Genomic DNA, 57,671 nt, shown 5'->3' with positions numbered 1-57,671 from the left:
GCCGTTCCCACGGCACCAAATACAGCGCCAATCACAGTCATTTTAAGATCGGCATCCGGTGTGACGATAATGGCGTTATTTCCGCCTAATTCCAGTAAAGACTTTCCTAAACGCTCTCCCACTTTTGAGGCTACAATTCTTCCCATTCGGGTAGAACCCGTGGCAGAAATTAAAGGAACGCGACTGTCGGTAGTCATCATTTCGCCTACGGTATAATCTCCATTGATCAAACATGAGATACCTTCAGGCAAATCATTATCTTTTAAGATTTTGGCGATAATGTGTTGGCAAGCAACACCACACAGCGGAGTTTTTACACTGGGTTTCCACACACATACATCTCCGCATACCCACGCTAAGGCAGTATTCCACGCCCAAACGGCTACGGGAAAGTTAAATGCAGATATTATCCCAACAATTCCTAGTGAATGATATTGCTCGTACATGCGGTGCCCGGGGCGTTCACTGTGCATGGTAAGGCCGTGAAGCTGTCTTGATAGTCCAACGGCAAAGTCACAGATATCGATCATCTCCTGCACTTCTCCCAAACCTTCTTGATAGGATTTTCCCATTTCGTAGGAGACCAATTGACCCAAAGGTTCTTTCAGCCTGCGCAGTTCCTCCCCAAATTGACGCACTACTTCTCCACGTTGTGGAGCCGTCATCACGCGCCAGGTTTTGAATGCCATTTGGGCGGAAGCGATTACCTTTTCGTAATCTTCTTTAGTTGTAGTGGTAACACTGGCAATTTTTTCTCCGTCTACAGGAGAGATTGAGGTTATCGGATCTCCAGAAGAGAACCAAGTATTTCCTGTAGAGGTTCCCTGATTAGTTTCTTTTATCCCAAGTTGATCAAGGGTCTTTTTTATATCTATTCCTGCAGAAATCGTAGCCATGAGGGTTGTTTATTTGTGATTTTTGCGAAAATACGAAGAATTACACTAGAAAATCCAAGATTTAGCAATCCTCTTTAAGTAAGCAGAGTTTGTATGTTTACTACTAGAACTCTTTATTCTAACAGCGCAGCGGTCTTGAATCTATATTTATCTACACGGTAAACCGTTCATCCACCGGCATCACAGTACCACATTCATTACAGGTTCTAAGTTCTTCATTAGTATAAAAATGTCGGAAATGTCCTAAAAAATCCTTTTCAATATCTTCAAGCTTAAACTTTACTTCATAGAGCTTGTTGTTGCAATTGTCGCAAAACCATAAGAGACCATCTTCGGCATCTAATTTATCTCTTTTGCGCTCAACGACTAATCCAATTGAACCAGAATGTCTCACGGGAGAATGCGGTACCCCTGCGGGATGCAGATACATATCACCCGGCCCAAGCTTCATGGTTTTCTTTTCACCATTTTCTTGTACATGCACCTCAATATTACCTTCCAGCTGGTAAAATAACTCTTCGGTTTCGTTGTAATGATAATCTTTTCGGGCGTTTGGGCCGCCAACAATCATTACAATATAATCACCGGCATCTTTATAAAGGTTTCTATTGCCTACGGGGGGTTTTAACGCATCGCGGTTTTCTTTGATCCACTGATTCAAATTAAAGGGTTTTGGGATACTCATGCTCATGTATTTTGATAAAGATACAAATTCATCAAGTTGTCCCGAAGTTTTTTATCTTTAAAGCAATACTAAACTTTATTCTAAATGCGTACCTATCTTTCCATTTTAATCGCCTCATTCATTTTAATTTCGTGTCAGTCTAAAGACACCTCAACAGAATCTTCTGTCTCTTCTTCTGAAGAAAACAAACAAGATACAACACCTAACTTTGGCATTGTCATTCATGGCGGTGCCGGAACCATCTTAAAGAAAAACATGACAGACTCACTTGAAGCTGCGTATAAAGCCAAGCTGGAAGAAGCCATCAAAACAGGTCATGACATTCTCGCCAATGGCGGAAGCAGCATAGAAGCCGTTACAGCAACCATCAATGTCATGGAGGATTCTCCGCTTTTCAATGCCGGGAAGGGAGCCGCATTTACGCATGAAGAAACCAACGAGTTGGACGCATCGATTATGAATGGCGCCGACTTAAACGCAGGAGCAGTTAGCGGTGTAACCCGCGTAAAAAACCCGATTGATCTCGCCCTAAAGGTGATGACAGATTCTGATCACGTGATGCTCAGCGGGCAGGGCGCAGAACGTTTTGCACAAGAGCAAGGCATGGAACTCGTCGATCCATCATATTTCTATACCAAAAAACGATTTGAATCCCTGCAACGAATCAAGGCCTCTCAAAAGACAGCACTGGACCACGACGACAAGAAAGTTAGTTTTGCAGATCCGTTTATTAAAGATGCCAAGTTTGGAACGGTGGGTTGCGCTGCCTTAGATAAAGAGGGGAATCTGGCCGCAGGAACCTCAACCGGTGGAATGACCAACAAACGCTGGGGCAGAATTGGGGATGCTCCCATCATCGGTGCAGGAACCTATGCGAACAATGCGACTTGTGCGGTGTCTTCAACAGGGTGGGGCGAATACTTTATCCGCGGAATGGTGGCATATGATATTTCGGCATTGATGGAGTACAAAGGGCTTTCCTTACAAGAAGCAGCGAGAACGGTTATACAGGGAAAAATCCCGAAGCTTGGTGGTGATGGTGGTATTGTAGCCATTGACAACGAGGGCAATGTAACGATGGAATTTAATACGGCAGGGATGTACAGAGCAACAATGAATGCAGGGGGTGAACTGGAGATTGGGATTTATAAGAATTGATATATGAAAAACGAAGATGAACAACTCACTTTGAGGAGATTGTTATTAATTAAAAACTTATATATCATAGACGTAAATCAATCTTCTAAAAATAATGGCCAGGAAGTATTTGCAATTTTATCTTTTCACGATTGCATTGAGATGTTTTTAAAATTTACAGCAGAAAGAAATAATATAAACTCGTCAAATTTAAACTTCATGCAATATTGGGAGAAAATTCCTGAATTGACTTTAAAAGAGACGATGAAGCAATTAAACGCAACAAGAGTTAATCTTAAACATCGAGGACTAATACCTGCAACATCGGAGATAGAAAGGTTTAGATTTTATACAACAGATTTTCTCATTCATAATACCACAACGCAATTTGGAGTTGATTTTGAACAAATCTCTCTTAGAGAGATTATCAAATATAAATCAGTGAAAGACTACATAATTAAGTCAGAAAATTCTCTTTCAGAGGGTAATTATACTTCAGCTATCGAGAATATCGCCTATGCTTTTAATGAGCTTATTAAAGAATATCAAGACAATAAAATCAGCTGGCAAAGTGATCCATTTTTCTTCGGAGGCGAATCAAGAATGATTTCAAGATTAGAAAAAAAGCTAGATGAAACCAATGATATTATAAATACAATTAATGTAATCAGCAAATCTGTTTCTTACATTCAAGAAGCTTTAAAAATACTTTCTCTGGGTATTGATTATAGAGAATTTCAAAAATTCAAAATTTTAACGCCAACAGTATCAAGAACGGTTGGGGGTAAGATGATAGCGGAAATATATGGCAAAAAGAAATGGTCAAAGGATAATTGTCAATATTGTATTGACTTCGTCATTGATACGGCACTAAAATTTCAAAGTTTTGATTTTGATGTTAGTCACTTAATTGATGATCATGAAGGAGAGATATTAATAGATATAAATTAAATAACCCCATTTTCAGGGATTCCAATCTCTACTAATCACACTACTTTAGTTTCTCATAATGACCACATACATGAAAAAACGTTGCCTACTTCTATTCCTCGCCTTAGCAGTGACAACCTGTAAAAAATCTTCAGACACCGAGACGGATAACCTCTTTAAGTTCAAAGAATACATCTATCAAACCACCGGGGGAGATATTTCTAGCCACGATCCTATCCTTATTAGTCTGGCAAAACCCATTGAAGATTGGGAAGAAGGAATGGAACTGTCTTCCAAAGTGCTTCAGGTGACGCCGGATGTTGAGGGTAAACTCATTGCGATCAATGCAAATACATTGGAATTTAGCCCTGATAAAGCTTTGACGCCAGATACAGAATACACGGTAAGACTTCGGCTTGACCGAATTTATAGCGATGTCCCTTCCGAGTTTAAAGTCTATTCATTTAAGGTAAAAACCATCACGCCCAATTACTCCGTAAACCTAGAAAATTTACAGTCTTACAGCAAAACCTATCAATACTTAAACGGAAGTATAAAGCTTTCAGATGTGTTTCCGCTTGACGAGGTAAAAAAGATTATTTCAGCTACTCAAAGTGATACCAACCTTAAGATAAAATGGACTCCTATAGACCTTTCGACACGTTCATACACCTTTGTTATTGATAGCATCAAACGCAAAGAAGAAGATAGTAGCATTGAGGTGATGTGGGATGGTGCGCCCATTTCAGCAGAACTTAACGGCAGCGAGAAAATGACCATCCCCGGTCAAAATAATTTTACCATTGTAGATGTCACCACTGCGCAATCGCCAGATCAGTATTTGTCGATCAATTTTTCTGACCCCTTAAAGAAAGATCAAAATTTTGACGGCCTGGTGACCATCAAAGGGTCTAAAGCACTAAAATATGTGGTCAATAATAACGTCCTGCTGGTCTATCCAGATAAACGCATTACGGGTAATGTAGCGGTTACTATTTTTGAAGGAATTAAAAACAGCTATGGATTTAAACTGAAGAAATCTTTTAGCGAGACCATTTCTTTTGAACAACTAAAACCAGCAGTTCGAGTGGTGCGAAGCGGGAATATCCTTCCTAATTCAAACGGACTTAAATACAACCTTGAAGCGGTAAATTTAAAGGCCGTAGATGTGCACATCATCAAAATATATCAGGATAATGTGCTTCAATTTTTGCAGGAAAATGAACTCAATGCCAGTTACCGCAATGCCATTCGCAGGGTAGGTAGGCGTATCGCGAAAAAGAAGGTGCAACTTATCGTAAATGAACTGGAAAATACCGGGAAATGGAAAGCTTACAGCATTGATCTAAGCACGTATTTTAAGAGTGATCCCGGTGCAATTTATCGGGTGGAACTCAGCTTTTCAAAAGCAGATGCATTATATGACTGTACTGTTGCCCGCAATGTAGTGAGCGATGAAGATGATGACGAGTATTACTACGATGACTATTATTATGACGAATATTCAGATTACGGGAACTATAGTCAGCAGAATTTTGCAAATCAAGAAGAACGTGAAGAAGCCTTTTGGGATAATCGCATCAATAGCTATCAAACAAACAATTACAATTGGAAGGAACGTGAAAATCCCTGTCACGAATCCTACTATAGAGATGATCATTTTCTAGCGACCAATATTCTGGCGACAGATTTAGGATTGATTGCTAAGCGAGGCGAAAATGGGTCGTATTATTTTGCGGTAACCAATATGTTAACGACCGATCCTGTGGCGAATGCCAAGGTGAAGTTGTACAACTTTCAGCAGCAGGAAATTGTCTCTTTGTCCACCGATGAAAATGGATTTACACTGTATGATGGAGAGGAGTACGCTTATTTCGCTTCCGCGGAAGACGGTAAACACACCACCTACATTAAATTAACCGATGGAAAGTCGTTGTCTCTTAGTAAATACGACGTTTCCGGAAGAAAAATAGAACGCGGCCTCAAAGGCTATATCTACGGCGAACGCGGAGTTTGGCGACCGGGGGATACGCTGCATCTCAACTTTATGTTGAATGATACTGATAATCCTTTGCCAAAGAATCATCCTGTCAAAATGGAGGTGACCAATGCCCGGGGAAAACTCATCTACAGTAAGGTTGAGAATACAGGGGTTAATCGTTTTTATCGTTTTGATGTACCAACCTCAGCCAATGCTCCCACGGGAAGTTGGAGTGCAAAAGTGAGCGTGGGTGGTGCGACGTATTATAAATCCCTTCCTGTTGAAACCATCAAACCAAACCGCTTAAAGCTAAAAATTGACTTTGATGATGAGATTTTACGCAGCACCGAAAAAATCACAGGAGATTTGCGTGTCAACTGGTTGCACGGCGCACCGGCAAAAAATGTACGTACAGAAATCACGGCAAAACTTAGTGCGGCAACAAACCCTTTCCCCGCCTATAAAAACTTTGTCTTTAAGGATCCTACCAAGAAATCAATGAATAAAGAGCTCACTGCTTTTAATCAAAAAGTAAATAATCAAGGGCAGGCAGATTTTTCCATGGACTTTGGTGCGATGAAAAACGCTCCCGGGATGATGCAAGTCAATTTTCTAGCCAGAGCTTTTGAAACAGGAGGAGATTTTTCCATGGATGTATTTCAAAAAAAATACGCTCCTTTTAAATCCTTTGTTGGTCTTAAATCACCTAAAGGTCGTATGTATGGCTCATTTTATACTAATGAAAACCACACCTTTGATGTAATCACCTTAGATGATAGCGGTAAGCCTATCCAGCGTAAAAATCTGGAAGTACGAATGTATGAAGTAAAATGGCGCTGGTGGTGGAGTTCGTCTTATGATGATCTTTCTTCTTATACGTCAGATAAAGTTCATCGACCCTATAAAAGCTTTAAGATTAATACAAACTCTTCAGGGAAAGGCAGTTTTTCGATAAACATTCCGCAGCGGGATAATGGCCGCTATTTAATTAGAGTAGTTGATCCCGTGAGTGGTCATGCCACAGGAAGAACAGCTTACTTCTACCGCAATTGGTCTAACCGTATTTCTACCGGGGATAATGAAGCTGCTAAAATGTTGATGCTTTCGGCGAATAAAGAAAAATACGTGGTGGGTGAAGAAGCAAAAATCACATTTCCTTCAGGCAGTGAGGGACGTGCACTGATTAGCGTAGAAAATGGTGTAGAAGTAGTTCAAACCAAATGGGTGAAAACAACTAAAGGTGAAACCACGGCGAGCATTACCATTACCAAAGAAATGGCGCCAAACGTCTATATCAATGTCTCTTTGTTGCAGCCTCACGGCGCAATACAAAATGATTTGCCCATACGATTGTTCGGGATTATACCAATCAATGTCTACAATCCTTCGACCATTTTAAAACCAGAACTCAGCTTGCCCAATGAAATTAAACCAGAGTCTACCTTTACACTTAAGGTAAGTGAAGAAAATGACCAAGCGATGACCTATACGCTGGCTGTGGTCGATGAAGGTTTACTGGATCTTACCCGTTTTAAAACCCCTAATGCCTGGGATGAGTTCTATGCTAAACAGGCACTCGGCGTCAAAACCTGGGATATTTATGATGATGTAATTGGCGCCTATGGCGGAAACTTAGATCAGGTATTTGCCATTGGGGGTGATGCCGAAGCAAACGGTGCTGCCGTGAAAAAGGCAAATCGCTTTCCCCCTGTGGTCAAAGTTTTGGGCCCATTTAAATTGAAGAAAGGTCAAACGGCGAAGCATACGATTAATATGCCAAAATATATAGGTTCTGTTCGCACCATGGTGGTCGCCGGAAGCATTGAGCAAAATGCCTACGGCTCTGCCGAAAAAGTTACCCCGGTGAGAAAACCTCTTATGGTACTCGCATCTTTACCCCGCAGATTGGCACTGGGAGAAAAGGTTGCATTACCGGTAACGGTATTCGCTATGAAAGATAAGGTTAAGCGCGCAACGGTAAAACTTAAACTCCCTAAAGAAATGAAGGCTGTCGGGGAGATGTCAAAAACAGTTACGTTTAAAGAACCCGGTGAACAAATGGTCTACTTTGAACTGGAAGTAAGCGATAAAAAAGGCATTTCAACCATTGAAATAGAAGCAAACGGCAATGGCGAAAAAGCATCTTACCAAGTCGAACTTGAGTTGATGAATCCAAATCCTGTAACTTCCAGGGTGACTGAAGTTGAGCTTCAACCCAATGCAGAACTGCCGGTGACGTTTGAAACTTTCGGGCTGGTTGGAACAAATCGTGCGGAGCTGGAGTTATCTACGCTTCCGCCGATGAATATTTCAAAACGCCTTCAGTACTTAACGAGTTATCCTCATGGGTGTGTGGAGCAAACGACATCGGCTGTTTTTCCGCAGTTATACCTACCCACCATCATGGAGTTTAGTTATGAGGATCAACAGCAAATGAAAAAAAATATAGAAAAAGCGATAAAACGCTTAGGAAACTTTCAACAGCCCAACGGGGGATTGTCCTATTGGATGGGATCACGATCTGCGAATGACTGGGGAACGAGTTATGCAGGTCATTTTATGATTGAAGCCGAAAAGAAAGGCTATAGCATGCCGTTAACCTTTATGAGTCAATGGAAGCAGTATCAATTGGAAACAGCCAGAAACTGGCGCCCAGGAAAACGCGAGTACAGGTCTGATCTGGCTCAGGCATATCGTCTTTACACGCTGGCACTAGCCGGTTCACCAGAACTGGCCGCCATGAATCGCTTACGTGAATATGCCTCCCTAAGTAATGATGCCAAATGGCGTTTGGCAGCTGCCTATGCTCTAGCAGGTCAAAAAGAAGCAGCACGGCAATTAGCCAATCGATCGAATATAGAATTTGAATCCAGAAGAGATTATTATACCTATGGATCTGTAGATCGTAATCGCGCCATGGCGATGGAAACCATGCTTTTATTGGATGATAAAACCTCAATTGACCTGGCAAAATCCATTGCGAAAGCTTTATCCTCAAAAAAATGGATGAGTACCCAAACCACAGCCTATTGTTTAATGACCATGGCTAAAATGGTCGAAAAGAACGGCGGCAGATCAGTCAAGGTAAATTATACTATCAACGGCAGCACAGAAAAAGCTTCTTCTACATTTGCTATCAGTCAAAGTGAACTTGATGTAAAAGCAGGAGTAAATGAATTGACCTTTTCTAATCAATTGGACAATTTAGTCTTCGCCAGAATAATTACCTACGGCGTTCTGCCTTTAGGAAAAGAGCAAACCACACAGCGTAATCTAAACGCTTCTGTGGGCTATAAAACAGCGAATGGAGCTTCATTAGACATCTCTTCTTTATTGCAGGGAACAGATGTAGTTGCTACAGTTACGATTACAAATCCAACCAGTAATCCTATCTATGATATTGCACTGACAGAGATATTTCCTTCGGGATGGGAAATCGTCAATACCAAGTTTACGGGATACGGAAATGCACAGAATAATCAAGCCAATTATACTGACATCAAGGATGATCGGGTAAACTTTTATTTTGATCTACCCAAACGAAAATCTAAGTCATTCACGGTGCTGCTAAATGCTGCTTATTTGGGAAAATACTATCTACCGGGCATTCAAGCCGAAGCGATGTATGACAATGATCATTTGGTTCGCAATAAAGGGACATGGGTAGAAGTGGTGAAGGAATAGAATGTTGCTCTTCAAAGAAAACCTTAGTCAATGATAAGTCATTAGAACAATTTACAAAAAGATACACGCCTTCGCAGGTAATAGATATGAAAAAAGAACTTCCGTACTACGCTGTTATTTTTACCTCTATCCGCACTAAAAAGAATGAGAAAGAGTATGGTTCTATGGCAACATTAATGGAGCAGCTGGCAAAAGAACAATCAGGCTATTTAGGGATGGAAAGTGCAAGAGATAAAGTAGGCATCACCGTAAGTTATTGGAAAACCAAGGAGGATATCGCGCAGTGGAAAAATCAGATAGATCATCAATTAGCACAAAAATTAGGGAAAGAAAAGTGGTACGAGTGGTACAAGACCTGTATTTGCCTGGTTGAACGAGAGTATGAGTTTTTCAAGTAGTCATATTAAACCATTTTTTTCTAAGCATAGAATAAAGTTTCTCATTGCTTTTGTGCTTCTATTAGGGTATTATTTTTCACTACCCAAGAACTTATTTTCTTCTCCCACCTCTACCATTATTGAAAGCACCGAAGGACATTTGATCGGGGCTAAAATTGCTGCGGATGGTCAGTGGAGATTTCCGCCAACTAATTCCGTACCCGAACGTTTTGAAATCTGCATAACCTATTTTGAAGATGAGTGCTTTAGATATCACCCAGGGTTCAATCCTATTTCAATCGTGAAAGCCTTGTATCAAAATAGCCTTAACGGTGAAGTTAAACGTGGTGGAAGTACACTCACGCAACAAGTGATTCGGCTTTCTCGTAAGGGAAAATCGCGAACCTATACAGAAAAAATCATTGAACTCATTCTCGCTACCCGCGCTGAATTGAGATACAGCAAGAAAGAACTATTAGCGCTCTACGCGTCTAATGCTCCTTTTGGCGGGAATGTAGTTGGTCTTGAGGCAGCTGCCTGGCGGTACTTTGGTCGATCTGCGCAAGAACTCAGCTGGGCAGAAACAGCAAGTCTAGCCGTACTACCCAATGCACCTTCATTGATTTATCCGGGTAAACGTCAAGAACGTTTAAGATTAAAACGGGACAGATTACTTAAAAAACTATGGCAACACGAAATGATAGACTCGTTGACGTATGCACTATCTATGCAAGAAATGTTACCTCAAAAGCCCTATCCGCTACCTCAATATGCCTCTCATGCCTTAGAGCGATTGCACCAGAATCACCCTGGAGAAAAGGTACAAACCACACTTAATGCCTATTTTCAGCAACAAACCAATCGAATTGTAAAACAGCACTGGCAGCGCTTGCAACAAAATCAAATTCATAATGCTGCAGTTTTGGTAATGGATGTACATACCAGAGAGATTCTGGTCTATGTTGGCAACACTCCAACCTCAAAAGAACATCAAAAAGATGTGGACATCATCTCAAAACCCAGAAGCACGGGGAGCATCTTAAAACCCATTTTATATGCGGCAATGCTGGACGCCGGGGAACTTTTACCCGGAACTTTAGTGGCAGATGTACCCACCTCTATCGCGGGATACACACCTAAAAATTTTGATAATTCGTTTGACGGAGCGGTCACGGCCAAACGTGCCTTATCCAGATCACTTAATATTCCGGCAGTGAGAATGCTTCAAAGCTTTGGATTAGATCGATTTCATTATACCCTAAAGCAACTCGATCTTAAGGATGTTACCTATGGCAAAGATCATTATGGTCTTTCCTTGATCTTAGGTGGAGCAGAAAGTAACCTGTGGGATTTATGCAAAACTTACGCAGCATTTTCAGGCACGATCAATCATTTTAACACTTCTTCAAGTCAGTATTTTTCTAATGAGTTTAGAGAGCCTCGACTTGTCAAGCAAAGCGATACACAAGAAAAAATTTTCGGCGTAAGCCAAAAAGAAAAAGTATTTTTTGATGCGGGATCTCTCTACTTGACGTATGAATCCTTAAAAGAAGTCAATCGACCACAGGGTGAAGAAAACTGGGAATTTTTTGATTCCAGTAAACAAATTGCCTGGAAAACCGGCACAAGCTATGGATTTAGAGATGCCTGGGCCATTGGGTCGACAAAAGATTTTGTAGTAGGTGTTTGGGTTGGTAACGCAGACGGTGAGGGCAGACCGGGATTAATCGGTCTGGAGGCTGCTGCTCCTATTCTTTTTGATGTATTTGATTTGCTTCCCGCCAGTGACTGGTTTGATGCTCCTTTTGATGCGTTGAGTGAGGTAGAGGTTTGTGCTAAAAGTGGTTATAGGGCTTCAACCATTTGTCCAAACAAAGTTAAGCAGGATATCCCTGTAAGCGGCTTGAAAACCTCACCTTGTCCTTATCACAGCTTAGTTCACCTGGATGCCACCGGGGAGTATCAGGTAGATTCGTCGTGTGAAGATACAGCCAATATGGTTCATACCCCTTGGTTTACCTTGCCTCCGTTGATAGCATTTTATTATGAAAAAAGTCATCCTGATTATAGAGCCTTGCCTCCCTTTAAGGTTACCTGTAAACAATCACCAGAGAATCAGTTAAGGTTTATAACGCCTAAAGCCAATACCAAACTAGCTTTACCTAAAGATTTTGACGAATCTAAAACTGAGTTTGTCGCAAAAATCACGCATCCATCCTCTACAGAGCGTGTATTTTGGTATTTAAATGAGCGTTATGTTACTACAACCTCAAGTATTCATGAAATGAGTTTTAAGCCCTCCCTAGGAAAGCATTCAATCACTGTGGTGGATGAAACGGGAAGCTCTGAAACGGTTGCATTTGAAATAGTCGAGTAACTACCTCAACCCAAAACCTTTCCCTGCCCACCAGGGATGAATCTCAATGGCCAGTCGACCTGCTTGGACCATGGGATCCAGATGAGCCAGGCTATCTGCCATTTTTAATGTTGGAACGTTGTAAATGGTGATGCCTCTAATTTCCCCGTTATCTCCAAACGGCCCCGAAATATCAGCATAGCCCAATTCGTACATCCGTCCTAAATGAGCCATATGTAAGGCCTGTAAACTATCTGCCTCAGCTTTGGATTGGTTACGGTTTGGCCCGGATTTTAAAAAAGCGATAAAATATTGTTGCATAATGACCTTCTCTCCTGTGGACTCTTCAACATAGTCAAAGGTCTGAAACCCCTTTGCCTTTAGATCTGCGAGTAAACTATCAGTTTGCTGGTTTTTGTTGATGAGCGCTGATTCTGATGTCGTAGCAGTTTCGAGTTGATCTTCTTGAGGTTGCTGTTGCGATTTTTCTTTGCATGAAATGCATAATAAGAGTACTAGTAATATGATTCTTCTCATCACGATTATTCTCATTAAAAAATTTGGATTTAATTTATTCACCAGGTGTTGTAGGGATATTTGCTTAACATTGCGTTATAGTATTTTATATCTCCTGTGACTTCTTCTCCTAACCAGTTGGGTAGTTTAAGCGACTCATCTTCATGGGTGAGTTCAATCTCGGCCATCACTAGGCCTTGATTAGCTCTGTGAAATTCATCCACTTCAATAGTATGCTTTCCTGCTAAGACTTCATAGCGTGTTTTTTCAATTACACCTTCTTCACATAACTCCAACAATGCTTGAGCCTCTTGAACAGGGATTTCTTTTTCCCATTCAAACTTGGTGGTTCCACTTTCATTGGATCGACCTTTTATCGTCAAGAAACCTTGATCACCTTTTATTCTCACCCGCACGGTTCGATCTGGATGGGTGTTTAAAAAGCCTTGTTTAATCTCATAAGAAAGCTTAGAAAGTCTTTTGTAAGTGTCATTGTTAACCCGGTATTTGCGTTCAATTTCTTTCATGTTCAATTAATTCTCCAGGGTGGATTTTTTCGGTTTTTGCCGGCATAGTATAAAATTAAGTGATTATTCGCAGGATCATACAATCTCGCCTCTCGCCATAACCATGACTGATCTGTAGGTTCTTGATAAAATCTAATGCCCTTCTGCTTCAAATCTGCAACAGTAGCGTCAAGATCCTCGCATTCAAAATAAACCATTACTCCATTACCATTAGGGGTCTTATCTACGACATGGATTGAAAATGTTGACTCGCCATCAGGGCATTCAAATCTGGCATATTCTGCCGATTTAACGATGAGTTTTAGGCCTAAGGTTTGGTAGAATCCTAGAGAAGATTCTATGTCGGTTGTAGGAACAGTGATTTGATTGAGGTTCATTGTTAACGAATTAATCCTCTACGTTTAAATTAATTAAATCTCCATTATATTTCCCTGAAATTATTTTTCCGTCATTGCGCATGAACGTAAAAGATAAATCGATTGTCGTTTCTGTAATGTTATGTATCGATACTGTAGTTGATGATGCAAAAACTGTTGATTGAGGATCATTATCTGATAACAATAGTGTTCCTTCAGAATAATCACCAGCATTAAATGAGCCGTTAATAGCTACTTCGTAATCTGCTATTTCATTATATGTAGTTTCTTGCAATGTGATGTCTTCCACATCAAAAAATACACGAGTAACATTATCCACCGTTCCATTGGTTTGACTATTGGTCACATTAAAAATATTTATTCCAATATCGCTAGCTTCATCAGTCGTAGTGTTTTCATCTGTAATAAATGCTGTCACTAACTCGTAAGTCTCTCCATCATAAACAAATTCATTTATGGATAAATCAGATTCAGTAGAGGAGTCATCATTTGATGAACAGCCAATGATTGTTACAATAAAAGTAACAAGAAAGAAAAATTTAAACGTTGAGTAATTCATATGATTCTATTTAATTTATAATCTATTAAGCATATGATTTTCTAGCATAGTTCTGCAATTCATCAGACAGAAATACAGGCTGTTTTTGAGGATTGTTCGCAAGCCAAATCATCGCATCGGCAATTTCTTGTGGGTAGATCATGCGGTATTTTTTTAATGATCCAAACAACAATGGATTGACTACGGTGAGAATACTTTTCATGATGGATTCACCTAATCTTTTTTCATCCCGATCACCGCCAATCAAAGCGGGTCTTGCGATAATAGTATTGGAAATGCCTTGATCCATTACAGCCTCTTCCATCATACCTTTAACTCTATTATAAAAAATGCTACTGCCGGCATCTGCTCCCATGGCAGAGATTACAACAAAAGGCTTAATATTATTTTCGGCGCATAATTCTGCAGCTGCTTTTGGGATGCCGTAGTCAATGGCTTTATATTGCTCTTTGTCTTGTGTTTTCGATTTGGTTGTTCCTATACAACAGTAGCACTCATCTCCTGTAAAACGCTCTTTTTCCGCCTTGAGCATTAATAGATCACACAAATATTCGGTTAGTTTTGGATGGGTTCTATTGACGGAACTACGTGAAAAAAGTTTTACGTTGGAATACCTGTTGTCCTCAAGAAGCATATCTAATAATTTTCCTCCTACCAGTCCCGTTGCTCCTAAGATGATCGCCGTTTTTTGCATCTGCTAAAGATATGGAATAGCAAATAAACCATAACTTTGAGTCATGAAGGTTACCCCAGATTTTTCACGAAAAATTATCCATGTAGATATGGATGCCTTCTATGCTTCAGTAGAGCAACTGGACAATCCCGAATTACGCGGAAAACCTATTGTCGTAGGCGGTAGCTCTGCCCGGGGTGTGGTGAGCGCAGCGAGTTATGAAGCTAGAAAATTTGGAGTACGTAGTGCCATGAGTAGTGTGATTGCCAAGCGCAATTGCCCGGACTTGATCTTTGTCAAGTCTAATTTTGATCGCTACCGCGAAATCAGCGCCCAGGTACGTGAGGTTTTCTACGAATTTACAGATAAGGTTGAACCACTTTCGTTAGACGAAGCGTATCTGGATGTTACCCAAAACAAAAAGGGAAATCCCAGTGCGACATTGATTGCTAAAGAAATTAGGGCTAGAATAAAGGAGAAAACCGGTTTAAACGCTTCCGCAGGGATTTCGGTCAATAAATTTATTGCCAAAGTTGCCAGTGATATCAATAAACCTAACGGGCAAAAGACGATTCCGCCAGAGAAGGTGTTGGACTTTTTAGAGCAACTGGACATTCGTAAATTCTATGGAATTGGTAAGGTAACTGCGGAAAAAATGTACAAGCTGGGAATTTTTACGGGTGCTGATTTAAAGGCGAAGTCGCTTGAATTTTTAGCTGAAAAATTCGGGAAAAGCGGAAGCTACTATTACTATGTTGTACGGGGAGTACACAACAGTGAAGTAAAACCCAACCGTACGCGAAAATCACTGGGTGCAGAACGCACTTTTTCTGAAAACATCTCCTCTGAAGTATTTATGCTAAAGCGATTAGAACATATCGCTGAGGAGATTGAACGCCGATTGGCAAAAAGTAAAGTCGCAGGTAAAACCATTACTTTAAAAATTAAATACCGTGATTTTACATTGCAAACTCGAAGCAAAACGATCGATTATTTTATCAGTTCCAAAGAATTAATTCTAGAGGTTGCTAAAGAACTATTGTATCAGGAAAAGATGAAAGATTCTGTTCGACTACTGGGGATATCACTCTCTAACTTAAATACGGTTAAAAGAAAGAAATCTGATAATACCGAAGATAAAAGAGAAATCGCGGTGCAGTTGAAATTTGAGTTTTAGAAATTAGATCGCTTCGCTGTTAGAACGTTCACGATGTTCACTGTTAGACCACTCGTTTCACTTGTTGTTAGACCGTTCACTTCGCTTTGCTCACTGTTAGAATATAGAAAATAGACTTTTCCTTATTCTAATGGCAAAGTGATCTAAAATTCTTTACTAAGCAAAGACTGATCTAACATCTAGAAGTGAGTGCAGCGAATGATCTCATTTCTAACAGTCCCCAACAAGTTGGGGACGGTCTTATATCTAACAGTGAGAGTGAAGCGAACGGTCTAGTTTTTACTCTATCCCAGATACCCTTAACGTATTCACCATTCCCTTTTTAGTAATGGGCATGGCCGCCAGGTTGATCACAAAATCTCCTTTTTTTACAAACTTCTTCGTCTTGGCGATTTTGTTCACATCATCTACGGTATCATCTGTGCTGGTAAATTTGTCGTAGTAAAATGCTTTAACTCCCCAAAGCAGACTGAGTTGTGTCAAGATGCGCTTGTTTGAGGTAAAGGCTAGAATATGTGAAGCAGGCCTCCATGCTGAAATTTGAAATGCGGTATATCCGCTATTTGTGAGCGTACAGATAGCCTGAGCGCTGATCTCATTGGCCATTGTCGCAGCATGATAACAAATAGCCTTAGTTACATAACGATTGGTTCTAATATGAGGAGGCTCTTGTGGTACAGTAACCAATTCTGAATCCTCAACGCTTTTAAGGATTTGCGTCATTTTTTGAATCACCTGCACAGGATATTGCCCTACAGAGGTTTCCCCACTCAACATAACTGCATCTGCACCATCCATAACCGAGTTGGCAACATCATTCACCTCTGCTCTGGTAGGCGTAAGGCTGGAAATCATAGTTTCCATCATTTGAGTTGCGATAATCACAGGAATCCTGGCTTTCTTAGCAACTAATACCAACTCCTTTTGAATCAATGGAACCTCATGCGCCGGAACTTCTACCCCTAAATCCCCACGGGCAACCATCAATCCGTCACAATAAGCGACGATCTTTTTGATGTTTTTGACGCCTTCAGGCTTTTCGATTTTTGCGATGATAGGGATTTTATGATCGCTGTGTTCATCGATGATTTTTTGAAGTTCTTTAAGATCTTCGGCGTGACGTACAAAAGAAAGTGCCAGCCAATCTACTTGTAGGCTAATAGCAAATACGGCATCCTCGCGATCTTTTTTTGTCAGTGCGGGTAGAGAAATATCGGTGTTGGGAAGGTTCACCCCTTTTTTAGATCGTAAGGGACCTCCTTGGATTACCTTGGTTTCTACCTCATTCTTTTTGTTGGTAGAAACTACCTCGAACATCAACTTACCATCATCCAGCAAGATTCGTTCTCCGGCTTTAACATCTTTAGGAAACTGCTCATAATTCATATAAACACGTTCCTTTGTCCCTTCAAAAGACTTGCCGGTGACAAAAGTGATCTTATCTCCTTTGGCCACGACTACTTCTTCTTTCATTTTACCCACCCTAAGTTTAGGGCCCTGTAAATCTGCTAGTATAGCTGCGTTGTACCCATATTTTTCATTGAGCTCTCGAATCATTTTTACACGCTCTTTAACATCTTCATAATCTGCATGCGAAAAATTAATTCTAAAGACATTGACACCTTCGGCAAGCATTTGCTTGAGCACATTCTTTGTACTGGTCGATGGACCCAGGGTGGCGACAATTTTAGTTTTTTTAGTTGTTGGCATTAGTCAAATATTAGGTATTCTTTAGATTTTAGTTGGTCTTGTTGTTCAAGATAGGCCGTGGCTATCGCGGGGATAGCATTCAATTTGTGTGCTATAGTTTGGTCAATATATTCGGTAGCTTCAGCGTATATTTTAAGAAAATAGTCCGTTCGCTTGCGCTCTGGGATTAAATACGTAGTCGTTGAGGTTTCTTGCGAACTAAAAAGGTTTCCGCTTGACGGATCTAAATCAATTTGATGTAAGGCATCATTATCTCTCATGCACTTATTTGCAATAAGATAATACGAAAGATCCTCACTCATATCGTGGTAACAGAACAAAGGAAAATATCCTACCGCTCCTTTACAGGTGGCATCTAAATCCTTTTTGTTTCTCTCTAACTTGATGTGTAAATTCTTATTAAGTAAAAAAGCTAAGCGATAAGGCTCAACAGATGCATGAATAGCAAAAAGAACAGATTCATCATCTTCAATGGATTCTAGCACAAGTTTAGAAGAAGTAGTACTAATCATAGCTAGATGCTAATATACAGATAAGGGCGTATTATTTTGAATTTTTAACGCACATCTTTAGGGCGATAACGCACGAAAACGTTATCGTTTACAACTATTTAGCCCTGATGCGATGAGGCAGCTATCGGATAGCTATTTTTTTTTGAAGGGCGTAATATCCGCGCTTTGAAGCTGCCTCTTCAGCTTTTTTCTTTGAAGTGGCTCTGGCTTTTGCAATGACCTTGTCGTTAATTCGAAGTTTAACCGCAAAGTGCTTTAATTCATCTATACCAGTATCTTCATATACTTCATAGTCGAACTCTTTTTTCTCTTTTTGGCACCATTCTATCAAGAGGCTCTTATAACTAATCACCTTACCCTCTAACTGTTCAATATCAACGTATGGAACAATAACACTTTCATTGATAAACCGTTCACAGTATTTGTATCCCCGATCTAAATAAATAGCTCCCACTAAGGCTTCAAATATGTTTCCATGGATATTTGCTCCAAATTGAGTCTTTGGAATGGTAGAAGACACGTGATCAATCAATTTTAAATCACGCCCAAGTTCATTAAGGTGCTTTCTACTCACTACTTTTGAGCGCATTTTAGTAAGGTACCCTTCATTCCCGCCCGGGACTTCACTAAAGAGATAACCAGCTATTACTGAACTTAACATGGCATCACCTAAAAATTCAAGCCGTTCATAGTTGATAGGATTTCCATGATCATCCTTTAAACCCATAGAGCGATGGGTAAATGCTTTTTTATAGTGCTTCAACACTTTAGGTTTAAAACCAAGAATCTTGGTGAGGTAAGAAAAAAAATTCCCGTCCTTTTCAGAACGGGAATTAAATATGTTTTGAATAACGCTCATGGTAAAATTTACTCTTGGTATTTTTTAAATACAACGCAGGCGTTATGTCCCCCAAACCCAAAGGTGTTGCTCATGGCGACGTTAACCTCTCTTTTTTGAGGTTTATTCAACGTCAAATTGAGTGAAGGATCAATGTTTTCATCTACCGTTTCATGATTGATTGTAGGAGGTATAATCCCGTGTTTAATAGGTAAGATTGAAGCAATAGCTTCAATGGCTCCTGCAGCTCCCAACAAGTGTCCAGTCATGGACTTGGTAGAGTTGATATTAATATTTTTTGCATGGTCGCCAAATACTTCAGAAATGGCTTTCAATTCGGCTACATCACCTAGTGGCGTTGAGGTACCGTGGGTATTGATGGTGTCTACATCTTCTGGCTTTAAGCCGGCATTTTGTAGACAGTTTTTCATAACTGCAATTACTCCAATCCCATCTGGGTGTGGTGCGGTCATGTGATATGCATCTGAGGATAATCCACCACCGATAAGCTCAGCATAAATGCTTGCTCCACGTGCTTTGGCATGTTCTAACTCTTCGAGAATTAGTGCTCCTGCTCCTTCGCCCAATACGAAACCATCGCGGTTAGCATCAAAAGGTCTGGAGGCAGTCTCCGGACTTTCATTACGGGTCGACAGTGCATGCATGGCATTGAATCCACCCATACCGGCCTCGGTCACCGCAGCTTCACTACCACCAGTCACGATAATATCACTATATCCTAATCGAATGTAGTTTAACGCATCGATCATAGCATTAGCAGATGATGCACAAGCAGATACTGTGGTGTAGTTAGGTCCCATAAATCCATGACGAATCGAGATATTACCTGGGGCAATATCTGCTATCATCTTAGGAATAAAAAAGGGGTTGAAACGTGGTGTTCCATCCCCTTTTGCATAATTTAATACTTCGTTTTGAAAAGTTTCCAATCCGCCAATTCCCGCTCCCCAAATCACGCCAATACGTAACTTATTTTCGTTATCCAGGTCTAAGCCTGAATCTTTTATGGCTTCATCTGAGGCTACAATGGCATACTGTGCAAACTTATCTAACTTACGGGCTTCTTTTCGATCAAAGTAGTCACTTGCATCAAAGTTTTTTAACTCACATGCAAATTTGGTTTTAAATTTTTCGGTGTCGTAATAGGTAATGGGAGCTGCTCCACTTTTACCACTCACCAAGGATTCCCAGTATTCATCAAGGGTATTTCCTATGGGTGTCAATGCACCTAAACCAGTAACTACAACCCTTTTTAACTCCATGTAGTTATTTTTTTGCTTCTTCTATATAAGAGATAGCTTGCCCTACTGTTGCAATGTTCTCAGCTTGATCGTCTGGGATTTGAATATCAAATTCCTTTTCAAACTCCATAATCAACTCAACTGTGTCTAATGAATCTGCGCCTAGATCATTTGTAAAGCTTGCTTCGTTTACGACTTCGTTTTCGTCAACACCTAGTTTATCAACTATGATTGCTTTTACTCTTGATGCGATGTCTGACATAATAATGTAATTTTAGTTTTTGTTAAGTGGCAAAAATAAAAAACTTTAGTTTAAAACAGTTTTTATCTTCAAAAATGTGATTTCAATGTACGTATTTTTAAATACTGCACCTTACTTTTACCACTAAATTAATTTAATTTTAATGTTGACGAATGTAAATCACCCGTCTACAATCAAAAAAATAGTGCTTTTTGCTTCAGGTTCCGGAACCAACGTTGAAAACATAATTCGCTATTTTAATGATCGAAAAGAGATCGTCATCTCCTGTGTGCTGTCAAACAACAAGAGTGCCATAGTTCATGAGAGGGCTAAAAAACAGAATGTAAATTCATTAACATTCAATAAAGATGACCTCCAACATACCGATACGGTGCTTGATTTACTTAAAAGCATAGCGCCAGATTTGATTGTACTCGCAGGTTTTTTGTGGAAGTTCCCTAAAAATATCTTAGATCAGTTTCCTAACCAAGTGATTAATCTTCACCCTGCTTTATTACCGCTCTACGGCGGAAAAGGAATGTATGGCATGAATGTGCATCGCGCTGTAGTAGAGAATAAAGAAAAAGAAACAGGGATTACCATTCATTATGTGAACGAGCATTACGATGAAGGAGCGATCATTGCTCAACATAAAACTAAGCTAACGCCTGAAGATACTCCTGAGGATGTTGCGCGTAAGATTCACGAGTTGGAGTATGAGCATTTTCCGAAGGTGATTGAGGAATTATTAAAAGAAGTTTAATCCTTAACACCCCTCTTAATCTTCCCTCAAAGGGAAAGTTATAGAATATGGCTAAAAAACAGAAATATTACGTGGTTTGGAAGGGCAAGAAAACGGGTGTTTTTTCTTCTTGGAAGGAGTGTAAAATAGCCATTGAGGGGTTCAAGGGTGCTGAATACAAATCTTTTTTGACTAAGGCAGAAGCTGAAAAAGCTTATAAAGGCAGGTATGCAGATTATAAGGGAAAATCAGTCACGAAAAAACAGTTGTCTCCTGCGGCTCTGGCCGAAATAGGTCAACCTAATCTAAATTCAATTTCGGTAGATGCTGCTTCAAGTGGTAATCCGGGTAAGATGGAGTACCGCGGGGTGGATACATCTTCCAAAAAAGAACTCTTTAAACAGGGACCTTTTGCACAGGGGACAAATAATATTGGCGAATTTTTAGCTTTGGTACACGGTCTGGCATTTTTAAAGAAACACCATAGTGCCAGAATTATATACACTGATTCGAGAACCGCGATGAGCTGGGTGCGTCAAAAAAAATGTATGACAAAATTGGCGCCTTCTTCAAAAAATTCGGCATTATTTGAATTAGTAAAACGCGCAGAAGATTGGCTTAAAACCAATTCATATACCACTTCTATTATAAAATGGGAAACCAAAGCCTGGGGAGAAATTCCGGCAGATTTTGGGAGGAAATGATTTAGATAAGTAAGACAATCTAAAACTGTATATTTGCAAAAAAATTTTCCGCCTCTATGAACAAACTTTTAATTGTTGGCTCTGTAGCTTTTGATGCGATTGAAACGCCTTTTGGTAAAACAGATAAAATTCTGGGTGGTGCGGCGCCATTTATAGCACTTTCTGCCAATCAATTTGATATTGATGCCGCGATTGTTTCTGTTGTGGGAGAAGATTTTCCGCAGGAATATCTTGAAACCTTTAAAGAAAACCGTGTTAATATCGATGGAATTGAAGTGGTCAAAGGAGGAAAAACCTTTTTTTGGAGCGGAAAATACCACAATGACATGAACACACGGGATACCTTAGAAACCCAGTTAAATGTATTGGCAGATTTTGATCCAAAGGTACCCGAAGCTTATCAGGATGCAGACATTGTGATGTTGGGTAATTTAGCCCCTGCAGTTCAAGAAAGTGTGATTGATCAAATGAATGATCCAAAATTAATCGTCTTAGATACCATGAATTTTTGGATGGATAATACCTTAGATGATCTCAAAAAAGTTCTAAAAAAGGTAGATGTGATTACCATAAATGATGAAGAAGCAAGACAACTTTCTGGGGAGTATTCTTTAGTGAAAGCTGCTAAAAAGATTTATGAAATGGGTCCTGCCTATGTGGTCATCAAAAAAGGTGAACACGGGGCATTACTTTTTTATAAGGACGAAATGTTTTTTGCACCTGCCTTGCCTTTAGAGGATGTATTTGATCCAACAGGTGCAGGAGACACCTTTGCTGGTGGATTTTCTGGATACTTAACAGCTACTGGTGACATTTCTTTTGAGAATATGAAGAATGCGGTGATCTACGGTTCTAACCTGGCTTCATTTTCTGTAGAAAAATTTGGAACGGAACGCATGGTTCATCTGGATAAAGAAGAAGTAGAAGAGCGCCTAAAAGCGTTTAAGTCGTTGACTCAATTTGAAATAGCATTAACCTAATAACCAGCCCTGAATTCTTGGGGCTTTTTTAATTCATCTTAGTACACATGAGTGATGCACTTAAACATGAATGCGGGATTTCTCTCATCAGGCTGCTTAAACCGCTTGAATATTATAAAGAGAAATATGGAACGGCATTTTACGGCGTAAATAAAATGTATTTAATGATGGAAAAACAGCACAACCGCGGTCAGGATGGTGCAGGTTTTGCCAGCGTAAAGTTAAATATGCAACCCGGGGAACGGTACATAAGTAGGGTACGATCCAATAAACAACAACCCATTCAAGATATTTTTGCACAAATCAATGAGCGTATTAATGAAACGTTACGTGAACATCCTGAATACGGTGAAGATGTAGCCGCTCAAAAAAAGAATTTGCCGTATATAGGAGAAGTTTTAATGGGGCACGTGCGCTACGGAACTTTTGGAAAAAACACCATAGAAAGCGTACATCCCTTCTTACGTCAAAATAATTGGATGCACCGTAATTTGATTTTAGCGGGCAACTTTAACATGACGAATGTAAACGTGCAGTTTGCTAATTTGGTTAAACTTGGTCAGCATCCTAAAGAGCAATCTGATACCGTCACCGTTTTAGAAAAGATTGGACATTTTACAGATAGCAGCGTTCAAAAGTTATATAAACAACTCAAGGCAGAAGGTGTTTCAAAACAAGAAGCTTCTCCTCAAATCGCAGAACGCTTAAATGTGGCGAAAATTTTAAAAAAATCATCCAGAGATTGGGATGGTGGTTACGTGATGATGGGTATGTTGGGTCATGGTGATAGTTTTGTGCTTAGGGATCCCGCTGGGATCAGACCTGCATATTATTATAAGGATGATGAGGTGGTCGTTGTGGCATCTGAGCGACCGGTGATTCAAACGGCTTTTAATGTAGAATTTGATGATGTACAAGAATTGGAACCCGGGCATGCTATTATAACAAAGCTGAACGGAAAGACTAAGGTAACTCAGATTCAGGCTCCATTAGAGCGTAAATCCTGCTCTTTTGAGCGAATCTATTTTTCAAGAGGTAGTGATGCCGAAATTTATACTGAACGGAAAGATCTGGGACGCCTTATAATGCCTGATGTTCTTAAGGCTATTGATCACGACATCCAGAATTCTGTTTTTTCATATATCCCCAACACAGCTGAGGTTTCTTTTTTGGGTATGAACGAAGCTGCTCACGATGAGCTTAACCGCCAAAAGCGGGAAGAAATTTTAGCAAAAAAGGGAAACCTTTCTGATCAGGAATTAAGTGAGATTCTCACCCGAAGATTACGCGTAGAGAAAATAGCTATCAAAGATGCAAAGCTCAGAACATTTATTACCGAGGATAGCAGCAGGGATGATTTAGTTGCGCATGTTTATGATGTAACGTATGGCGTGGTAAAACCCCAAGACAATCTTATTATTATTGATGATAGCATCGTTAGAGGAACCACCTTAAAAAAGAGCATCATAAAAATGATGGATCGCTTAAAACCTAAAAAAATTGTGGTCGTATCTTCTGCACCGCAAATTCGCTACCCTGATTGTTATGGAATTGATATGGCGAGGTTAGAAGATTTTGTAGCATTTAAGGCAGCCCTAGCCTTGTTAAAGGAGCATGGCAAAGATGATATTCTCAAGCAGGTCTATGAAAAATGCTTAGAGCAACTCAAGAAACCAGATAATGAGATTGTGAATGTGGTTAAGGAAGTGTACGGTTCTTTTTCTTACGAAGAAGTATCTGCTAAAATAGGATCATTATTAGCTGGCCCTGATGTTCAAGCAGAAGTCACTGTTATCTATCAAACTGTAGAAAAGTTGCATCAAGCTTGTCCTAAGAATAGAGGAGATTGGTATTTCACAGGAGATTATCCAACGCCAGGAGGAAATCGCGTGGTTAATAGAGCTTTCGTCAATTTTTATGAAGGCAATAAAGAACGCGCTTATTAGGGTAAAACGTGTATTTTGACGTTTTTTTTAACCTTTTGGTCTAAAAAGAGTGTTTTTAGGACTTATTTAGAATGGTTTAATATAAATTTGGGTATACCATAACATAGTAGGTTAAGTTCATGGTAGATTTGGGGCAAAAAAGGAGGTCATTGACCTCCTTTTTTATTAAACCAAAATGAAAAAATTAAAACAAAAAAACCGTCTGTTTCAGACGGTTTTTTTGTTTTAAAAGAAGGCTGGTTTTACTTTCCTTCATTATATTGTTTAGATACTTCACTCCAGTTGATGACATTAAAAAATGCATCAATATATTCAGGACGCTTATTTTGGTATTTTAAGTAATACGCGTGTTCCCATACATCAATTCCTAAAATTGGAAGTCCACCACAACCCACGCCCGGCATTAATGGATTATCTTGATTAGGCGTAGAACACACTTCTACTTTCCCACCTTTGTGAACACAAAGCCAAGCCCAACCAGATCCAAACTGTGATCCCGCGGCAGTAGAAAATTTGTCTTTAAATGCTTCGTAAGAGCCGTATGCATCATCGATAGCCTGAGCTAATTCACCTGTTGGTTTTCCACCACCATCTGGAGACATCACTTTCCAAAACAGTCTGTGATTATAAAATCCCCCGCCATTATTTCTAACAGCTTTATTGTCCATATCCAGATTGGTAAGAATATTTTCAATTGTTTTTCCTTCTTCGTTCGTTCCCTCAATGGCGTTATTTAATTTAGTGGTATATCCATTATGATGCTTAGAATGGTGAATTTCCATCGTACGTGCATCAATATTTGGTTCTAGCGCATCGTACGCGTAATCTAGTTTTGGTAAGTCAAATGCCATAATTTTCTATTTTTATTTCTGATTTAATCAAAAATAATGATTGAATGAGGTATTAAAAATAAAATGATGTTATAAAAAGCTTAAACTCCGTCTTTTTGGCTTAATATTGAGTAAATCTAAAACTATAAAATTGTTGTGACATCACCCTTTAAGATTTATACCGCATCAGCAGGATCCGGGAAGACATTTGCTTTGACAAAATCTTACCTGATCAAACTTTTTGAGGCAACCTCAATTGATGCGTATAAGAATATTCTTGCTATAACATTTACCAATAAAGCAGTGGATGAAATGAAAGGGAGGATCATTAATTATCTTATTGCATTTACGCGCGAAGATATTGCTAAAGACGATGAGGCCATGCTATCCCAATTATCAGGAGAACTTGATGTTCCTAAAGATAAGCTTTGCTCCAAATCAAAAAGAATATTACTTCATTTACTGCACAACTACGCCGCTTTTGATGTTTCTACTATTGATGGATTTACACATAGAATTCTTAGAACCTTTGCAAAAGATTTAGGCTTATCTCAAAATTTTGAAGTCGCACTTAATACAAAAGAAATTTTAATTGAGGCTGTGGATCGAATTATTGCACAAGCCGGCAAGGAAAAGTTGCTCACTCAAACCATAATTACATATTCATTATCTAAAATAGATGAAGATAAAAGCTGGGATGTGTCACAGCAGCTTTATGAAGTCGCTCAATTATTAACCAGTGAAAATAATACCAAATATCTCAAGCAAATAAGCGATAAGAGCTTAATAGATTTTGAGAGATACAATAAAAAACTCTGGTTAGAAATGAATGCTCAAAAAAATACGGTACAAGAAGCGATCGTTTCATTTCAAATGCTATGTAAAAAATACGATCTAAATAAAGAAGACTTTTCAGGAGGATATGTATTCAATTTTTTTAATTCTCTTAAAAAAAATGTAGAACGTCAAAAGTTTGACGCTAAATACATGATAACTATAGCTAGTGAACCCTTATATCCAAATCGAGTTAGTTTGGAGGTTAAGAATACGTTTGATCAGATACAACCTCAGATTGCCGAGTTATTTTTTACGGCTAAAAAAGCCGTACTTAGAATTCAATTTTTGAAAGTACTAGATAAAAATATTATCCCATTATCATTGCTTAATCGTATTCAGGCAGAGGTTAACAAAATTAAAGAAGAACGCAATCTGTTATTGATTTCAGAGTTTAATGAATTAATTAGTAATACTATCAAAGACCAACCTGCCCCCTTTATTTACGAGAGGCTTGGGGAGCGTTATAAGCATTATTTTATTGATGAATTTCAAGACACTTCCTTATTACAATGGCAGAATTTACTTCCTTTAGTAGAGTACCGTTTGGATACAAGTGCCACGGCCAAGGAAGGAAGTTTAATGCTGGTTGGAGACGCTAAGCAGGCTATTTATCGCTTTAGGGGAGGTAAAGCTCAACAATTTATCGATTTAATAGATGATAAAAATCCGTTTAGATACGAGAAAGAATTGATTACTCTGGGTCATAATTATCGAAGCGACCGGCAAATTATAGATTTTAACAACGCCTTTTTTTCTTATTTATCCACTACACAATCCAACCCGCAATACGCGACCCTTTTTGAAAAAGCCGGACAGGAGAAAATAAAAGAGGCTGAAGGATACGTAGACGTGGAATTTTTTGAAGCTAAAACTATAGAGGAGCTACATGAAGTTATTCCGCCTAAAGTTGTAGAGATTATCATTACCCTTCAAGAAAATGGTGTTTCCTATCAGGATATCGCTATTCTTACCAGAAAAAAACAAGAAGGTATTATCATTGCAAATGCGGTAAGTGAAGCTCAAATTCCTATAATATCTTCAGAAACCTTATTGATTTCAAATAGTGCTAAGGTGCTTCTGATCATTTCTGTATTAAAATTGCTGCTACATCCAGAAGACGATCATATCAAACTGGATATCTTAGAGTTTGTATTACCTAATTCCTTTTCCGAAGAAAAAAAACATTCGTTTATTGTTAACGCATTAGCAGTAGAGAGCATTGATTTCTTCAATCAACTTCAATCGATCGATATTTATGTCGACCCTAAAAAGAGCCTCTCCTTGCCGTTTTATGACATGATAGAAGATCTCGTGAGGTCATTTAATCTAATTGATGAGCCAGAGAGCTACGTCATCAAATTGTTAGATGAGGTATTTGCTTTTTCTCAACGCTCAAATAAAGGAATTACCGGGTTTTTAGACTACTGGGAAAGTTCAAAAAATTCTATAAGCCTCAATGCGCCTCAAGATGTGGATGCAGTTAACATAATGACGATCCATAAGTCTAAAGGCCTCCAGTTTCCTGTGGTGATTTATCCATATGCATCAGAAAAGGCTGATTTTAGAAACAGCGATCACATTTGGATTAAAAACGATCCTCCGCTGGACGATATTGAGGTATCGTATATAAAGGCGAATAAACGACTAGAGAATTTTGAAGAAACAACACATGAGGTTCAGTATCTTTTGGCCGAAAAAGAATTGGACGCACTGAATCTTACCTACGTAGCTCATACCAGAGCTAAACATCAACTTTACATATTAGCATACGATCACGATAAAAAAAGCGAAATTTTTAACAGTAGTGCACAACTAAAGAATTTTCTACAGCATAACAATACTTGGATCGAGGGTGAATCAAAATACATATTTGGAGACTTGAGTTACAAAACATCAAAAGATCAGCGCCCTCAAAAAACAGTAATTATGCAGACCTTGATCTCATCATCCTTGGCTACTCAAGGCTTACAGATGGTCACTAAACAGGGAAGAATGTGGGACACCTCACGGCAAGGAGCAATTGAAAAAGGACTTATTTATCATGAGCTTTTGGCTCACGTAACAGATCAAACTTCTATTGATGCGGCATTGAAAGAGGCTATTCAAGATGAACTTTTTACAGAAGATCAAAAAGATGATTTCGAAAAAATGCTCACAAACATTATTACTCACCCAAAATTAAATGATTATTTCAATAATGATTTGATAATTCACAATGAAAGGGATGTATTCTACGATGGTGAAATTTTACGTCCGGATCGTGTGGTAATCTCGGGCAATTCGGCTACAATTATAGATTATAAAACCGGTGGTGAACGCTCAATTCATGAAGAGCAAATATCTCTTTATAAAAAGGCCTATCAGTCGTTAGGATTCAACGTTAGTCAATGTGTTTTGATCTATTTAAATGAGTCTGTATCGATTAAATATGTTTAGTTTTGCAAAAAAAGAAATTATGTACGGTAATATACAAGAGCACTTGCGACGCGAGTTAGAGGAAATAAAAGAAAACGGACTGTTTAAAAAAGAACGCATTATTGCTTCACCTCAAGGAGCTGAAATAACGTTAACCTCTGGAGAGAAAGTGCTTAACTTTTGTGCAAATAATTACTTAGGATTGTCTTCACATCCAGATGTCGTACAAGCGGCAAAGGATACGTTAGATTCACATGGTTTTGGGATGTCCAGCGTACGATTTATTTGCGGTACTCAGGATATTCATAAAAAACTGGAGCATACTATTGCAGCGTTTTATGGAACAGAAGATACCATTCTCTACGCAGCGGCATTTGATGCTAATGGAGGTGTTTTTGAGCCGTTACTTTCTAAAGAGGATGCCATAATTTCAGATTCGTTAAATCATGCATCTATTATAGATGGTGTTAGACTTTGTAAAGCGGCAAGATATCGTTACAAAAATAATGATATGCAGGAGTTAGAAGAACAACTCAAAAGGGCAAATGAAGATGGAGCGCGATTTAAACTCATTGTCACTGATGGTGTATTTAGTATGGACGGTTTAGTTGCTCCTTTGGATAAAATATGTGACTTGGCAGATCAGTATGATGCAATGGTCATGATTGATGAATGCCACGCCACTGGTTTTATAGGAGAAAAGGGAATAGGAACATTAGAAGAAAAGGGGGTTTTAGGTCGAATAGATATTATCACAGGAACCCTTGGAAAAGCCTTAGGAGGAGCAATGGGGGGATATACCACTGGAAAAAAAGAAATTATTGAGATTTTGAGACAGCGTTCAAGGCCTTATCTATTTTCAAATTCTCTTGCGCCAACAATTGTAGGAGCAAGCATCAAGGTCTTTGAAATGTTGATGAATGACACTTCGCTAAGAGATAAATTACAAGAGAATACAGCTTATTTCAAAAAAGGACTCAAAGAAGCAGGCTTTGATATAATCGATGGCGATTCTGCCATAGTACCAGTAATGTTGTACGACGCAAAACTTTCACAAGAAATGGCAGATAAGCTATTAGAAGAGGGTATTTATGTGATAGGCTTTTTCTACCCCGTAGTTCCTAAAGAGAAGGCTAGGATAAGGGTGCAATTATCTGCTGCACATACAAAAGAACATTTAGATAAAGCAATTGCATCGTTTAAAAAAGTTGGTAAATCCCTGAATATTATTGACTAAACGATAGGTATTACATATAGTTCGCTTAAGAAAAATTTATAATTTTTATCTTTGTTGTTAAATTTTAACAGTTTACTTTTGTCCGCATTAACACGTAAATTAATTAATTTTAGAATATGAAACATCTTAGCAAAATTCTATTAGCTGCATTGTTTTTTGTAAGCTTAACTATTCAAGCGCAAGACGAAAACAATCCTTGGGCTATTAATGTTGGTATTAATGCTATCGACGTATACCCTGTAGGTGATGGGTTAGGAGAAGGCACTACAACCAGCGAAAACTTCTTTGACGAGTACTTTAATGCTGAAGACCACTGGAACATTCTTCCGTCTGTATCTCGTTTATCTGTTGCCAGATATATTGGTGATGGATTTTCATTTGAAGTAATTGGTTCTGTAAACAGGATTGATAAGTTAGGTGATGTATCTGTGGATGACTTAACTTATTATGCTGCAGATGGATCCATCAACTATAGCTTTAAAAACATCCTTAATAGTAGTGTAATTGATCCTTTCTTAGGAGTTGGTGGTGGTTATGTATGGTTAGATGATGCCGAAGCGGGAACATTCAACGGTACCGTTGGTCTTACATTTTGGTTTACTGAGAATGTAGGTCTTTCACTTCAATCTACTTACAAAGAAGTATTTGAAGATAATATTAGTGAGCACTTCCAGCATGCCGCAGGTCTTAAATTCTCTTTTGGAGGCAAGGATACTGATGGAGATGGAATCTACGATAAAAATGATGAGTGTCCAGAAGTTGCTGGTTTAGAGCAATTCAATGGATGTCCTGATACTGACTTAGATGGTATTGAAGACAGAAAAGATGCATGTCCAGAAGAAGCTGGTTTAGCTGAATTCGATGGTTGTCCCGATACAGATGGTGACGGTGTGCCAGATCCTAAAGATGATTGTCCTACTGAAGCTGGTTTAGCTTCATTAAACGGATGTCCTGATGCTGATGGCGATGGAATAAAAGATGGAGATGACAAGTGTCCAGATGAAGCTGGTGTTGCTGAAAACGATGGATGCCCATGGCCTGATACTGATGGCGATGGTGTGTTAGACAAAGATGATCAGTGTCCAGATGTTGCAGGTACTGTTGCAAACAACGGTTGTCCTGAAGTTACTGAAGAAGTTCAAAAGACACTGAATGAGTATGCTAAAACCATTTTATTCGATACAGGAAAGTCAACAATTAAAGCTGAATCTCAGCAAGTAATTGACGATATCATTGAAATTCTTAAAGAATATCCATCTGCTAAGTTCAGCGTAGATGGTCATACTGATAGCGTAGGAAGTGAGAAAAACAACCAACGCTTATCTCAAGAAAGAGCACTTTCTGTTAAGAATGCTTTAGTAAGCGGAGGAATTGATGAATTTAGACTATCCGCAGAAGGTTTTGGAGAATCTAAGCCAATTGCTCCTAATAATACGAGAAAAGGTAGAGCGCAAAACCGTAGAGTTGAAATCAACCTGGTGAAGGAATAATTTCTTTCAACATATTTTAATAAAGCGCCCTGATTTATCAGGGCGTTTTTTATTTTTAGGGATGACTAGTTTTATTTCTGCTGTACTCAAGGACATTGCTTCTGGTTCGATACCAATGTCAGAATATGTTTTTATTCTTCCCAGTAAAAGAGCCGGTCTGTTCTTGAAAAAGGAACTTGCAAAGCAACTTTCTCATACTACTTTTCTACCTAAGATATATAGTATTGAAGATTTCATAGAAGAGATTGCTCAAGTTAAGGTAATCGACAATACTACGGCTCTGTTTAGCTTTTACGAGGTATACGTAACCCATACTCCTAAGGCTGATCAAGAAACGTTTGACGTTTTTTATAACTGGGCACAAACCTTACTGTATGATTTTAATGAGATTGATCGTTACCTTATTGATGCAAATTCTTTCTTTACTTATCTGGGTAGAATTCAAGATATCAACCACTGGTCATTGCAACCCGAAAAGACTAAGTTGGTTGAGAATTACCTCAAGTTTTGGAACCTACTTCCCGTATATTATAAACAATTTAGCAAGACCTTGATTAAGGATGAAAAGGCGTATCAAGGTTTAGCTTATAGAACTGCTGCTTATGGTACTAAATCCTATCTTGCCTATAACCATAAACCTCATATTTTTTTAGGGTTTAACGCATTAAATACAGCAGAACAGCAGATCATTCAGGAGTTTTTAACGGCAGGAAAAGCAGAAATATACTGGGATGCAGATCAATACTTTTTAGAGCATCCATATCATGATGCCGCATTATTTTTACGAGAATACTTTAACGTTTGGTCTTATTACAAAGTAAATGAACCGAAGTGGATTTCTAATCACTTTACACAAAAGAAAGAGTTCAGTTTAGTTGGTGTTTCCAGCGATATTCAAATTACAAAGCATGTAGGAGAAATATTGAGTACGCTTAGTGTTGAAGATCAAAAAAAAACGGCACTTATTTTGGGGAATGAGTCCTTACTTCTCCCTATGCTTAATACGATACCTAGCAATATTTTGAGCATTAATGTTACGATGGGAATGAACATTACAGAGAGTCCTGTAGCTTCTTTTTTTGAAGAGCTGTTTGATCTTCACGTTAATCCCAGTAAAACAAAATATTATAAAATAGTTTTAAACGTATTAAGCCATAACCTTATTCAGTCTGTTTTCTCAAGGTTCTCAAGAAAAGCAATACAAAAAATCCAACGAGAGAATTTGATATATGTAGCACTAACAGATCTGGAGTCAATAGCGTCAACTGATAATGAAAAATTTCTCATCCATTTGATCTTTGATGAATTTAAGAGTACAATAGAATTCATTCGACGTATTATCGACTTCATACATATCTTAAAAGCATCGTTGAGTAATGATAATCAAGCGACATCTTTGCAATACCTCTTTAAATTTAATCAGGTTTTTGAGCGTTTAAGGAAACTTATTGTTTTATATAAAAACATACATTCTATCAGTATGCTTCAGCGAATTTACAGGGACAGCTTATCTGCTGAAACGATTGATTTTTTAGGTTCGCCCTTTGACGGACTTCAACTCATGGGAATGCTTGAAACCCGTGGATTGGATTTTGAACATGTAATTATTACAAATTTAAACGAGGGAGTGTTACCAGCGGGTAAAAGCGCCAATTCATTTATTCCATACGATCTAAAAAAAGAGTACGGTCTGCCTACCTACAAAGAAAAAGACGCGATATATACCTATCATTTTTATCGCCTGCTGCACCGGGCGAAAAAGATTACACTATTATATACGACAGAGCCAAATAGTTTGCTAGGTGGTGAAAAAAGCAGATTTATTCGTCAGCTTGAAATAGAGCAGCAGTCTCAACACACCTACAGAAACTATACAGTTACATCGGCCATTCCAACATCAAAAAAAGTTTTGAAAACAATCGAAAAAACAACAGATGTTATTGACAAGATAATTGAAAAAGCATCGAAAGGGTTTTCAGCTTCAGCTCTATTGATATATTTACGGAATCCGGTGGATTTTTATTACCGCTACATTTTGGGAATAGAAGAAAGCGATGAGGTTGAGGAGACTATAGCGGCAAATACACTAGGGACTATTGTACATGATACATTGGAAGAACTCTTTAAGCCCTACATAGGTCATCAACTTACTGCGGATATACTAGATCAACTTTTAAAAAATTCTGAAAAACAAGTAAAGATTCAATTTGAAAAAACATATACTTTGCGCAATACTTTAACCGGAAAAAACCTGATCATCTTTGAAGTCGCTAAAAAATATGTACGGGAATTTTTGCATTTAGAAAAAGCTACGTTAGGAAGAAATACGATTTTTTTGAAAGAGGTAGAGCAAGATTTAGAAATAGGTCTTGAAATTCCTGAGCTTTCCTATAAAGTAAACCTAAAAGGAAAAATAGATCGCGTTGATCAGTTCAATAACGATTTGAGGATTATTGACTATAAAACAGGTAAGGTGCAACAAGGACAGGTTATCTTAAAAGATTGGGATGAATTGATTACAAATTACGACGATTACAGCAAGCCTTTTCAGCTATTAACCTATGCGCTTCTTTTGCATACAGCCAAAAAAATTGAACTTCCGGTAAAGGCCGGCATTATATCATTCAAGAACTTTTCTGCAGGATTTATTCCACTTAAGGAGGATAAATCGGATCAAATTACTGCCGAAATGTTAGAACGGTTTGAACAAAAGCTCACTGAGCTCATTTTGGAAATCTGCGATCCCAATATACCTTTTCAGGAAAAAGAAATCAAACCTCATTATCATGGTTACTAGATTAAAAAACCAAGTGTATCAACGAAGTGGAGATCGTCCCATACTAATTGATTATTTTTTTGAAGAACATACACAGCACCAACCGGTGATCATTTTCTGTCATGGTTATAAAGGTTTCAAGGATTGGGGTTGCTGGGATGTAATGGCTACCGCATTTGCGAAAGCTGGTTTTTTCTTTTTAAAATTCAATTTTTCGCATAATGGAGGTACTATGGATCAACCCATTGATTTTCCTGATCTGGATGCTTTTGCCCAAAACAATTATACACAAGAATTAATAGATTTAGGGGATGTGATCGATATGGCTTACGCCGAAAATTTCCCACACGCCGACAAAATCGATACTTCTACGATCACTTTGATAGGACATTCCAGAGGTGGCGGAATTACCCTGATTAAAGCTAAAGAGGATTCTCGCGTCACCAGCTTAATTACACTAGCTTCGGTAGCTGATTATAAAGAACGTTTCCCTAAAGGAGAAGCACTTAAACAATGGAGAGAAAACGGCGTTTTTTATGTAAAAAACGGAAGAACTAAGCAGCAAATGCCGCATAAATATCAATTTTATACTGATTTTATTGAACATGAGGAACGTCTCACGATTTCGCGTGCAGCAAAAAAGTTGAAGATTCCTTACTTGATCATTCACGGTACGAATGATCCTACCGTCTCCTTCTCTTCCGCAGAAAAAATTCATGAGTGGGCGAAAAATTCTGAATTATATCCTATTGAGAACGCTAATCATGTTTTTGGCAGCAGTCACCCATGGCATAAAAAAAGCTTACCAGATCATCTTAACCAAGCGATCCAGGCAAGCTTGAAATTTTTAAATATTTAGTCTAAAGATTATTTTAAATCGGGTCGTGTTGGTCTCACTTCGATCTTACTTGGCAGTGTTCTGGGGTTCATCTTAAGTAAATCAATTACCAATTCTCCAATATCCTCCGGTTGGATCTTCCAGGCATCAGATTCATTAGGATCATTGCCATTAAATTGACTTGAAACTGAACCAGGCATGATCGTCGTTACTTTTATTCCATGTGAGCGCAGGTCAAGCATAGCGGCTTGTGTAAACCCTACCACACCAAATTTAGAAGCGTTGTAGCCTGTGCCACCCGCAAAGAAATTAGTGCCTGCTAAACTTGCGATGGTCATATAATACCCTCCTGAAGATTTCAGTGCTTCAACACTGGCTTTGAGCGTATGAAACGCACCAATAAGGTTGGTATCAATCATTTGCTTAAACTGATCTGGCTTTATTTCATCCACCGGAGCAAAATGTCCTAATCCTGCATTAGCGATGACCACATCTACCTGCCCCCACTTTTTCATGATACGGGCAATGGCCTTTTCTTCATGATCGAGGCGGGTCACATCTGATCCTATCCCCAAAGTCCGTTCACTGCTCTTATCCAATGAAGTTGCCACTTCTTGGGCATCAGTTTCATTTCGTCCACTTAAGGCTACACGCATCCCTTTAGCTAACAGTGCTTCTGCGATTCCTAATCCTATTCCTTTTGTACCCCCTGTGATATAGGCTACTTTATCTTCAAATTCCATGTGTATATTTTTACTTGAAAATAATCATGGAAACGCCCAGAATAAAATCTGTCGCGTTAGGGTTTAGTTAAAATCTATGCGATTTTTAAATCTGCCTCTAGTGAAGAACAACCATAAATGTTTTCACGTCATGTGCCTAAAAACGTAAACACCTGTTCAAGTAAACTTGGCAGGTGTTTCACTTTTATTCACTCAGCAGTTGTGAGTGATTGTGGAGAAGACGGGATTCGAACCCGTGACCTCTTGACTGCCAGTCAAGCACTCTAGCCAACTGAGCTACATCCCCAAATTTCTCAGCGGGGATTTAGCGAAGTGCCTATCCCGCAGAGCGTAGCGATTATGCGGGAAGCTACATCCCCTTTTTTTAATTTCCACTAAGGATTAACAGCGGAATCGTAGTGAAAAATTCACGTTTCAAAATTACATCTTTTTCCCAAAGTCTGGTGAAAAATCCGCGCTTTCTTCTCACCACACACAACATATCAGGTTGATTGGATTGAAAATGTTCTAACACACCTTGATATGTGGTGGCATTTTCAGTTTTAGAAATGTTGTCGGTCAGTGCCATTAACTCCTTAGAAAATTGATTGTACGATTCTTGATGATCTGGCGTAATGACCTGTAAGACATTGATCGTAGTATGCAAAAATGTTTTGATTTGCCTTAAAGGTAATAATGCATCTTGACGAGTAAAGTTCCCATTCTTAAACGCCATTAAAATATTCTTTGCCGGTTTAAACGTATAGCCATCTGGTACGATCAAGGCAGGGATGGTAGTTTGTTTGATCAATTTACCGGAGGTCTTCCCTAAATATACCTCATCTTTTTTTGAATTACTCCGCGGACTCAATATCATCAAATCCACCGGAATATGCCGATTAAAACGTTCAACTCCCTCAACTACTTCTCCTTTTATGGGATGCGCAATTACGTGTACGTCACGTTGATCCACTTTATTCATCACTTGGGTTAGTCGTTCTTCACTTTCTTCCTTTAGTAGCGTATTTACCTTAGATAATCCGCCCGCTTTAGAAAGTTGCTTAAATACCGAAACCACATACACGTTAGCATCAAAAACTTCAGCAAAGTCAATGGCATACTGCAGGCAGGATTCGGCACCGGGTGAAGATCCAATAGGAACAAGAATATTTTTCATAGGGCTAGTCGTTTAACGAATACAAAAGTAGGTTATTTTACGCAACCCTAAACGGCATAATCCTGTATCTAATTATCTTCTTAATTCACTAGATCATTTTGTGCTTTTTAAGTAGTTTCGGCATTCATGCAGCAAGAAGTTACCTTTAAACGTATACATCAATTGGCAATTCCGGCGATTCTGGCAGGGATAGCAGAACCGCTGTTGTCATCGACTGATGCTGCCGTAATTGGCAACATTGATACACTACCTGTAGAATCATTAGCTGCAGTGGGCATTGTTGGATCCTTTTTATCCATGCTTATTTGGGTATTGGGACAAACCCGAAGCGCCATATCCACCATATTATCTCAGCATCTGGGCGCAGGGGCGCTAGAAGATGTAAAAGTACTGCCGGCTCAAGCGATTTTCTTCAACTTAGTTTTAGCATTAATTGTTCTGGGAACGACATATGCCTTTGCGCGGCAAATATTTGAACTACTCAATGCTTCAGGAGAGGTGCTACGTTTAAGTTTAGACTACTACCACATTAGAGTATGGGGATTTCCATTAACGCTCTTCACCTTTGCCGTTTTTGGAATATTTAGAGGGCTGCAAAATACCTACTGGCCTATGATCATCGCGATTACAGGAGCAGTTGTAAACATAGGATTAGATTTCGCTCTGGTATATGGAGTCGAAAATATTATTCCCGCAATGAATATCAAAGGAGCAGCATGGGCCAGTCTGATCTCACAAGGACTTATGGCGTTGTTGTCTTTTATCCTTCTGCTTAAAAAAACCAGCATATCCCTTAAGTTAGTTTTCCCTTTTCACCCAGAAATAAAGACGCTCATCCTTATGAGCCTAAATCTGTTTTTGCGAACCATAGCACTTAACTTGGCTTTAATCTTAGCAGTACGTGAAGCCACAGCATTAGGAGATCAATACATCGCCGCTCACGCCATTGCGATTAACATTTGGTTTTTTTCTGCCTTCTTTTTGGATGGCTATGGTGCCGCTGGTAATATTTTAGGAGGCAAACTCATTGGCGCAAAAAATTATCAGGCGCTATGGATACTTGCTAAGCGTTGCGTCCTATATTGTTTAGGGATGAGTTTGGTTCTTATTCTCTTAGGAGTACTTTTTTATGAACCTCTTGGTCTAATTTTTAGCAAAGAAGCCGAAGTCCTTGCCATCTTTTACGGCGTCTTTTTTATGGTTTTAGTTACTCAACCCATTAATGCAGTAGCATTCACCTTTGATGGGATTTTCAAGGGTCTGGGCAAAATGAAATACCTGCGTAATGTGTTGTTTGCTTCAACCTTTCTAGGGTTCATACCCATGCTTTATTTGAGCAAGCATCAACAATGGGGGTTATTGGGCATTTGGGGAGCCTTTGTAGTTTGGATATTTATTCGTGCATTTGTCTCTACGTTAAAATTTAGATTTACCTACTTACCCTTACTCAAAAAACAATAAGAAGCGTATTTTTGCATCCTAAGGTATACGCATGAGTATAATACGAATCACTAAGCAGTTTAATTTTGAAACCGGTCACGCGCTGTATGGCTACGATGGCAAGTGTAAAAATGTTCACGGGCACAGCTATAAATTATCGGTTACGGTAATCGGGTCGCCTATTACAGACACAAATAACGTTAAATTGGGCATGGTGATTGATTTTAGCGACCTTAAAAAAATAGTGAAAGAAGAAATTGTCAATCAATTTGATCACGCCACGGTGTTTAATAAAAACACTCCACATATTGAGCTGGCAAAAGAGTTGAAACAACGCGGGCACAACGTAATTCTAGCAGATTATCAACCTACAAGTGAGAACATGGTGATAGATTTTGCCGAAAAAATCAGTGCCAGACTACCCAATCATATTAAGCTGTACGCATTAAGACTCCAAGAGACCGAAACCAGTTTTGCAGAGTGGTACGCCAGTGATAATTAGGGCGTGACAAGCCGGGCTATTCGCTATATCTCTCTTCAACGCGTTGAAGAGAGGATGCCGCTGCTATCCCTCACGCAAACATAGTTTCTTTATTAAAGGACATTTCACATTGAATATGCTACGCTTGAACAGTAATTTACGCTTTCCCATTAATTAATATCTTTGCGGTATATGCAACTTCCAATAGGTAAAAAGGTATACTTTGCCAGTGACAATCATTTAGGAGCACCTACACGTGAGGAGAGTTTGATTCGCGAAAAGAAATTTGTCGCTTGGTTAGATCAGATTAAAGAAGATGCTGCGGCTATTTTTCTATTGGGAGATTTATTTGACTTTTGGTTTGAGTATAAGACTGTTGTTCCTAAAGGTTTCACCAGAACCTTAGGTAAACTTGCTGAAATTACTGATAGCGGTACCCCTGTTTACTATTTTGTGGGGAATCACGATTTATGGATGAACGGCTATTTTGAAGAAGAACTAAACATCCCGGTGTATCATGAGCCACAGGAATTTACCTTTAACGACAAAACTTTTTTCATAGGTCACGGTGATGGATTAGGCCCCGGCGACAAGGGGTATAAACGCATGAAAAAAGTCTTCACCAATCCAGTTTCCAAATGGGCCTATCGCTGGTTACATCCAGATTTAGGCGTAAAGCTTGCGCAATATTTTTCGGTGAAAAATAAACTCATTTCTGGTGACGAGGATGTAACTTTTTTAGGAGAAGAGAAAGAGTGGCTGGTTCAATATTCAAAACGTAAGTTAAATGAAAAACACCGTGATTATTTTGTGTTTGGACACCGGCATCTTCCGTTAGAAATACCTTTGAACGATTCTTCTACCTATATCAATCTTGGCGATTGGATTACCTACTATACCTATGGTGTTTTTGATGGTACTGACCTATCGCTAGAGAAGTATTAGTGTTCTTTCTCGTGTTCTTCCACATCTTTTCTTAAGTCCAAGTTCCTAAAACTTGGCGATGCAAACCAGGTTGTTACTACTGTAAGTAAGGTCATACTTCCTCCAAAAACAACTGCTGTTACTGTTCCCATTAATTTTGCCGTGACTCCACTCTCAAACGCTCCTAGTTCATTACTGGAGCCAACGAACATAGAATTCACGGAGGCTACTCTACCCCGCATATGATCTGGTGTTTTAAGTTGCAGGATGGTCTGGCGAATAACCATAGACACTCCGTCTGTAACTCCGCTAAAAAATAAGGCAACTACAGATACCCAAAAGATAGTTGATAGGCCAAAGACTATGATACATATTCCAAAACCAAAAATAGTTGCGAGTAGTTTCTTCCCTGCATTTTTGCTTATGGGTAAATACGCTGTGGTTAACATCGTAAGAAATGCTCCTACTGCTGGAGCTGCCCTCAACACCCCAAAACCTTCTGAACCTACTTCAAGGATATCTTGTGCAAATACGGGCAATAGTGCTACCGCGCCTCCAAATAAAACAGCGACCATATCCAAGGTCAGCGCGCCAATAATGGCTTTTGTATTCCTGACGAAGCGAATCCCTTCTTTTAAACTTTTGAGCACAGGTTCCCCAATGTTTGGATTGAGAATAGGTTTTTTAGGAATGCTAAAAAGAACTGCCAAGGAGAATAAAACTAAACCAAAAATGATGCACAGCGTCCAATGTACACCAATCCTATGAATTAAAAATCCGCCGGTAGCAGGACCTAATACCGAAGCCATTTGCCAGGTAGAACTGCTCCAGGTTGCTGCATTGGGATAAATACGTTTAGGAACGATAAGGGCGATAAGCGAAAAAATGGTTGGCCCAAAAAAAGAGCGTAGAAACCCTCCACAAAATACTAAGGCATAGATGCCAAACAGGATATAATCTTTTGACCAGTCTGATACAATTTTAGGCCAGGTCAATAAAAACAAGCCAAAGCTTATCAGCGAGAATGCTCCTATACAAAGTGCGAGAAGATTTCGTTTTTCACGCTGATCCACAATATGACCTGCAAATAATGCCATGGTAAATGCCGGGATAATTTCCATGAGACCTATGATTCCTAAAGACAACGGATTTTTAGTAATCGAATACACCTGCCATTCAATCACGATAAATTGCATGGACCAGGCAAACACCAATGCAAACCGCATCACTAAAAAAATATTGAACTCTTTAAATCGGAGCGCTGCGTAGGGGTCGTTTTTAGGCATTTTAAATTTCTTGATTAGCTAGAAAATAAATCTAAATAACTGCTATACGCATAAACACGATCCCTTTCTGCGCCAGTGATTTCGTCAAGAATTTCAAGTTTTTCCATGTCTGAAATCAATCTGTAAGACGATACGAGAGACTTGGAAATAATCTTTGAAACAGCTTTAACATCTACTATGGGTTTGACATAAAGATGATCTAAAACCAATTTAGCGTCACTACTCCTTGCCTTAAGTTCTTTAATTTTCTCTTCGTTCATGCGTTGGAGTTGTAAAATTCCATCAAACGTTTTTACTCCGCTTTTTGCTGTTTCAATTATACCCGAAAGGAAAAACTTTAACCATTGTGTTAAATCATTGTGAGTTCTTACACGCATTAAATTGTCATAATAAAGCGTTCTATTTTTCTCAAAGAAATCAGATAAATAAAGCATAGGTTTTTTAAGAACACCCTTAGAAACTAGATATAGTGTAATTAATAACCTGCCTACCCTACCATTTCCATCTAAAAAAGGATGTATGGTTTCAAATTGATAATGAATGATTGCGATCTTTAATAAATCAGGTAATGGATTTAATTCATCGTTCGCAAATTTTTCTAGGTCTGATATGAGCGTCTGAATTGAATTATGATTAGGAGGTATGAAGACAGCATCATTTAAGGTTGCTCCTCCAATCCAATTTTGACTCCTTCTATATTCTCCGGGTAATTTGCTTTTACCCCTCACTCCTTGCAACAAAATAGTATGTGCTTTTGTAATTAATCTGGAGGAAAATGGAAGAGAACTGAGCAACTTCACAGCCTCATTCATGGCCTGAATATAATTTTGAACCTCTTCCCAATCGTCCCTTTTTTCGTAAGAGACATCTTCTTTATTTAAAAAAGCCTCTTCCATGTTAGTTTGAGTTCCTTCGATTTTAGAAGATTGAGTAGCCTCTTTAGCAATATGCATACTTAGAAAAAGATCTATATTCACATACTCTGAATACATATCCAACCTACCAAGATGCCTATCTGCTCTGCTCAAAAGGCTAAGGACTTGCATGTCGTCTACATTCCATGGTCTATTAATTACATTGGGTTCAAAACTTTTATAATACCCTTGATTTATGAATGAACCTGCATTAAAACGTTTCATTTCTTTAAATAATACAATTACTATTTAAGCAAAAATACAAAAACCTTAAATAGTGAACCTCCTTATTTAAGTTTTTGTGGAAAAACCTTAAATAGCGATGAGATTAATTAAGTAAACCGAAATTAATTTGGCTTTATGTCTTTTAATTTGAGCTGAAGCGTGACATTTCCATTCCACTCATTCTCATCTAGTGTAAATGCAGCCGAAAAACACTGCTTGTCTTTGATGAGATCTTCTTTATCACCCAGATTGAATCCTATTGCACCAATACGTACTTTATCTTGGGTAAGCGTTAATTTTAGATGATCATTTGTTTGACCTACTGTTTTTCCATACCCAGTATCCTGAGCCTTAGAAACCATAAAAGTAGGCCGCATATTTCCCGGTCCAAAGGGGGCGAATTGTTTTAGAATACGATAGAATTTAGGTGTTAGATCACGTAATTTTATTTCGGCATCGATAGAGATTTCAGGAACGAGGAGTTTGGGATCAATATTTCCTGAAACTACTTCTTCAAATTTTTGCTTGAAGGCTCCATAATTGGCTTCGGCTAGGGTGAGTCCGGCAGCGTATTTATGTCCGCCAAATTGTTCGATGTGTTCCTGGCAAGCCTCAAGAGCTTCATACACATCATATCCTCTTACTGATCTGGCAGAAGCGGCTAATTTATTTCCGCTTTTTGTGAATACCAGTGTTGGTCGATAATAGGTTTCTATTAGACGCGAAGCCACAATACCAATCACTCCTTTGTGCCAGCTTTTATCATAGACTACGCTGGTCATTCTATCTTCTTCTTTTAGGGTGGTGATTTGTGCTAAGGCTTCGGCCGTGATTTGTTTATCAAGTGACCTGCGATCCAGATTAAAGGTTTCAATTTCTTCCGCGAAAGCGATGGCGACATTTGGATCATTTTCAGTCAAGAGATTGACGGCGTTTTGACCGTGTTTAATTCTTCCGGCTGCATTAATGCGTGGTGCGATAATAAAGACCACATCTGTGATGGTCAATTCCTTTTTTAAGGGAGCGGTCATGGCCGCAATCCCCGGACGCGGATTTTTATTAATAACTTCTAGCCCATGATACGCGAGAATGCGATTTTCACCCGTAATGGGGACGATGTCTGCTCCTATGGCAGTAGCAACCAGATCTAGGTATTCTGTAAGTGCTTCAACCGGTACGTCTTGATGCTGTGCCAGTGCTTGAATAAGTTTAAACCCTACGCCGCAGCCACATAACTCTTCGTAGGGATAGGTACAATCCTTCCGTTTGGGGTCTAAGACCGCCACGGCTTTTGGGAGGTGTTCACCGGGCCTGTGGTGATCACAAATGATAAAATCAATCTGTTTTTCTTCCGCGTAAGCGACTTTATCAATGGCTTTAATTCCGCAATCTAGAGCTATAATTAGTGTAAATCCATTGTCTTGCGCAAAGTCAATTCCTTGATAAGAAATCCCATAGCCTTCTTCATAGCGATCTGGAATATATGTGGCTACACTGGAATGTATTTTTGATAAAAAAGAATACATCAAGGACACGGCAGTAGTACCATCTACATCATAATCTCCATAGATTAAAATATTTTCACCAGATTTAATCGCTTTTTCAATACGGTCAACAGCACGATCCATATCCTTCATCAAAAAAGGATCGTGGAGCTGGGATATACTGGGCCTAAAAAAGGCTTTTGCATCATCATAGGTTTTTATCCCACGCTGAATAAGTAATTGCGCGGTGACAGCATCTACCTGCAAGGCATCTTGAAGGTGCTTAATTTTTTCTAAAGCAGGAACAGGCTTTATCGTCCAGCGCATTTTGAGTTCAATTGTAAAATTCTAAAGTACAAAATGAAGTTTGCTGATGCTCTTTTTCATGCTTATTTTTTTAAAGAATATGTATCTTTCAGCCTTTTGAATAATTTAAAATAGAACATATGCCACTGGTAACCCCACTTTCTCCAGATCATGATAAAGAAACCCGCGAATTAGCTACTTTTTTCAATGAAACATTGGGATTTTGCCCTAATTCTGTGTTGACGATGCAGCACAGACCCGCGATTTCAAAGGCCTTTATTAATTTAAACAAAGCAGTGATGGCGAATGAAGGTAGGGTGACTTCTGCCTTAAAACGAATGATCGCATGGGTGAGCAGCAATGCTACTGGCTGTAGATATTGCCAGGCTCATGCGATAAGAGCAGCAGAGCGATATGGGGCAGAGCAAGAGCAATTAGATAATATTTGGGAGTACAGAACACATCCCGCATTTAGTGAGGCAGAACGGGCAGCGCTGGACTTCTCATTAGCTGCAAGCCAAGTACCCAATGCAGTTGATAAAGCAATCAAAGATCGCTTATACACATATTGGAATGAGGGTGAAATTGTAGAAATGTTAGGCGTGATTTCACTTTTTGGCTATTTAAACCGTTGGAACGATAGCATGGGAACTAGCATTGAGCAAGGAGCTGTTGAGAGCGGGGAGCACTATTTAGGGAAACACGGTTGGAATAAGGGGAAACATGCATAGAAAAGTAGCCTAATAGTCAATGCTGAAAATCGCGTTTCACCCTATCTATAAACATCCTTTGCCAAAAGGTCATCGTTTCCCCATGCAAAAGTACGATTTGCTCCCCAAGCAATTGTTGCACGAAGGCACCTGTAACAAAGAGAATTTTTTCACACCAGCTAAAATTAAACTGGAATACGTGTTAAGGGCTCATGATGATGAGTATGTAAATAATTTAATCGATCTGAAAATTTCTCCTCGTGAAGCGCGAAAAATTGGTTTCCCCTTATCCCAAGAATTAGTAGATCGAGAACTGATCATAGCTCAGGGAACCATAACCGGAAGTGAATATTCACTGGAGTACGGAATTGCGATGAATATTGCAGGGGGAACCCATCACGCATACAGCGATAGAGGTGAAGCATTCTGTATGTTAAATGATCAAGCCATCGCCGCACATTATTTATTAGCTACTCAACAAGCCTCAAAAATTCTTATCGTTGATTTAGACGTCCATCAGGGAAATGGCACCGCTCAAATATTTCAACATGACGATCGCGTGTTTACGTTTTCTATGCATGGTGCCAGTAATTATCCTTTTAAAAAGGAAACCTCAGATCTAGATGTTGCTTTACCGAATGGTCTGGGAGATGATGAATACTTGGAAATTCTATTTGAAACACTTCCAAAATTAATGGACGAACAACGACCAGATTTTATATTTTATCTATGTGGCGTAGATATTTTAGCCAGTGATAAGCTGGGTAAGTTGGGCTGCACACTCAATGGATGTTTAGAGCGGGATCGTTTTGTGTTAGAAACCTGCCATCGCTATCAGCTCCCTGTTCAATGCAGTATGGGAGGAGGCTACTCGCCAGAAATTAAAACAATCATTGATGCCCATGCAAATACCTTTAGATTGGCAAAGCAAATCTACTTTTAGGCAGTATTCCATCACCCGGGAAAAATCCTTTCTATACTTTATATTAGCTACCTGTACACCCAGGCAACGTAAAATGTAGCTCAGATTAATTTAAACTATTTACATTTCTAAGGCGTTGATCTCTTAACACTAAAAGTTTTTTATTTCAACTAAAAAAAGCAGCGACCAATATCTTCATAGAAATACAACTATGACTCCTGCAATTCACATAGATATAATCCCATTCTAATTTTCCAATAAGGTATTTTTTCCTCAAAAAAATCAAAATAAATTTTAAGTTTTTCGGGGTTTTGTAAATGGTTCTTTGCCTTTTCTATAGCAGTTAATTCTTTGCGGTTGACGAAAGCATAAAGATCAACAGGGCAATCTTCGGCATGTGCCTTCTGTAGGTGATGATAAATGGTGCCAATTTTAAGATCGCGGTATTCAGCGACCTCTGCCACGGTCATTCCCTGGTCGAATAATTCGTAGCTTAAGAGATGCGTTGCCTTTTTTGGGAGAAGTGATGCTTTATAGGCTGCGATCTCAGCTAAAAAGACAGAGGAATATTTTTCTAATTTTGCCTGCCCAACTCCTGTTACGGTCAAAAACTCATCATTAGTTTGAGGCAATTTAATTTCCATATCTTTTAAACTTGCATCGCTAAATACAGCAAATGCCGGAATACCTGCTTCTATTGATAATGTATAACGCAATTTACGCAAGCGTTCAAACAGACCTGAAACCTTTTCTTGTTTTTGATTTGTTCTCACTACATTTTCTTTTGCAAGAATAGCCAATTTCACTTGTTTGCCTTTAAACAAGATCTCTTTAGCTAAAGATGTAAGCTCAATACGCGCATGCTCTTTAAAGTTGATGTTCAAAATTCCTTGATTAAGGAGTTGAATAAAATACTGCTGTAAATCTTTCCATGCAATATCTTTAGCCACCCCGTATGTTTTAACCCTTTGATAATTGTTTTCATAGATCGTAGCATTTTCTGCTCCACGCAGAACATCAATCACAACACCCATGGCTTCTTTCTCTTTGAGCCTAGCGATGGCAGAACATATCTTTTGAGCGATAAGAGTGCCATCAAAATATGCGGGTGGATGTTCACATACATCACAGTAGCCGCAATCACTAGGGTAGTGCTCATCAAAATAGGACAGTAATACTTTTCTACGACAACTCAACGCCTCTGCGTAATGCTGCATACGCTCTAACTTAGCGTATTGTACTTCTTGATTTGCTCCATGATCAATGAATGTACGTAATTGGATTAAATCACCAAGGCTATAGAACAGTAGAGCGTGTGCCGGGAGTCCGTCGCGTCCACTTCTTCCAATTTCCTGATAATAACCTTCTATGTTTTTAGGTAAATTATAGTGGATAACCCAGCGCACGTTACTTTTATCGATTCCCATCCCAAAAGCAATCGTGGCTACCATGATTTTTATGTGGTCACGGCTAAAGTTTTCTTGCAGATTATTTCGGGTTTCTGCATTCAAACCAGCATGATAAGCAGCTGCAGAATAACCGTTGTCGTTTAATTTTTGAGCAATTTTCTCAGTGCTTTTTCGGCTTAGGCAATAAACTATACCATTTTCATCGACATGATTTTGTAAAAAATCAAGTATACTTTTAATACGATTTCTCGCAGGTCTTACCTCTAAAAAAATGTTCGCACGGTCAAAGGAGGAGACATATTTAACCGCTTTAGGGATAGAGAGTTGTTCAAGGATATCCTGCTGAGTGGTACGATCTGCAGTTGCAGTTAGAGCAATGACCGGAATGTGGGGATGATGTATTTTAAGACGGGAAAGTTGTGTGTAGGCTGGTCTAAAATCATGCCCCCAGCTTGAAATGCAATGGGTCTCATCAATAGCAAAAAGCGATATTGTAATTAAAGAAAAGTACGATTCAATTAACGCAAGACTTTCTGGAGCAATGTATAATAATGTTAGCGTTTGATTTTTAAACTTTGAAAGGGTTTCTTGTTGTATATACTCATCTTGAGAACTATTGAGATAAGCCGCATCAATACCGTTTGCACGTAGCGCATCAACCTGATCTTTCATTAATGCTATAAGCGGTGAGATGACTACAGCTGTTCCTTCCATATAAATCGCTGGGAGCTGATAGCAAATGGATTTACCACCACCTGTAGGCATAATAGCTAAGACATCATTACCGTTAACCACTTCATTAATAATTTCTTGTTGATGCGGTCTAAATTGATCAAATCCAAAATGAGTTTTTAAGAGCTGAGGTAAAGTTGGGTTTACAGTCATGACTCAAAAATAGGGTTTTGAATGAAAAAGATAAGGTTTTAAATGTACCGTCGTTGGCAAGTATCTTTTAGAATATTTACTGTTAATTGTATATTTGATGAAATGACAAAGATGAAAATTAAATTAGATATTCTATTATTTATAACCATTACAGTTTTATCCTGTGAGAATGAAGATGATGTAAATGAAGCTAACAAAAATTTAAGTATTACAGTTTTAGGTCAATTAGAGAATGATCTTTTACAGATAAATATTGAATCATTTAAACCTCAAGAATTCAATCAGATAAATTTATCTTCAGAGTTAACCATTGAAGACTATCAATACTATACACTCGATCAGGGGCTATTGTCTGTTTTCAATTTATATGGAGATGCACATAAATTGTATCAAAAGAATATTCTTACAAATTCTGAAGGGTCTTCAATATACGGGTGCGATGTTGATTTTGATGAAGAACAATATATTTCGGCTAGAGCAAATAGCGATTATTTTGTTCAGCATAATGTTCTTTTCAGCCAGGAATTACAATTTTTAAGAATATATGATATTAAAAGTCAAACCTGCAGCCTCATTCAACAATCAGGTCAAAATATATTTGACGAAATAGAGGTATTTGGCTCTTATGTTGCAACACTTTCAACTCAAATCGATTCAAGAAAATTACAAGTATTTGACTTAAATAGTACTGAAAAACTAGGAGAGCTTCAATTGGATCTAGGAGACATAGCGACTATTGTAAATGAGGCTATTTATATTTTTTCTAATACAAAAAATACGCAACGTTATGCTATAAATTCATTTGAGTCATTAGGTGATATAGAATTCCAAAGAGCAGGATATCAATTCAATGATAGTAGTCGTTTGATAAAAGTCAAAACAAAAAATAATTACGTTGAGCTTATTAGAGAGCTAGCACAACCTTCGCAATTTTATGGTATCCCCGCGATTTTAGACCTAGATAACGGAAATGTCAGTATTTCTGAGATTAATCTTTTTGAAATTTACAATACAGTGATTAGTGAAACAAGCCTAAATCTCACTTTAAACCTGTTGACTGTAAATCTGCAATCTCAACGAATATTTCTTGGATTTGATGCTTTTAACAACGACACCTTGCAAGATGAAGGAGGAGTTATTGCAACGACTAATTTTAATGGTGAAGACTTGGAGCTTGTTAATGTTGAAATTTCTCCGCAAAAAATTGTGACATCAAATTAATATGGATCTTAACATCGGCATTATACAAACAAACTTGCACTGGGAGAATCCTAAAGCCAACAGAGCGATGTTTACCAGAATAATAATGTCGATCAATACTACCGTTGACCTTATTATTCTACCAGAAATGTTTACTACGGGGTTCTCTATGAATGCAAAAGGACTGGCTGAAGATCCTTTAGGAGAAACTTTTTTGTGGATGAAATCAATTGCGTTAAAACACGACTGCGCAATCACAGGCAGTTATATCGTCAAAGAAAATGACAAGTACTATAACCGTTTACTGATTGTTGATCAACATGGAATAGTGGCAACATATGATAAAAGGCATTTGTTCACCTTAGCGGGAGAACATAATACGTACACGGCAGGAGAAGAACGCGTTGTATTTGAACTCAATGGGTGGAAAATATGTCCGCAGATTTGTTATGATTTACGATTTCCCGTTTGGTCGCGAAATGATCTTGCGTATGACTTTTTATTTTACGTGGCTAATTGGCCTAATCAACGCATCATGGCATGGGATATATTATTACAATCTAGAGCGATTGAAAATATGAGTTATGTTGCCGGCGTGAATCGAATTGGAACAGATGCTAATGGATATGAGCACACAGGACACTCAGCAGTTTACGATAGTTTAGGAAAACAAATCTCAACCAGTTTTAATGAAAAGGAAGGCATCCAGATCGTGACACTGGATAAAACACATCTGCAAACCACAAGGAAAAAACTTCAGTTTTTAGAAGATCAGGATACATTTAGAGTAGATTAATTATCTTCCGGAATCTCTTGTGATGGTGGACTGGTAGAAGGTTGCCTATTTATGCCGGGCAAAGAAATTGATTCTGTCACATCCCAATTTGCTCTAACTTCAAATGTTTTAGAATCGTATAAGATAGTTTCCGCTTGACGGGCATTTAAAAAACTACCCGTATCCCATTGGCCATTTGCATTATCATCATAAATTACTCGTACCAGGTATGTTCCCGGATCTATCAGCTCAAAATCAAAATTATTTGCGGCGTCGCTTTGGACTTCTTTTACAGGAATGCCTTTATCTGTGGTAAGTTGAACGATCACAGGATATCGGTCTATATTGTTTATGGTTAAATTTAGTGTGCCGTAATCTGATCGCTTTTTTGTTCTGATGCTATAGGCCAGAGAATCTGTTTTATTTTCCAAAAAATCAATTAATGCTCCCGGTAACAGATCAACTTGATATCGATTATCTTCTAAAGGTTCAAAATCTAAGGTTAGTTCGTTTAATTGATTATCCAGTTTTGTTGTAAAGGGTATATCGATAGTATCCTTATCAACGATTCGTATCAATGAATCATTAACTCGCGCTAAGGGGATATTACTGCTCAAGGTGATCTTTTTGTCCAGGGCAAGTGTTGTTCCCGTTAGGTTTTGTATTTGAAGTGAATCAGGATTCGAGGTTCTGGGTTTAATAACGAGGGTATCTAAATAATTAGCGTTCTCAACCCTAAAAAGAATACTGTCCATCTCTACGGGAGGTTTGAACCAATAGTTGAGCGTATCAGTTTCTCGATCCCTCACTACGGCAGATTCAAAACCTTGCGGCATATTTGAAATTGCTTCTATAACGACAGAATCAGGATTACCATAAAACGGAAATACGAAATGTTGATTACTTACTTGCTTAGGGCGATCAATTCTAAGATCCAGTTCTTCTTGAAATAGGGTTATGGTATAGTCCAAAGAGTCGCCCGGGAGCGAAATAGGCTCCTCTCTAAATCCAATTTTATCAGTGGCAGGATCAAATCTGTAATTCTCATTCATGTCTTTAAATGCAATGAGCTTATAGGTTCCTTCTTTGATGTTTTCAATACTAAAATTAGTCGTGCTATCCAGGGTGTTCGTAATATAGGTAGGAGTATCAGTATATACTAAAGAATCATTATAGGCTTCATTTACCTCGTATAGGGCAACAGTAATAAATGTTTCGGGAGTATTTAAATAGGCATCAAGGATATTTCCATTAACCTTTAGGGAGTCAAGATAATCTCCCGTAGAAAATACATATTTAAAGAAGGGCAGGGGATTCTCTTCGTTATTATCCACAATGCTATACCCAAAATTGATAGTATAGGTGGTGTTCTCTCTAAGCGTATCGCTAAAGAAGATTTTGGCATATTTTCTTGCAATCCCTAACGGACTAAAATCTGGTTTGGGATCAAGTGGTGGAGATATGATAATTTGCCGTTGAGCATTTTTAAGTTTGATGTATTCGTCAAAATAGAGTCGAACATCTTCTCTGTCAAAATTTATAGAATAATTTGGAGGTGTGGCCCTGATGAATTTTGGCGGAGTCTCGTCCTTAGGCCCGCCAGTTATGTTACCGCGTTTAGCACAGTTAAAGACCATTAACGACATGATCATGAGAATTACTCCTCTTAATAGCTGTTTTTTCATACCTCGTTTACACTAATGGCAACAAAAGTAAGTATTTAATCTAAAGCGTTACCGCCATTGTAGCAATGCTTATAGAGGTCCCTTTCACAGATAGCAACTTATTTGCGCATGTTTCTAAGGTTGTACCGGTGGTAACAATATCATCAACCAATAAAATATGTTTGTTCTCCACCAACTGGGGGTTTTGTAAAGCAAATAATTCCAATTCGTAACTTGATGCGCGATCTAACCTTCCTTTTTTAGCTTGTTTTGAGGTAGGCCTATCTTTTACCAGCACAGTATCGATATAGGTTGCATTGGCATAAGCGGCAAGTTCTTTTCCAAATCCTTCTACCTGATTATAACCCCTTTCCCTGAGCCTTTTCTTATGTAATGGAACAGGAATGACCACGTCAATATCGTGTAACCAGGATGTAGTCAAAAGGCGTTCACCTAACCATTTTCCTAAAAAAGCGCTTATCTCATCATTACCGCGATATTTCAACTCATGAAAAAGATGCTGTACCAAACCTTTTTTTTCAAATTGAAACAGCGCTACAGCATACTGCAAAGGAATTCTACCCCTAAATACTTTTTCTACTATATTGTCGTTTTCTAGGTAGATTTCGACCATCGGAAGCTTATGCCGACAAAAAGTGCAAATAAACTTTTCGTTGGTAACCAGTTGTTTCTCGCAGCATACACAAGTTGCTGGGAATAGTAGATTTAAGAAATCGTTAATCAAGTATTAAAAGGTATTGAGTTAAATACTTTTTGTTAATTTTAGCACTTAATATGTAAATGAATTTGAAATGACTGAACAAAAAAATAATAATGCCCTTAAGATTCTAATAGGAATCCTGGCAATAGGACTGGTTGTGTTAGGTGTACTAACCGTTAATTTCTACAACGAAAATAAAAAGGTACAACAAAATCTAACACAGCAAAAGGATGATCTTGAATCAGAGTTATCTGATATGATCGTAAAGTATGATGAAGCAATTGCAGATAACGATGCAATGGATAATGAGCTGATGGCGCAACGTGACCGCATTGCTACTCTTTTAGACTCTGTACAAGATATGGATGCGACGTTAGATTTATTAAATCGCTATAAATATGAGGTTGGAAAACTTAAAAAAGAACGTAACCGTTTATTTGCAGTAGTGGATAGCTTAGGAATGCAAAATGATTCGCTACGAGTTGAGATTGATAGTACGAATGCACGTTTGGTAGAGCGAACCATGTTATCAGACTCATTACAAACTAAAGCGCAGGAGTTAGGAGATAAAGTAGCGGTGGCTTCTCAAGTTAAAGTCAACAGTATGAGCGCTCAAGGAGTGATTGTGCGTAATAGCGGTAAAATTGTTGAAACAAATAACAATAGTCGTGTAGATAAAGTAAGAACCTGTTTCACTTTACTTTCAAATGATCTGGCAGAATCTGGTGATAAAGAGCTTTTTGTACAAATCATTAACCCTAAGCAGGATTTGATCGGCGACAAGCTAACTAAAGTCTTTGAGGATGCAGTAATTAATTACAGTGCTGTATCCCGCGTATTTTACGAGAACGACAATCTGGATGTGTGCGTATTGAGTAACGCTACAGAAGCAGAGCTTGTTGAAGGAAAGTATACGGTAAATGTCTTTGAAGGATCTAGAATGGTAGGCACCACAAGTTTTACGCTTAAGTAAATTTCTACATATACCATAATTTAAGCCCTTTAGCCTATGGTTAAAGGGTTTTTTTATTGGGAGACTGTCTTTATGATTGAAAAAATCACAAAGACACCGGGCTTTCACTACTCGCTATCCCACATTAGCGGGATGAGCTCAAACAGGCCGTTCAATCCCTGTCTCATCTTCAACACATTAGACTTAGAAATTTAAAAAGATGAAATTTCATAAATCTAAACGCAAATTCTACCTTTGCCGCCATGGCAAAACAAGAAGATCAGTTTAAAAAAGTAATATCCCATGCTAAGGAGTATGGCTATATATTTGGTTCCAGCGAAATTTATGATGGCTTAAGTGCTGTATATGATTACGGTCAAAATGGAGCAGAATTAAAAAAAAATATCAAAGAATACTGGTGGAAGAGCATGGTGCACCTTCATCAAAATATTGTTGGACTGGATGCAGCGATTTTAATGCATCCTACAACCTGGACTGCCTCTGGGCATGTAGATGCGTTTAATGATCCACTCATTGATAATAAGGATTCAAAGAAAAGATATAGAGCAGATGTATTGGTAGAGGATTATGCAGAAAAACTAAACCTCAAAGCACAAAAGGAAATTGATAAGGCCAAAAAGCGCTTTGGAGAAGCCTTTGATGAAGCTCAATTTGTAGCGACTAATCCCAGGGTGGTACGCTATAAGACACAACAAAAGGAAATTCTGGAGCGATTAGGTAAATCGCTCACCAATGAAGATTTAGATGATGTAGAAGCGCTCATTGAAGAATTGGGGATAGCAGATCCGATTACAGGCTCAAAAAACTGGACTGAGGTTCGCCAATTCAACCTTATGTTTGCGACTAAATTAGGAGCCTCTGCCGATACTGCACAAGACCTGTACTTGCGTCCTGAAACAGCCCAGGGAATCTTTGTAAATTACCTTAACGTACAAAAAACCGGAAGGATGAAAATTCCTTTTGGAATTGCGCAGATCGGGAAAGCGTTTAGAAATGAGATTGTTGCCAGGCAGTTTATTTTTAGGATGCGTGAGTTTGAGCAGATGGAGATGCAGTTTTTTGTACGTCCCGGCGAGGATCAAAAATGGTATGAGTACTGGAAAGAAACCCGACTAAACTGGCATAAATCGTTAGGCTTAGGCGAAGAAAATTATCGATTTCATGATCATGAAAAATTGGCTCATTATGCCAACGCTGCAACAGATATTGAGTTTAATTTTCCATTTGGGTTTAAAGAGTTGGAAGGAATACATTCCAGAACCGATTTTGACTTGAAAGCTCATGAGAAACATAGCGGTAAAAAGCTTCAGTTTTTTGATCCTGAAATTAATGAAAGTTACACCCCTTATGTAGTAGAAACCTCTATAGGTTTGGATCGTATGTTCTTAGCGGTATTTTCTTCGGCATTAAAGGATGAAACCTTGGCAGATGGATCAACCAGGACGGTGCTTAGTTTACCGGCAATCTTAGCGCCGGTTAAAGCTGCTGTTTTCCCACTGGTCAAAAAAGATGGACTCCCCGAAATCGCGCAGCAAATCGTTGCTGATTTGCAATGGGATTTTAATGTATTGTACGATGAGAAGGATGCAGTAGGAAAGCGTTATAGAAGACAAGATGCAGCAGGAACACCCTTTTGTATCACGGTAGATCATGATACGCTGGAAAATGACACGGTTACTATTAGACACAGAGATTCCATGGAGCAGCAACGTGTAGCCATTGCAGACCTTAAGGGCATGCTCCAAAAAGCACTGGAAATAAAACAGTGGATGTCTTAGTTAAGAGATTTTAATAAGTTCCATAAAAAAACCCCGATTTCATTAAGAAATCGGGGTTTTACGCTAGATAAAATAAACTATTACTTCACAATAAACTTACGTACTAATCCACCATCGTTGTTTCCTATTTTAAATAAGTAAACTCCGGCAGACATATAAGACATGTCTAAGTTGTACGAGAATGTACCATCACCACCACGCTCAATTTTGTGGTTAATGATTTGCTTTCCATTGATGTCATGAACAGTAATGTTTACTTTATTCTCATAACTTGGAGCGATAAGGGTAGCATCAAATACATCTGGCGTAGTTTCAATAAAGGTGAAGTTGTCGTCGTTGAACACTTCATCTTGTACTCCTAACAGATCTAAGATGTTTGCCATATAGTCCTCAGTCTCACCAAAGGTAGTTTCCTCGCAGGCGTCATCTGGTACATTTGCATTCCAGTTTGCTTTTGCTCGCATTAAATGCTGCCCTATAGGTGCGTTTACAGGAACGTTGATTTGAGTGGTGTGTGTATTAGGAAGTGCAGAAGGTAAGTTAAAATTATCAACAATCTTCTCATTGCTCGTAAATACAAAGTCGTCATTATAATCAATCCAAACCGTTACAAACTGATTACTAAAGTCTGTGGCTAACGTAAGGTCAGCATTACTTCCCTGAACAATATCAGCCATTAAATTGGTAAAATCACCATAACCACCAGTTGAACAATCGGAAGGATTATTAATATTAGCCAATTCAAATAGGCGTATACCATCTCCAATCGTACAGTTTGCACCGGGTTGGCAATTTGAATTTGTGATTACTGCAGATGCACTGTCATTAGAGGTATCACTATCTCCTGGTAACGAAGTTGTGGCAGATAGATTATAGGTTCCAAAAGCTGCAAGATTCGCAGTTTGACTAAAGGTGTATTCTAAGATATCCCCAGACTCAAGTGGTCCACCTACAACCTCGGTCACTATTGTGCCATCTAAATCGTACGAAACATCAAAGCCACTTTGAGCTTCTCCTCCAAAATTTTCAATTAAAACAGTTACCTGCTCATTATTTACTAGGTTCGTTCCAGAAACTGGCGAAACAATAGAAGTAACCCCAATATCATTAGGTTCTAAGAAGGTCACTTCTGCCGTAGTTGCATCGTTTGTATTATCCTCATCAGCGGCATACACAGTGCTGGCAGTAATGCTATACGTTTGTCCTACAGTACCCACATCTGCTGTCGCCGTGAAAGTAAATTGAGCCGTTTCGGTGGACGCCAAAGTTCCGGGGAAAGCTTCGGTCACCACTGCACCTCCATCAATTTGAAAGGTTACATCAAATCCTGAAGCATCATTTTGACCAAAGTTAAATACTGTAACCGTAACTTCTTCGGCATTAGATAAGGTTCCGGTTGCAGGTGAGTCAATACTTACTACCCCAACATCATCATTAAAATTAGGTGCAATTTGAAAACGTGCCGCAACATCTGCACGCTGATTGTTAGGATTGATGTACTCATTAATAAAATAGAACGCTTTATCATTAGCTGGATCTACATCAATTTTACTATAATCACCGTAACGAATAGATGGGACATTTCCATTCCCTTCAGCAATTACTTCTTCTACAATTGTCATTGTTCCAAGAGGATCATTAGCAAAGCGACCTGTATAATACGATCCTACAAAGACATCATTTACACCATTCATGGCAGAATAACCCATCCCAATGTTACCTTGTGCATCCATGGCCAAACTAGCATTCCAGGCGTTTTTACCATCTGGGGCATTATAGGTGCCTTCTTGGTGTAATACCCACGGATCTCCATCATTGGTTTGTCTAAATTCATACCAACGCACACCCGCCAGTTTACCACTGGTAGGATCAGTATCTACTACAAAATTAAACACGGCACTGTTGTACCCTGCAAATTTTCTAAATTGAGCCTGATTCATTACAATTCCTTGTAGCGCATCAATTTGAGCTCCGCCATTTGGCTGAGGTAAATTCGAAAAACTGGCATTATCAAAAATTGAGGTAAATGGAGTCACATCAATCACTTGAGGTGCAGTAATGAGAGAACTACCTGGATTATCCCAGTCCACCTGTACATTCCAAAATTTAATTTGGTCTGTTGTGATTCCTGCATACGCATCATCTTGAAAGAATACGATAGGAGCATTTCCCGGTGCGGGCATGTTATCATCAGTAATATTTAATGCCTGCGGACTAGCAAATCCAAAATTTGAAAAGTCCGGTAATTGGAATCCAAGAATTTGAGCTGCATTACCTGCTAACATTTCATCTCGTTCTAAGGCATACACTCGGTTACCATTAGATTGATCTGTCATATAGTATCCATCACTCCATACCGATAGTTTTTGATAATCGTTGATTGTATTGATATTATACACATTCCATCCACTGGTTACAGGATCTGGTCCATCTGATACTGCA

46 protein-coding genes and 1 tRNA gene (2 of these 47 only partly in view) are annotated in these 57,671 nt (G+C 38.7%); 24 read left to right on the top strand and 23 right to left on the bottom strand.

The window, feature by feature from the left end:
- Positions 1 to 896: the 5' portion of an L-piperidine-6-carboxylate dehydrogenase gene (amaB, locus tag ABD000_RS09125; protein WP_343766317.1), read on the bottom strand. 658 nt of this gene lie to the left of the window's left edge; 896 of the gene's 1,554 nt are visible here — the first part of the coding sequence; the start codon lies at positions 894 to 896; its stop codon lies off the left edge, out of view.
- Between the two features lie 151 nt (positions 897 to 1,047).
- Entirely contained in the window at positions 1,048 to 1,581 is a 534-nt protein-coding gene (locus tag ABD000_RS09120; RefSeq protein WP_343766314.1) for a 3-hydroxyanthranilate 3,4-dioxygenase, read from the bottom strand.
- 84 nt (positions 1,582 to 1,665) lie between these two features.
- Here ABD000_RS09120 and ABD000_RS09115 point away from each other — a divergent pair, with 84 nt between their 5' ends.
- The 5 genes from ABD000_RS09115 (at position 1,666) to pbpC (ending at position 12,067) form a co-directional block, all read left to right on the top strand.
- Positions 1,666 to 2,739 carry an isoaspartyl peptidase/L-asparaginase family protein gene (locus ABD000_RS09115; RefSeq protein ID WP_343766311.1) on the top strand — a complete coding sequence of 358 codons (1,074 nt, stop codon included), beginning with the start codon at positions 1,666 to 1,668 and terminating at the stop codon, positions 2,737 to 2,739.
- A gap of 3 nt (positions 2,740 to 2,742) precedes the next feature.
- Positions 2,743 to 3,669, top strand: a complete 927-nt coding sequence (locus tag ABD000_RS09110) for a hypothetical protein (protein ID WP_343766308.1) — start codon at positions 2,743 to 2,745, stop codon at positions 3,667 to 3,669.
- Positions 3,670 to 3,739: 70 nt separating this feature from the next.
- Complete coding sequence (locus ABD000_RS09105; RefSeq protein WP_343766305.1) at positions 3,740 to 9,313, top strand: MG2 domain-containing protein; 5,574 nt, start codon at positions 3,740 to 3,742, stop codon at positions 9,311 to 9,313.
- Positions 9,289 to 9,711, top strand: a complete 423-nt coding sequence (locus ABD000_RS09100) for an antibiotic biosynthesis monooxygenase family protein (protein WP_343766302.1) — start codon at positions 9,289 to 9,291, stop codon at positions 9,709 to 9,711. Before ABD000_RS09105 ends, ABD000_RS09100 begins: the two co-directional genes overlap by 25 nt.
- A complete protein-coding gene (gene pbpC / locus ABD000_RS09095) occupies positions 9,695 to 12,067 on the top strand; it encodes a penicillin-binding protein 1C (RefSeq protein ID WP_343766299.1) in 2,373 nt (790 codons plus the stop codon). Before ABD000_RS09100 ends, pbpC begins: the two co-directional genes overlap by 17 nt.
- Here pbpC and ABD000_RS09090 read toward each other — a convergent pair whose 3' ends face one another.
- From ABD000_RS09090 to ABD000_RS09070, 5 genes are read right to left on the bottom strand one after another with little or no spacing between them, the layout of a single operon-like run.
- Complete coding sequence (locus tag ABD000_RS09090; protein ID WP_343766296.1) at positions 12,068 to 12,583, bottom strand: YciI family protein; 516 nt, start codon at positions 12,581 to 12,583, stop codon at positions 12,068 to 12,070.
- A gap of 38 nt (positions 12,584 to 12,621) precedes the next feature.
- Positions 12,622 to 13,089, bottom strand: a complete 468-nt coding sequence (locus ABD000_RS09085) for a CYTH domain-containing protein (protein ID WP_343766293.1) — start codon at positions 13,087 to 13,089, stop codon at positions 12,622 to 12,624.
- Between the two features lie 2 nt (positions 13,090 to 13,091).
- A complete protein-coding gene (locus ABD000_RS09080; RefSeq protein ID WP_343766289.1) occupies positions 13,092 to 13,466 on the bottom strand; it encodes a VOC family protein in 375 nt (124 codons plus the stop codon).
- 10 nt (positions 13,467 to 13,476) lie between these two features.
- Positions 13,477 to 14,025, bottom strand: a complete 549-nt coding sequence (locus tag ABD000_RS09075) for a hypothetical protein (protein ID WP_343766287.1) — start codon at positions 14,023 to 14,025, stop codon at positions 13,477 to 13,479.
- 25 nt (positions 14,026 to 14,050) lie between these two features.
- Positions 14,051 to 14,719, bottom strand: a complete 669-nt coding sequence (locus ABD000_RS09070) for an NAD(P)H-binding protein (protein WP_343766285.1) — start codon at positions 14,717 to 14,719, stop codon at positions 14,051 to 14,053.
- A gap of 43 nt (positions 14,720 to 14,762) precedes the next feature.
- Between ABD000_RS09070 and dinB the strand changes: the two genes are divergently transcribed.
- Positions 14,763 to 15,875, top strand: a complete 1,113-nt coding sequence (dinB, locus tag ABD000_RS09065) for a DNA polymerase IV (RefSeq protein ID WP_343766283.1) — start codon at positions 14,763 to 14,765, stop codon at positions 15,873 to 15,875.
- Positions 15,876 to 16,154: 279 nt separating this feature from the next.
- Here the strand turns inward: dinB and pyk are convergent, their stop codons facing one another.
- The 5 genes from pyk to ABD000_RS09040 all read right to left on the bottom strand — a co-directional run bounded on the left by pyk (position 16,155) and on the right by ABD000_RS09040 (position 20,459).
- Positions 16,155 to 17,585 (bottom strand): pyruvate kinase, encoded by a 1,431-nt coding sequence (gene pyk / locus ABD000_RS09060; RefSeq protein ID WP_343766280.1) that lies wholly within the window; start codon positions 17,583 to 17,585, stop codon positions 16,155 to 16,157.
- Positions 17,585 to 18,097 (bottom strand): IPExxxVDY family protein, encoded by a 513-nt coding sequence (locus ABD000_RS09055; RefSeq protein WP_343766277.1) that lies wholly within the window; start codon positions 18,095 to 18,097, stop codon positions 17,585 to 17,587. Before ABD000_RS09055 ends, pyk begins: the two co-directional genes overlap by 1 nt.
- 121 nt (positions 18,098 to 18,218) lie before the next feature.
- Positions 18,219 to 18,956, bottom strand: coding sequence for a ribonuclease III (gene rnc / locus ABD000_RS09050; protein ID WP_343766274.1), 738 nt, complete (start codon positions 18,954 to 18,956; stop codon positions 18,219 to 18,221).
- Positions 18,957 to 18,964: 8 nt separating this feature from the next.
- Positions 18,965 to 20,218: a beta-ketoacyl-ACP synthase II gene (gene fabF / locus ABD000_RS09045; protein ID WP_343766271.1), complete on the bottom strand. Its 1,254-nt coding sequence runs from the start codon at positions 20,216 to 20,218 to the stop codon at positions 18,965 to 18,967.
- A gap of 4 nt (positions 20,219 to 20,222) precedes the next feature.
- Positions 20,223 to 20,459 (bottom strand): acyl carrier protein, encoded by a 237-nt coding sequence (locus ABD000_RS09040; RefSeq protein WP_093141106.1) that lies wholly within the window; start codon positions 20,457 to 20,459, stop codon positions 20,223 to 20,225.
- Positions 20,460 to 20,631: 172 nt separating this feature from the next.
- On the opposite strand from ABD000_RS09040, the gene purN reads away from it, so the two are divergent.
- The 4 genes from purN to ABD000_RS09020 are packed head-to-tail and all read left to right on the top strand — an operon-like array spanning position 20,632 to position 24,810.
- Positions 20,632 to 21,201 (top strand): phosphoribosylglycinamide formyltransferase, encoded by a 570-nt coding sequence (purN, locus tag ABD000_RS09035; protein WP_343767303.1) that lies wholly within the window; start codon positions 20,632 to 20,634, stop codon positions 21,199 to 21,201.
- A gap of 47 nt (positions 21,202 to 21,248) precedes the next feature.
- Positions 21,249 to 21,884, top strand: coding sequence for a ribonuclease H1 domain-containing protein (locus ABD000_RS09030; RefSeq protein WP_343766260.1), 636 nt, complete (start codon positions 21,249 to 21,251; stop codon positions 21,882 to 21,884).
- Between the two features lie 56 nt (positions 21,885 to 21,940).
- A complete protein-coding gene (locus ABD000_RS09025; protein ID WP_343766257.1) occupies positions 21,941 to 22,864 on the top strand; it encodes a PfkB family carbohydrate kinase in 924 nt (307 codons plus the stop codon).
- A gap of 47 nt (positions 22,865 to 22,911) precedes the next feature.
- Entirely contained in the window at positions 22,912 to 24,810 is a 1,899-nt protein-coding gene (locus ABD000_RS09020) for an amidophosphoribosyltransferase (protein ID WP_343766251.1), read from the top strand.
- 242 nt (positions 24,811 to 25,052) lie between these two features.
- Here the strand turns inward: ABD000_RS09020 and ABD000_RS09015 are convergent, their stop codons facing one another.
- Positions 25,053 to 25,661 carry a superoxide dismutase gene (locus tag ABD000_RS09015; protein WP_343766248.1) on the bottom strand — a complete coding sequence of 203 codons (609 nt, stop codon included), beginning with the start codon at positions 25,659 to 25,661 and terminating at the stop codon, positions 25,053 to 25,055.
- A gap of 135 nt (positions 25,662 to 25,796) precedes the next feature.
- On the opposite strand from ABD000_RS09015, the gene ABD000_RS09010 reads away from it, so the two are divergent.
- The 5 genes from ABD000_RS09010 (at position 25,797) to ABD000_RS08990 (ending at position 35,254) form a co-directional block, all read left to right on the top strand.
- Positions 25,797 to 28,913, top strand: a complete 3,117-nt coding sequence (locus ABD000_RS09010; protein ID WP_343766246.1) for a UvrD-helicase domain-containing protein — start codon at positions 25,797 to 25,799, stop codon at positions 28,911 to 28,913.
- Positions 28,914 to 28,932: 19 nt separating this feature from the next.
- Positions 28,933 to 30,129 carry a glycine C-acetyltransferase gene (kbl, locus tag ABD000_RS09005; RefSeq protein WP_343766243.1) on the top strand — a complete coding sequence of 399 codons (1,197 nt, stop codon included), beginning with the start codon at positions 28,933 to 28,935 and terminating at the stop codon, positions 30,127 to 30,129.
- Between the two features lie 116 nt (positions 30,130 to 30,245).
- Positions 30,246 to 31,619, top strand: coding sequence for an OmpA family protein (locus tag ABD000_RS09000; RefSeq protein WP_343766240.1), 1,374 nt, complete (start codon positions 30,246 to 30,248; stop codon positions 31,617 to 31,619).
- Positions 31,620 to 31,680: 61 nt separating this feature from the next.
- Positions 31,681 to 34,416 (top strand): PD-(D/E)XK nuclease family protein, encoded by a 2,736-nt coding sequence (locus tag ABD000_RS08995; RefSeq protein WP_343766237.1) that lies wholly within the window; start codon positions 31,681 to 31,683, stop codon positions 34,414 to 34,416.
- Positions 34,406 to 35,254: an alpha/beta hydrolase family protein gene (locus tag ABD000_RS08990; protein WP_343766234.1), complete on the top strand. Its 849-nt coding sequence runs from the start codon at positions 34,406 to 34,408 to the stop codon at positions 35,252 to 35,254. Before ABD000_RS08995 ends, ABD000_RS08990 begins: the two co-directional genes overlap by 11 nt.
- An 8-nt stretch (positions 35,255 to 35,262) precedes the next feature.
- Here ABD000_RS08990 and ABD000_RS08985 read toward each other — a convergent pair whose 3' ends face one another.
- From ABD000_RS08985 to ABD000_RS08975, 3 genes are all read right to left on the bottom strand, one after another.
- Positions 35,263 to 35,976 carry an SDR family oxidoreductase gene (locus ABD000_RS08985; RefSeq protein WP_343766231.1) on the bottom strand — a complete coding sequence of 238 codons (714 nt, stop codon included), beginning with the start codon at positions 35,974 to 35,976 and terminating at the stop codon, positions 35,263 to 35,265.
- A 212-nt stretch (positions 35,977 to 36,188) separates the two neighbouring features.
- Positions 36,189 to 36,262: transfer RNA gene (locus ABD000_RS08980), tRNA-Ala, on the bottom strand.
- A 78-nt stretch (positions 36,263 to 36,340) separates the two neighbouring features.
- Positions 36,341 to 37,132, bottom strand: a complete 792-nt coding sequence (locus ABD000_RS08975; RefSeq protein ID WP_343766228.1) for a universal stress protein — start codon at positions 37,130 to 37,132, stop codon at positions 36,341 to 36,343.
- Positions 37,133 to 37,258: 126 nt separating this feature from the next.
- On the opposite strand from ABD000_RS08975, the gene ABD000_RS08970 reads away from it, so the two are divergent.
- From ABD000_RS08970 to ABD000_RS08960, 3 genes are all read left to right on the top strand, one after another.
- Positions 37,259 to 38,593, top strand: a complete 1,335-nt coding sequence (locus ABD000_RS08970; RefSeq protein ID WP_343766225.1) for an MATE family efflux transporter — start codon at positions 37,259 to 37,261, stop codon at positions 38,591 to 38,593.
- A 31-nt stretch (positions 38,594 to 38,624) separates the two neighbouring features.
- A complete protein-coding gene (locus tag ABD000_RS08965; RefSeq protein WP_343766222.1) occupies positions 38,625 to 39,074 on the top strand; it encodes a 6-pyruvoyl trahydropterin synthase family protein in 450 nt (149 codons plus the stop codon).
- Between the two features lie 171 nt (positions 39,075 to 39,245).
- On the top strand, positions 39,246 to 39,998 hold the full coding sequence (locus ABD000_RS08960; RefSeq protein WP_343766219.1) for a UDP-2,3-diacylglucosamine diphosphatase: 753 nt from the start codon (positions 39,246 to 39,248) through the stop codon (positions 39,996 to 39,998).
- On the opposite strand, the gene ABD000_RS08955 is transcribed toward ABD000_RS08960, so the two are convergent.
- The 3 genes from ABD000_RS08955 to recJ form a co-directional block, all read right to left on the bottom strand.
- A complete protein-coding gene (locus ABD000_RS08955) occupies positions 39,995 to 41,263 on the bottom strand; it encodes an MFS transporter (RefSeq protein ID WP_343766216.1) in 1,269 nt (422 codons plus the stop codon). The genes ABD000_RS08960 and ABD000_RS08955 overlap by 4 nt on opposite strands.
- A 14-nt stretch (positions 41,264 to 41,277) precedes the next feature.
- Positions 41,278 to 42,402 (bottom strand): Fic family protein, encoded by a 1,125-nt coding sequence (locus ABD000_RS08950; RefSeq protein WP_343766213.1) that lies wholly within the window; start codon positions 42,400 to 42,402, stop codon positions 41,278 to 41,280.
- 122 nt (positions 42,403 to 42,524) lie between these two features.
- Positions 42,525 to 44,213 carry a single-stranded-DNA-specific exonuclease RecJ gene (gene recJ / locus ABD000_RS08945; RefSeq protein WP_343766210.1) on the bottom strand — a complete coding sequence of 563 codons (1,689 nt, stop codon included), beginning with the start codon at positions 44,211 to 44,213 and terminating at the stop codon, positions 42,525 to 42,527.
- Positions 44,214 to 44,332: 119 nt separating this feature from the next.
- Between recJ and ABD000_RS08940 the strand changes: the two genes are divergently transcribed.
- Together ABD000_RS08940 and ABD000_RS08935 are read left to right on the top strand one after the other, a co-directional pair.
- Positions 44,333 to 44,923: a carboxymuconolactone decarboxylase family protein gene (locus ABD000_RS08940; RefSeq protein WP_343766207.1), complete on the top strand. Its 591-nt coding sequence runs from the start codon at positions 44,333 to 44,335 to the stop codon at positions 44,921 to 44,923.
- Between the two features lie 19 nt (positions 44,924 to 44,942).
- Positions 44,943 to 45,845 carry a histone deacetylase family protein gene (locus ABD000_RS08935; RefSeq protein ID WP_343766204.1) on the top strand — a complete coding sequence of 301 codons (903 nt, stop codon included), beginning with the start codon at positions 44,943 to 44,945 and terminating at the stop codon, positions 45,843 to 45,845.
- Positions 45,846 to 46,033: 188 nt separating this feature from the next.
- Here the strand turns inward: ABD000_RS08935 and recQ are convergent, their stop codons facing one another.
- Complete coding sequence (gene recQ, locus ABD000_RS08930; protein WP_343766202.1) at positions 46,034 to 48,118, bottom strand: DNA helicase RecQ; 2,085 nt, start codon at positions 48,116 to 48,118, stop codon at positions 46,034 to 46,036.
- A 111-nt stretch (positions 48,119 to 48,229) separates the two neighbouring features.
- On the opposite strand from recQ, the gene ABD000_RS08925 reads away from it, so the two are divergent.
- Together ABD000_RS08925 and ABD000_RS08920 are read left to right on the top strand one after the other, a co-directional pair.
- Positions 48,230 to 49,339: a hypothetical protein gene (locus ABD000_RS08925; protein WP_343766199.1), complete on the top strand. Its 1,110-nt coding sequence runs from the start codon at positions 48,230 to 48,232 to the stop codon at positions 49,337 to 49,339.
- A gap of 1 nt (position 49,340) precedes the next feature.
- Complete coding sequence (locus ABD000_RS08920; protein WP_343766196.1) at positions 49,341 to 50,114, top strand: amidohydrolase; 774 nt, start codon at positions 49,341 to 49,343, stop codon at positions 50,112 to 50,114.
- Here ABD000_RS08920 and ABD000_RS08915 read toward each other — a convergent pair.
- Together ABD000_RS08915 and ABD000_RS08910 are read right to left on the bottom strand one after the other, a co-directional pair.
- Positions 50,111 to 51,778, bottom strand: a complete 1,668-nt coding sequence (locus tag ABD000_RS08915; RefSeq protein ID WP_343766192.1) for an Ig-like domain-containing protein — start codon at positions 51,776 to 51,778, stop codon at positions 50,111 to 50,113. The two genes, ABD000_RS08920 and ABD000_RS08915, sit on opposite strands and share 4 nt — an antisense overlap.
- 40 nt (positions 51,779 to 51,818) lie before the next feature.
- Positions 51,819 to 52,391, bottom strand: coding sequence for a ComF family protein (locus ABD000_RS08910; protein ID WP_343766189.1), 573 nt, complete (start codon positions 52,389 to 52,391; stop codon positions 51,819 to 51,821).
- A gap of 178 nt (positions 52,392 to 52,569) precedes the next feature.
- On the opposite strand from ABD000_RS08910, the gene ABD000_RS08905 reads away from it, so the two are divergent.
- Both ABD000_RS08905 and ABD000_RS08900 read left to right on the top strand, forming a co-directional pair.
- Positions 52,570 to 53,451 (top strand): hypothetical protein, encoded by an 882-nt coding sequence (locus ABD000_RS08905; protein WP_343766186.1) that lies wholly within the window; start codon positions 52,570 to 52,572, stop codon positions 53,449 to 53,451.
- A gap of 242 nt (positions 53,452 to 53,693) precedes the next feature.
- A complete protein-coding gene (locus ABD000_RS08900) occupies positions 53,694 to 55,229 on the top strand; it encodes a glycine--tRNA ligase (protein ID WP_343766183.1) in 1,536 nt (511 codons plus the stop codon).
- Between the two features lie 80 nt (positions 55,230 to 55,309).
- Here ABD000_RS08900 and ABD000_RS08895 read toward each other — a convergent pair whose 3' ends face one another.
- Positions 55,310 to 57,671, bottom strand: partial view of a GEVED domain-containing protein gene (locus ABD000_RS08895; RefSeq protein WP_343766181.1) — the 3' portion only. The gene runs 539 nt beyond the window's last position; 2,362 of the gene's 2,901 nt are visible here — the last part of the coding sequence; its start codon lies off the right edge, out of view; it ends in the stop codon at positions 55,310 to 55,312.

Source organism: Gangjinia marincola, from assembly GCF_039523415.1.
Taxonomy (GTDB): domain Bacteria; phylum Bacteroidota; class Bacteroidia; order Flavobacteriales; family Flavobacteriaceae; genus Gangjinia; species Gangjinia marincola.
The sequence above is the reverse complement of the archived record's forward strand: the minus strand, read 5'-3'. Positions and strand labels throughout refer to the sequence as shown.

Excerpts from the sequence above, each read along its gene's own strand:
- ABD000_RS09120 (WP_343766314.1), bottom strand. The coding sequence starts at position 1,581 with ATGAGTATCCCAAAACCCTTTAATTTGAATCAGTGGATCAAAGAAAAC.
- ABD000_RS09115 (WP_343766311.1), top strand. The coding sequence starts at position 1,666 with ATGCGTACCTATCTTTCCATTTTAATCGCCTCATTCATTTTAATTTCG.
- ABD000_RS09110 (WP_343766308.1), top strand. The coding sequence starts at position 2,743 with ATGAAAAACGAAGATGAACAACTCACTTTGAGGAGATTGTTATTAATT.
- ABD000_RS09105 (WP_343766305.1), top strand. The coding sequence starts at position 3,740 with ATGAAAAAACGTTGCCTACTTCTATTCCTCGCCTTAGCAGTGACAACC.
- ABD000_RS09100 (WP_343766302.1), top strand. The coding sequence starts at position 9,289 with ATGGGTAGAAGTGGTGAAGGAATAGAATGTTGCTCTTCAAAGAAAACC.
- pbpC (WP_343766299.1), top strand. The coding sequence starts at position 9,695 with ATGAGTTTTTCAAGTAGTCATATTAAACCATTTTTTTCTAAGCATAGA.
- ABD000_RS09090 (WP_343766296.1), bottom strand. The coding sequence starts at position 12,583 with ATGAGAAGAATCATATTACTAGTACTCTTATTATGCATTTCATGCAAA.
- ABD000_RS09085 (WP_343766293.1), bottom strand. The coding sequence starts at position 13,089 with ATGAAAGAAATTGAACGCAAATACCGGGTTAACAATGACACTTACAAA.
- ABD000_RS09080 (WP_343766289.1), bottom strand. The coding sequence starts at position 13,466 with ATGAACCTCAATCAAATCACTGTTCCTACAACCGACATAGAATCTTCT.
- ABD000_RS09075 (WP_343766287.1), bottom strand. The coding sequence starts at position 14,025 with ATGAATTACTCAACGTTTAAATTTTTCTTTCTTGTTACTTTTATTGTA.
- ABD000_RS09070 (WP_343766285.1), bottom strand. The coding sequence starts at position 14,719 with ATGCAAAAAACGGCGATCATCTTAGGAGCAACGGGACTGGTAGGAGGA.
- dinB (WP_343766283.1), top strand. The coding sequence starts at position 14,763 with ATGAAGGTTACCCCAGATTTTTCACGAAAAATTATCCATGTAGATATG.
- pyk (WP_343766280.1), bottom strand. The coding sequence starts at position 17,585 with ATGCCAACAACTAAAAAAACTAAAATTGTCGCCACCCTGGGTCCATCG.
- ABD000_RS09055 (WP_343766277.1), bottom strand. The coding sequence starts at position 18,097 with ATGATTAGTACTACTTCTTCTAAACTTGTGCTAGAATCCATTGAAGAT.
- rnc (WP_343766274.1), bottom strand. The coding sequence starts at position 18,956 with ATGAGCGTTATTCAAAACATATTTAATTCCCGTTCTGAAAAGGACGGG.
- fabF (WP_343766271.1), bottom strand. The coding sequence starts at position 20,218 with ATGGAGTTAAAAAGGGTTGTAGTTACTGGTTTAGGTGCATTGACACCC.
- ABD000_RS09040 (WP_093141106.1), bottom strand. The coding sequence starts at position 20,459 with ATGTCAGACATCGCATCAAGAGTAAAAGCAATCATAGTTGATAAACTA.
- ABD000_RS09030 (WP_343766260.1), top strand. The coding sequence starts at position 21,249 with ATGGCTAAAAAACAGAAATATTACGTGGTTTGGAAGGGCAAGAAAACG.
- ABD000_RS09025 (WP_343766257.1), top strand. The coding sequence starts at position 21,941 with ATGAACAAACTTTTAATTGTTGGCTCTGTAGCTTTTGATGCGATTGAA.
- ABD000_RS09020 (WP_343766251.1), top strand. The coding sequence starts at position 22,912 with ATGAGTGATGCACTTAAACATGAATGCGGGATTTCTCTCATCAGGCTG.
- ABD000_RS09015 (WP_343766248.1), bottom strand. The coding sequence starts at position 25,661 with ATGGCATTTGACTTACCAAAACTAGATTACGCGTACGATGCGCTAGAA.
- kbl (WP_343766243.1), top strand. The coding sequence starts at position 28,933 with ATGTACGGTAATATACAAGAGCACTTGCGACGCGAGTTAGAGGAAATA.
- ABD000_RS09000 (WP_343766240.1), top strand. The coding sequence starts at position 30,246 with ATGAAACATCTTAGCAAAATTCTATTAGCTGCATTGTTTTTTGTAAGC.
- ABD000_RS08995 (WP_343766237.1), top strand. The coding sequence starts at position 31,681 with ATGACTAGTTTTATTTCTGCTGTACTCAAGGACATTGCTTCTGGTTCG.
- ABD000_RS08990 (WP_343766234.1), top strand. The coding sequence starts at position 34,406 with ATGGTTACTAGATTAAAAAACCAAGTGTATCAACGAAGTGGAGATCGT.
- ABD000_RS08985 (WP_343766231.1), bottom strand. The coding sequence starts at position 35,976 with ATGGAATTTGAAGATAAAGTAGCCTATATCACAGGGGGTACAAAAGGA.
- ABD000_RS08975 (WP_343766228.1), bottom strand. The coding sequence starts at position 37,132 with ATGAAAAATATTCTTGTTCCTATTGGATCTTCACCCGGTGCCGAATCC.
- ABD000_RS08970 (WP_343766225.1), top strand. The coding sequence starts at position 37,259 with ATGCAGCAAGAAGTTACCTTTAAACGTATACATCAATTGGCAATTCCG.
- ABD000_RS08965 (WP_343766222.1), top strand. The coding sequence starts at position 38,625 with ATGAGTATAATACGAATCACTAAGCAGTTTAATTTTGAAACCGGTCAC.
- ABD000_RS08960 (WP_343766219.1), top strand. The coding sequence starts at position 39,246 with ATGCAACTTCCAATAGGTAAAAAGGTATACTTTGCCAGTGACAATCAT.
- ABD000_RS08955 (WP_343766216.1), bottom strand. The coding sequence starts at position 41,263 with ATGCCTAAAAACGACCCCTACGCAGCGCTCCGATTTAAAGAGTTCAAT.
- ABD000_RS08950 (WP_343766213.1), bottom strand. The coding sequence starts at position 42,402 with ATGAAACGTTTTAATGCAGGTTCATTCATAAATCAAGGGTATTATAAA.
- recJ (WP_343766210.1), bottom strand. The coding sequence starts at position 44,213 with ATGCGCTGGACGATAAAGCCTGTTCCTGCTTTAGAAAAAATTAAGCAC.
- ABD000_RS08940 (WP_343766207.1), top strand. The coding sequence starts at position 44,333 with ATGCCACTGGTAACCCCACTTTCTCCAGATCATGATAAAGAAACCCGC.
- ABD000_RS08935 (WP_343766204.1), top strand. The coding sequence starts at position 44,943 with ATGCTGAAAATCGCGTTTCACCCTATCTATAAACATCCTTTGCCAAAA.
- recQ (WP_343766202.1), bottom strand. The coding sequence starts at position 48,118 with ATGACTGTAAACCCAACTTTACCTCAGCTCTTAAAAACTCATTTTGGA.
- ABD000_RS08925 (WP_343766199.1), top strand. The coding sequence starts at position 48,230 with ATGAAAATTAAATTAGATATTCTATTATTTATAACCATTACAGTTTTA.
- ABD000_RS08920 (WP_343766196.1), top strand. The coding sequence starts at position 49,341 with ATGGATCTTAACATCGGCATTATACAAACAAACTTGCACTGGGAGAAT.
- ABD000_RS08915 (WP_343766192.1), bottom strand. The coding sequence starts at position 51,778 with ATGAAAAAACAGCTATTAAGAGGAGTAATTCTCATGATCATGTCGTTA.
- ABD000_RS08910 (WP_343766189.1), bottom strand. The coding sequence starts at position 52,391 with ATGGTCGAAATCTACCTAGAAAACGACAATATAGTAGAAAAAGTATTT.
- ABD000_RS08905 (WP_343766186.1), top strand. The coding sequence starts at position 52,570 with ATGACTGAACAAAAAAATAATAATGCCCTTAAGATTCTAATAGGAATC.
- ABD000_RS08900 (WP_343766183.1), top strand. The coding sequence starts at position 53,694 with ATGGCAAAACAAGAAGATCAGTTTAAAAAAGTAATATCCCATGCTAAG.